Source organism: Natrinema sp. SYSU A 869, assembly GCF_019879105.1.
Lineage (GTDB): Archaea > Halobacteriota > Halobacteria > Halobacteriales > Natrialbaceae > Natrinema.
Genome location: NZ_CP082248.1, coordinates 573451 through 631121 on the forward strand (window position 1 = coordinate 573451; position 57671 = coordinate 631121).

Consider the following 57671-nt stretch of genomic DNA (forward strand, 5'->3'; position numbering starts at 1 on the left):
CCGAACTTGCCGATCAACTCCCAGTCTCACGCCAGGCCGTGAGTTATCGACTTGAGCAGATGCGCGAGAAGGGGCTCGTCGACAAGAAGAAGACTGGTGCCCGTGCTGCTGGGTGGTGGGCCAAGCTCGGCCCCCGCCTTTCCGACGAAGCCGAGCAGCGGGCCGACGCCGCTGATCCTGACAGTGCGATCTCCCACGAGGATCTGAAGACCGAGCTCGACATTGAGTGACGACCGTGGCCGAGACTGAGTACTCGGAGCGAGCAGCTGACTGGTTGCGTGACGCCGAGTCCGACGTTCAAGAACAGGTCATGAAACGGATCGAACAGGCACAGGACTTTCCCGACCACTTTCTCGACAGACTCCGGGGGTCAGAGTACTACAAACTCCGCGCGGGTGACTACCGTGCGATCATTGACTGGCGGCGGAACAAGAACCCCGAAGTGCTATTCGTTCGGGAGATCGATCACCGGAGCAATATCTACGAGTGACTGTCTGACGCGCGTCTGACTAATCTATTTCTGAGACGGGCCGAGACGCAGCGTATGGAATCCGTCTCAACTCGTCTCGATAACGAGACGTTATGTCTCATACGTGAGACAGCCGAGGAGAGAAGCGTCAGCATGGCTGAGGTACTCCGTGAGCTAGTTGAGAAAGGACTCGAGTATACCGACCTCGAGATTGAATTAGTCGAGTACATCGAGAGAGAACAGAGTATATCCGAACGCAAGGCCCAGGCCGGGATCGTCACACGCGCAAAGTGGTTTGTGATCGGAATGCCAACTGAGGAGGCAGAGTAATATGCCCGAATGTGACGAGTGCGGAGGGTTCGTCACTCAAGACTTTATTCGGGTGTTCGGCATTGAAGGTGAAGTACACGGCTGCCCACACTGTATGACCAATCGAGAATTGGGCAACGGTGCTGCGACCTCAAAGATCGAGTGACCGACGACTGACTACATTGACGATCTCCTTGATGAACACACGCAGACGGAGATAGGTGAGAAACTGGATTGGAGTCGGAGTAAAGTTGCTGACTACACCAAACTGTTGAATTCGATTGTCGTGCCAGTTTTGGATTTGGCCCGGAGCACCAAGAGGGACGCGCGACAGACGATGTCTCGGCCGCGATATTCGACTTCACTGAGTACTGGTTCCGAACCTCTGGCCTCTACGACTTAGAGGGCGAATGGCAAACTCCCGATGAGGAACGTTTCCTGAACGGAGATGGGCGACGACTAAATTGGAGTGTCTACTTCTGGGTGGCAGTCGCCACAAACCCAGTCATGTTCCTCACTCGACGTATGCTTCCACGTCCGCTCGACCTCTTGGCCACAGTTGTCACAGCGGGGCATAGAATGATATGAGCTTAGGCTGGCAATGAAGGTGTTGCAGCCGCTGTTCGTATCGCCCCAACAAGCTCACGTTGGTGGCTGACAGGGAGGGACGACTGAATCAAGTACCCCTCTTGCAACGCCCCTCAAGGACCGACGCTTCGAAATCTTCAAATTATGTCAGTTTGAACTGTGGGTTCTCTGTTCATCGATCCATGGTTGACGGACCACTAGGTGATCAATCCGATTTCACTGGATTTGATGGCTCGACCATCATAGACAGTGCCCTGCATGGCGAAAACCTCCTAGCCACTAAAATCAGATATAATTACAAGGTTTTTGACGACTGCGAACGTCTATGAACACTGTTCTCGTACCGCAATCGTGCCCCGTGGGTAACCGAACCCACCATGCACAGCCATATTGGAGGTAAAATCCATGACTGTCATAGCCCGATTTGAGGTTATCCCCGTCCATGACGGGAGTTTGTCCGAAGATATTGCACAGGCCATCAATGCGCTCGATGAGTTCGATATCTCATACAAATGACCGCAACAGACACGGTCATTGAAGCCAACGAGGTTGATGAGGTATTCAAAGCAATCCAAGCGGCACATAACGCAGTTGAGGCCGATCGAATCATCACATCCGTCGAAGTCGATGATCAAGGAAGTGATCAGCAAGCCGAGGACCGCATCAAATCCGTAGCAAGCGTGCTTGGCCGCGACCCAGAGAAGAATATGTAGCGAATCAGATAATTCAGAGATGCCCTGTACAGAACGACACTGCTTCTTTTCCATTAGTCTCAAGAGATATGAGCGGTTCGTGGTTTGGAGGAGTTACGTCTGTTCTGACGATACCCCGCTACCAACCTGTAGTTCGCGGTAAGTCATACAGTTCGGACAGCCATGGACCTCACCATCAATATCGAATAAAGTCACATGTGATGAACGCATTACAGTCACTACAGTGAGGCATATCTTAACCTTTCATTCGGGCCCCTGTATAACTGTGCTGAGAGCAGACACTTGACAAGACGTGTAGCATCAAACTAATCGAAGGCTGTATCGGAACGGCATGCTCACACTACATCCCACGTGTTGAAAGATCCTGCTCAGCCACGCGTGATCGGTTGACCATACTCAATAATGTTGAGAATACAACTTTTCTCTACTACATACATCGGAATGCGGTTGATCTAGTACCGTCCCAACCGTCGAGTGACTAGTTCCCAGCCTCCTCGAGAGTCGGATAGAGCCGGTGTAGTTTCGTTCGAGCGTCCTCGTTTGTGAATTGCCAGTTGATCGTGACATCCAACTTATTGCGCTCAGCTTCCCACGCAGCGACCTCCGACTGGAGGGTCGCTGCGTCCGAAATTCGGCGGTTAAGACACTGGGTCTGGAGCGTGCTCCAGACGAGTTCGGCCATATTCAGCCAACTTCCGTGCGTGGGCGTGTAGTAGAACTCGAAACGATCGAGATACTCGCGTGCTTTCTCGGGCGGGAAGAACCGATAGAAGGCAGCCGGATTGTGCGTGCTGAGGTTGTCCAAGACTACCCGGATGCAGATAATGGCTTAGAGAAGGTTTGAAAGCTAATTCGAGTATGGAATATAACAAGCTAAGAGATCCGTGTACCGGGTGCACGGCGATCTAAAGCTGTTTCTGTGAGATGGTATGATTTCTGGTGGTTCGCTCGACTGATGAATTTGGTGCTGAAAATAGGCAGTACATGCGCTTTGACGGGCATTTTCCCATCATCATATAAACCCGCACTCACTGTTGATACCTTGCTTGAGATCTGCCTGGAGAAGACTTCTACGCCACAAATTCTGAGCTAGCTTTCAAAGCGCGTCTGAATCATTAACTGCATCCGGGTAGTCGTCGGCAATCGTCTGCATACAGTCGATCCATTCACAGGTCCGTCGTCGTTCAGTTACGTGAATACGACACCGGCCAGTTAACGGCTCAGTTGCGAGGTGAAGCATTCGTTTCCCATTGCGTTCGTAGTGGTGATCTGTTCGAGCGACCGCTCCCGGTGACGCCGGGAGCGGGTCGCGGACGTGCTTGCGAAGTTCCTTGCTGGACTCGTCGAAACAGATGACTGGACGGGTCTCGTCGTACGGCTCTTCGTAAAGAGAAAGGATCGTTTCCATCCGATAGACGAACTCTGCGTTCTCTTTGGGTGGAATAAGCCAGTACTCAGAGCGGTGTGGCTTCAGGTCGTTTTTTTAACCGCTGTCGGACGGTTTCCTCGGAGATCGAGTCGAACTCGATCTCCTCGAGGGTAACGAGGCGGTCAGCAAGAAGCGCGTACGTCCAGCGAGTTCGGCCTTCAGGCGGCTCCGAACAGGCAAGTGCGACGAGGTGGGCTTCAGCTCGACCGTCGAGTTTCGGTTCGTAGTCTCGGTCGGGCTTGCGGCGGTGGATCGCCGCAAGCCCTCTCTCAGAGTACGCTTTGCGTGTGCGATAGGGCGTGGCGATCGAGCAATCGAGGTGCTCACAGATCGTCGGATCTGTGAGCCCCTCGTCGACCTTCAGGAGAATTTTTGCTCGGGTGATCGCTTCGGCTCTGTGTTCGCCTTTTGAGACGAACTCCCTCAGCTCGTTCCGCTCCTCGTCAGAGAGATCGACAACGTGCTTCTTTCGTCCCATGTGTATAGAGACGCTCTCAAAGGAGATAACCTAGACTGTCCACGTTTGGGACGGTACTAGTACCGTCCCAAGCGTAGACTGCCTAGAACATCTCCTTTCTAAAACTCGTGTCTCGTTCGGCACTGTCTAGATAAGAGAAACCGCAATACAGGGAGGTGATGAAGTGACGATATCGATTGTAAAACTACCATCTTGGATCTGATATAGGCGGACTCTGTTCTACGAGCAGCGATAGTTCGGATGCTTCAGCAAACTTCCCATAACCAGTGACAATTTCAGATCTCACCGGTAACGATGTAACTGGCTCTGAAACGCTCCTCTACGTCGGAATCGAGTAACTAGACAGTGCCGTCACAATCGTGTTCTCATCCTTCTGGAGGACGACTACGCCGCTGTCGTGGAGCCAGACAGAGACGCCGATGCCCCAATATGCCATCGACCCGGTGAGAGCGCTCTCGACGGGAGTGAGAGACTCACGTCACCGCGATCGATCGCCGCCTGCACGCCCTGGCGAAGCGCCCACACTTGCGATTCGGTGAGCGTGTCCTCGGGTGCGTCAATCTCGTCGACGTACGTCAGCAGATCTGCCACCATCACACCTCACCTCCGATGATCCGGTCGACCTCAGCCAGTTCACGCGCTTCAGCGGCCTCGTCCTCATATCCCACGTCAATGGCATAGCGCTCGAGGACGGTCACAGCTCCATCATCGTCCTTGGCTGCTCGTTCGACCAGCTCTTCAAGGACAGTGACGACCACACGGTCGGCGACCTGACGGCCAGCATCGGCTGCCTCGCTCTCGATGTGGCCAAGCCGCGACTCCGGATACGCATAGGTTTTCGAAGGCCTGGACTTGAGGCTTGAGCAATAGACGACATCGAACACGCGATCGCCAGTTTCAATCCGATCTACGGCCAGGGAATGTCAGCTGCCGCGCTAAAGGCACTCACGCTGCATCACGCGCTCGCGGTGGGAGGACGCACGGATCTGTCGGACCGGTTTTTCGACCGTGCCGCGACGGTCGTCGAGATCGTCTGGGAGCAGGCAATCGACGGCGACCTGCAGTACCCGGAGACCGACGGCTCCGACGGTCCGGCGTCGGCCGTCCTCGAGTGGTATCTGAACCGGCTGTTCCGTCGTGCCCACACCGATCGACGGCTCTCGGACGCAGTGTTTCCGGTCATCTCGTTGCAACAGCCGCCGTCCACTTGGTTTCGACCACGGGTGTTCTGGCGCGTCCTCCGGACGGTCCGAAATCCCAGAACCCACAGCTATGAAGAGTCCCATCCTCGAACCGAAGAGCACTGGACCTAACTGGTGCACCGATTCACGGCCTCGTCGATTGCATCGCCGTCAATGTCCTCCGCTAGATTACCGAAGAGCGAAAAAGCATCATCTCGTCACCGCCAAAAGCGCGGGTTCAGCCCGCTTACTCTTGGACTGTGATGGTGCCCGCGTCGACTCTCTCACCGTAGTCAGTGACCAACCAGTCGACTTCCTCGCCCCCAAGGTCGTCGGTTTCGAAGGTGCCCATGACGGTTTCGGTCTCACCGGCAGCGACAGTGAAGGAACTGGATCCGGTCTCGTTGCCGAACCCAATTACTAGATCACTATCGAAATCTTCCTCAGTGTCGTTCGTGACAGAGACGATGATCTCAACGGGTTCGCCTGCGTCGACCTCCTCGGGCGCCTCGACCTCAAAGACCCCGGCGGTCTCGTCATCTTCTTCGAGTTCCACCGCTCCGTCGTCGACGACGCGATTGACGTCGACACCGGTGGGGTAGCCGTCATCTTCTTCGCCTAACTCGTCGGCGTAGTCGAACGCCTCGTCGTCGGTCGTATCGCGGTGGGCCATCACCAGAAGCTGCCGCGATTCTTCGGGTGGGGTGTCGAATTCGATCTCGACATCGTCGTGGATGCCAGGTTCGAGGCGCTCCGAGGAACCAAGGACCGTCGTTGAGAAAAACTCTTCCAGCGTGGGCATGGTCTCACCTTCGACTAACCAGGGATCGGGATCATGCGCTGCCGTGGGATCCTGAACGGAGACAAAGCCGCCATCCAGCAGCGTTACCGTGTCGATTACCACGCTCGTTCCGTCGGTTGCCTGATCGTTGAAGGAGACAGCGGCGCGGAGTTCGTCCTCCTCGTTTGTCTCCTGGGCGGTGACTTTGCCGCCCGCCCCGATCAACAAGGTCCCTACCGCCGTGCTCTGGAGCACCGTTCGTCTCGATACCTTCCGTGCTATGTCGTTTGATTCGTTCTGTTGCATGGTCCTTAGGCGTCAAGTGAGTAGACGCTGATCACGTTTCCTGGCTCGGCACGTCGGCCACCTGCATTGATCATCATGTAGTGTTTTTCTTCGTGTGGATCGTGCCAAGCGATCGGCCCACTGTCCACACCCACGCCAACATCGTCGGTAACCAGACGATCGCCCGTCTCGGTATCGTACACAACAACTTCACCGTTGGAATGACCGGTGAGCGTCACACCTCCCGCCGTCGTGAGCGAGCCACTGTACGATCTGGCATCAGAGATCCAATCTTGCCACTTGACTTCGCCGGTAACCGGATCAATGGCCGTGGTATTACCGAAATTACCACCCCACTCATCAGGTATCTCGTCTTGGTCGTATGCTTCGAGATCTTCTGGACTACGAATCCCTTCCGTCGTCATTCCGAGGTAACGCCCACCGGGTTGGTACTCCGTTTCAGTCCAGCTGAAGTGGTGAGGTTGACTAGTCCCTTTGACGATTATCGTCCGACTCTCCGGATCGTACGAGCTGGGCTCACGGTTAGTCCCTCCGCTGGTACCCGGAATGATCCACGGGGAACTTTCTAGATCGTCCTTAGGCGGCAGGGACCACATATTGAGGTGATCAATATATTCTTCACTCCGCTGGACGAGTTCACCGGTTTCAGCATCTACCGTGTGGACCCAGCCGGTCTTTGGCGCCCACGAAACCAGACGTCGCTCCTCACCGTCCACTTCCGCGGTATAGACCAGCGGTGCACTCGGCGAGTCGTAGTCCCACCATTCGTGGGGTGCGTCTTGGTAGTGCCATCGGTACTCACCCGTCTCGATATCGACCGCCACCTTGCCGCCGGAGTACTGATTCCAGCCTGGACGCGGGGTACCGTACCACGGTCCGGGGTTCGCGGACGGAACGATCACGATCTCGTTCTCGGGATCGATAGCGCCCGCGGCCCAAGCAGTACCGCCGCCGTGCTTCCAGGACTCGCCGACCCACTGGTCCGCCGGCGTCATGTTGACTCGCCACTCAGGCTCGCCGTCGAGGTTGATCGCATCGAAGAAACCACTGACGCCGAACTCGCCGCCAAAGCTCCCCTTCATCAACTTGCCGTTGTAGATCAGCGGTGGCCACGATGAGGTCGACCCCCGCGAGCGCTCCCACTGGAGGTCCTCGTGCATCAGACCGTCGGCCGGCTCATCGCGGTAAGCACAGGCGCCGTTGTAGTACCACCGCTCCTCACCGGTATAGCGGTCAATCGCCAGAACGCCCAGGTCGAGCGTGCTCTTGTACACTGTATCACCCAATACGGCGACTCCCCGTTCGGCCGATGGACTTTCATCCGCCGTTCCCACGGCCGGGCGGTAGATATGACTCCAGAGGACGTCGCCGTTTCGGGCGTTCATCGTATAGAGGTGATCTGGTCCGAACGTGATATACATGATCGGCGGATCACCGTGCACGATGATCGGCGACCCTTGGAAATCGTGGTCTTCGGTCAGAAACTCGAACTGGTACTCGATTTCGAGGTCATCGATGTTGTCCGGCGAGATCGCATCGCTTGGATAGTGGCGTTGGCTCTCGTATCCGCCACCCCACACAAGCCAGTTGTCCTCTCGCTCGCTCGTCTCGACGAGGTCTTCCTCGGTGATATCGACCTCGGGAATTACGGCGGTGTCGTGCTGTTCGATCTCCGATTCACCGGGCTTCTCGTCGAACGGACCGTCACGGATGACTTCAACATCCCCAGATGACTGTCCGGTTCCTGTAGCATGCGGTTCATGTACTCACACCTCCTCTGCTCTGGGCTTTCGATCGTCAGCGATCCAGACGATGTCGTCCACGAGGAACTCCTGACCAATGATCATAATCGCAGTGCTCGCCGTAATCAGCGTCGTCAGATTCTCGTCGCTGATCGTCTCCTCCGCAACGCGTTCGGCCGCATCACCCAGCAGGTAGACGCCGGCGAGCATCGACTTGACATCCCAGACTGCCCGATCAATCATCTCCCCCGTGATCAGCACCTCATTCTGCCAGATCCACCAGTCCAGCCCATCGATCCATAGCAGCGCCCCCTCCATCGCACGCTTGTGCAATGGTGAGACGTACTCGTGGACGACACCTTCCTCGTAGCCGTCCTCCGATTCGACTGGCGGATAATCGTTCGTGGTCTCCCACCATGACAACTGGTCGCTCGTGTTCACGATATTCGTCACGAGGGCCAGTTGTTCGCCGTCAGAGAACCCGAGCTTGGACAGCGTCTCGGCCAGCGACTCCATTCTCAGTAGCTGTCTCGTAGTCTGCTTGATGTGTTCGGGTGTGAACGCCGGGAGGTTGTCCTCGGCGCTCGCGAAGAAACCGGCTTTTGAAAGATGCTCCTCGATCCGCCAGGCCGCCGGCGTCAACTCCATATACGGTGCCTCGCCGTACTCGGGAACGCCAATCTCCCGAAGGTCCGGGACCCGCTCCATCTCATCGGCAAGGTCCGACAGTTCCGCGCCAATCAGCGTCGCATCGAGAGGTTCGGACAGTTCGTCTTTGACCGTCTGACCTATCTCGGCTAACTCGTCTGTTTGTTCGCCGATCACTTCCGACTGTAGATCGGTTAAGATAGGGCGTTCCGGAACGTCGGTAGTGGGAAGCCCCAACGTTTCCCTGAATCGTTGGTGGTCGATATCGCTTACTGTTCCATGGCTATACTGCTGTTGTGGGTTGTTACCGTATGCCATCTTCCTCCCCCAGCATCTAGCTGACACGTCTTACACAATAGTAGTTTCCACATCCAATTTGTATGTACTATATTTAATACTGGAACATGTGAATATATTTCAATTTATAACGTGAGTACTATAGAACGATCCGCACAGCGTTCCTTTCACATCATCTGGACCGAACTATCCGTTCACTACATCTGCGTATTGAATGAAAGAGAAATCGGTGATCACCACTATATGTATGTATCTATATAGGACTAGCCATTACGGATCTATAAAACATATCTTTTTATTCATCTAAATGATTATCGACTTCAAGAATCTCGTATAGTCTCTTTCCGACAAAGCCGTCGTCGAAAGGCTCGAAGCGGCTGCAGGTGACGGACTCGACGATGTGCCGTTTGATCTGGCACTCCCCGACCCTAACCATTGGCGACGCATCGATCGCTGACTGGTGCGGATGACTGACGATGTCGACGAGGCCTGTCAGGCACAGATCAAGCTCCTCCGTGACCACCCGCTTGTTCCCGACGAGGTCAGCATACACGAATACGTGTATGAAGTCGAAAGCGACGCACTGCGGCGCCCTGGCGAACACGTGGCCTCCGTCGCCCCAGCGGCAACGGAGCGGCGGACATGTGGCCACACGAGACGGTTGTGTGATCGGACGTTGAATTACCCACGTCGCTCAGAACGGCTCACAGCGGATTGTACCGGATCATATCGGATCATGCTAGATAATGTAAAATCATGTCGGATTAAATCGGATCACATCGAATCGGCCCTCGACCCAGACCGTCAAGACAGTCGCGACCTGTTACCAGAACTCAGTTCCCTCGAATCCCCACGCTATGGGGGCTCTACCGACGTTAACCAACAACGGGGGCGCTCGACGGCGAGTATTGATTACGATATTCGTTAAAACATTCACTTGTTGTGCTGGCCTGACTGTTTGTCTTATCAAACAAGCTGATTTCCCGCCGGTTTCGGGACATCAGAACGATCAGAGCCGATCATTCACAGAAGTCAAGATATAGATCTGCTACTAATTTATATGATAGAAACTATTCATGAGGATTTTCTGCCAGTTGTAATGGTCTATATGAAGAACTAGAGGCTATTGTCCAGTTGCTTATACTCAAGTATATACTTCTTCTGTTTCGAGCTGCCATGGACGGCAACCAACCAGATAAAGCAACTCTCGACCGGCGATCATACCTCTCTAGCAGCGTCGCTACAGTGGGTATACTCTCATTCGGAGTTGGAAATGTAAGCGCTGGCGAGGTAGAGACGAAGACGGACCAGGAAGGATCGAAACTGGATGCCACGCAGACAAATCCCGCTCGAGGACACTGTCTAGATAAGAGAAACCGCAATACAGGGAGGTGATGAAGTGACGATACCGACTGTAAAACTACCATATTGGATCTGACATAGGCGGACTCTGTTCTATGAGCAGCGATAAGTCGGCTGCTTCAGCAAACTTCCCATAACCAGTGACAATCACGGATCCCACCGTTACGCTGTAACAGGCTCTGAAACGCTCCTGTACGTCGCAATCGAGTAACTAGACAGTGCCCGCTCGAGAGATCGCTATTCAGCCAGGCACATCTGTCCTGTTTGAAATAGACTCAGATGTAGTGGGAGAGTCTAGTGGCGGAACACAGTGGTTTGTCGATGGAGAGCTTAACGGGCGCTCACTGGGGCCCTGGTATAGCGCGTACTACAGCCATCAAGGAGCAGAATGTTGGTACCAGACCTTCGAGTCGGAGGGAACCTATGAGGTGGCTGCAGTTGTTGACGGTGACAACAAGGACTCTCGAGCAACTTGGATGGTCCATGTGTCCCCAGATGGAGCCGCAGCACCGTCCATCGAAAAGGCCCAGCCGGCCGATAAGTCGCTTGAAATCGGTCGCGATGAAGAGACCGATCTCGAGCTAACTGTGACCGATCCCAATGGAGACCTCGACCGCGTTGTCTGGTGGCTTGGGCATGCGGACGATATCCTCGATGTGACCGACGTGTGTGGAAGTGAAGACACCGCATCACTATCACTTGAGAGAGTGTGTGATAGGTGCCCTATCATAGTCTGGGTAATCGGTGAAGACAGATCGATCACCCAAGAAAGATTGTGGATGATCAATGAGGCCACTGAGTAAGGCGAGCAGATCTGACGCGCTCGCTTAAGCACCGTCGGGTTCTGCTGGCGTTGTTCTCTACTACTCTGGGTAGCCAGATCAAGATCGAGCGCCGCCGCTACGTAGTGTTGAAGTGCGGTCGGGATGAGAACACCCGACCGTGGTGGTGGGATTGCGTAGGTCCTTCCGACCGGCGCGAACGCGATGGGAGCTCCAACGCCAGTCGGACGTGGGAGCCCCGCAAGACTCTTTCCAACTTGTCACCCCCATAATCGACGAACATCGCTACAATCAGCGCTCTCTGACCGAAACCGTGAACTCGGCTGTTAAGCGCTTGCTCGGCTTCGCCGTGCAAGCGCGGTCTTGGTTCCATGAGTTCCGAGAAATTGCACTGAGGTGTGTCGTCTATAACATCAAACGAGCCGTAAAACAGTAAATTCCACCGCCTTATGGCGATTCAACACAGCCGTTTCGATCGAACGCTGCTCGAGCGCGTTCGCGAAGTCACCCGTCGTCGGCAGTCTCGTTCGCGTCGTCTCCAGTCCGATCGTCGTCAGCGCCGTCTTCGCCGGCCGTATCGGACGTTTCGCCGACGGTCTCCGGGAAGTAACCGGCCGTTCCGATGTCGACTCTCGCGAGGCTCGGGTCGGCGGCCGCCTCGTCCTCGAGGAAGGTCCCGTAGGCGAAGTTCGCGATGTACAGCGACGTCGCGGTTTCCTTGGTAGTGCCGAAGTGGACGTCCGCGGGGAAATCGAGGGGGTCGCCGCTGGTGAACGTCTCGATCTTCTGATCGTCCGTCACGCGGATGACCTCGTTCGCAGCGTTCACCGCGACGTACAGGGACCCGTCCTCGTCGATCGTCATTCCATCCGCGCCGACCAGGCCCTCGTCCTGGACGACCTGTTCTACCTGTCCGGCGCTCCCGTCGTCCGCGACCGGGACTCGCATGACCGATCCCGCGTTGAGATTGCCGACGTAGACGTCGCCGTCCGGATGGGCGGCCAGCCCGTCAGCGCCGACCGGCGTCTGGGCGTCCATATCCGGCTCGAGCGACGAATCCGAAACCCACGGCGTGGCCTCGCCGTCGGTCGTCACGCGCCAGATCGCGCCGCCGAGGTGATCGGAGACGAGCAGCGCGTCCGACGTCGTGGGATCGGGGACGATCCCGTTCGGCATCGGTTCGTCGGGCGACAGCGACGCGATCCGCTCGGACTCGCCATCCTCCGGATCGACGCGCCAGATACCGTGCGTCTCCTGCTGGCCCGACCCGTTCGCGGCGTAGAGCGCACCGTCGAGGACGGTAATGCCGAGTAGTAGTCCCTGATCGCCGGTCTCGAGCGTTGCGACCGACGACTGATTCCCTTCGGAATCGACGGCACGGATCTCGCCGGACGGCCCCATACTCAGGTAGACGGTACCCTGCTCGTCGACCGCGAGATTCTCCGGGAGGGCGGGCGGCTCGAATTCGGCCACCGCCTCGAGGTCGCCCGCCGCGTCGTCTTGCAGTCCGAATGCGCCAGTGGGGAGACCCGCGAGCGCGCCCGCCGTGGCAATGCTCCCCAGAACGGACCGTCGGGATGCACGCGCTCGAGAGGCGGTTCCGGTCGTCGTCTCAGCTGCGTTGTCAATAGTCATTGCTACGACGGCGGGACCGACCAGCCGATATCGTGTAAATTACTTAATCGTTTCCCGACAAATCGGCCGGTTATTGCGAGTTTCACGGGTGACAATTCGTGTTGGTCCGTGTCCACAACTCATTATGCCGACCCACGCTGCAGCGGTGCAGTGTGCACGGGTACCGACGGTGTCTCAGGTCGACGGGCGACGGCACTCGTCTGCCGAACCGACAGCTACCGGTATCCGTCTGCCGAACCGACAGTTGCCGGCACCGCCTATCGAACCGACATCCCGTCGCCTCCCGTCGGCTCCGTAAACTCGAGTTCGATCTCGAGTTCCCGCTCTCGTTGTTCGGCAAACTCGATCTCGACTTCGACGGGATCGCTGTAGTCGAAGGGGATCTCCTACTCCGACACGGAGATCGTAAACGACGATCCGGCCTCGAGCTGATCGGCGAGGTCATGAAGGAACGCCGCCGTATCCTCGTGGGAGAGGTACACCTCCTGTTCGAAGAAGCCGCTCGTGATCGTCCGTCAGTCGCTGGTTCTGTTGTTGGGGAAGTTGACTCGGTCGCTCATAGTCCGACGGAACCGACCGGAACTCGCCGTCGGGAACGTCGTTGGGAGCACAGCCTTCTACACGACGGCGAACGTCGGGCTCATCGCGTTGCTCCATCCGATCGGGACAGGCGAGAACGTCCTGACGGTTCACTGGCTGTTTCTCGTGAGTTGCATGCTCGTCGTGACCGTCATGCTCACGCGGGGCCGCGCCACTCGGACCGGCGGTATCGTCCTGATCGGACTCTACGCCGTCTACTGGGACGTAAACTACATGTAGCCGACGAATGCGGTCTCGTCTCGAGTCGGTTCGCCGATGGAACTCGGTCTCGCTGGCTCGAGGAGGCAGACTCGAGGAGGACGGATCGAGAATCCGTGCGGAAAAATAGTCTTAGGACGTACTAACTGAAGATTGTCCGCTCGGCTATCGAACAAGTCGATCTTGAGCGGGGAACGATCGAGTCAGTTTATTGCGATATGTGGATACCACGCTATCCAGTACGCGGGCGGATTCGCGTTAGGAAACGTACCGTGATCCGACACGGCGTACTGGAATACTATGACACGGAACGACGACGCCGAAAAGACGATTTCAAGGCGGACTGTTCTCCAGTCATCCGCAGTACTCACGACCGCAGGCCTCGTATCCACGGTTGTGGCGCAGGAAGACGGCATCGCCAATGAGCTCGAATTCGGCGGTCGGATAAGCGGCTGGGTCGGGCAGTCACCCGATGCCATCGCAGATGAACAGAATCCGACTCTCCAGCTGGTCCAGGGTGAAGAGTACACACTCACCTGGGAGAACCTCGACGGCGCACCCCACAACTTCAACATCGAGACCGAAGAGGGCGACGAACAGTTCCTGTCGACGGAGATTATCTCGTCGACGGGCGAGACGCAGACAGTCGAATTCACCGCCGAAGAAGGCATGGCTGAGTACTACTGTGGTCCCCACCCGAACTCCATGCGCGGTGACATTGAATTCGTCAGCGGCGACGGCGGCAATGGCGGTGACGGAACCGATGCGGCCGGACAACTCATCGGCGACGGACCGACCGTCGGCCTCGAGACGGTCGCCGAGGGACTGACCGCGCCGCTCGGCCTCGAAACGGCCGACGAAGAGACCGATCGCCGGTTCATCGTCGACCAGACGGGCTATATTTACGTCCACAACCAGGACGGGCTGCAGGAGGAGCCGTTCCTCGACGTCTCCGATCAGCTCGTCGAGTTCATGGAGTTCGACGAACGCGGACTGCTCGGCCTCGCGTTCCACCCCGAGTTCTCGGAGAACGGTCGGTTCTTCGTCCGCTACAGTGCACCGGCGCAGGATGACACGCCGGAGGAGTACGATCACACGTTCGTCCTCTCAGAGTTCCAGACGGCGGACGACGACAACTCGACGGCCGATCCCGACTCCGAACGGACGATCCTCGAGATACCGGAACCGCAGTTCAATCACAACTCAGGCAATATCCTCTTCGGCCCCGACGGCTACCTCTACGTGGGAACCGGCGACGGCGGCGGCGGAAACGACGTCGGCACGGGTCACGTCGACGACTGGTACGACGAGAACGATGGCGGCAACGGTCAGGACACCGCGGAGAACCTCCTCGGAGCGATCCTGCGACTCGACGTAGACTCGGAGTCGGAGGATCAGCCGTACGGGATCCCCGACGACAATCCCCTGGTCGATATGGACGGCCAACTCGCCGAACACTACGCCTGGGGCTTTCGAAACCCGTGGGGAATGTCCTTCACCGACGACGGCCAGCTCCTCGCCGCCGATGTCGGTCAGGAGCTCTTCGAGAGCGTCAACTACGTCCAGCCCGGCGGCAATTACAGCTGGAACGTCAAGGAGGGCACCCACTGTTTCAGCACGGATTCACCGACGGAACCGCCCGAAGAGTGTCCGGATAGTACCCCGGACGACGTCAGAGGCGGCGAACCTTTGCTCGATCCGGTAATCGAGTATCCACACGAAGTCGGGATCCTCGAGTCCGACAATGAAGGTGGTAACGGCGGCGGTGGCGATGGTGGTGATGGCGGCAATATGACCGAGACTGACGCCAACGCCACCGGCAATATGACCGAGACTGACGGTGACGGTGCCGATAACACGACCGAAGACGGCGGAACCGGCGGCGAGGGCGTCAGTGACGGCCAGATAGGCGTCTCAATCACCGGCGGTCACCTCTATGAGGGTGGCGAGATCAGCGATCTCAAAGGAACGTACATCTTCGGCGACTGGAGCGTAGACGGCCAGGAGAGTCCCGGCACCGTCTTCCTCGCCCGGCCGCCAGACGGCTGGCAGGACGCCGGCGGTGGCGACAACTTAGAGGACATGTCCCTTGATCCGCCGACGGGCGACGGAGACGGTGGCAACGAAACGGCTGCTGGAAATGAAACGACTGCCGGCAACGAGACGGCTGCCGGCAACGAAACGACCGCTGGAAATGAAACGACCGTCGGCAACGAGACCGAGGGCGGCAATGGAGCCGAAGGGGGAACGAACAGGAACTCGGCCAGGACGGACTGTGGCCCATCGAACAGATCCAGCTCGAGGGCGAGGCCGCAGAAAACGGCCGTCCGACCGGATTCGTCTACGCCTTCGGCGAAGATTCCGACGGCGAGATATACGTTCTCACTACCAGTACGTCAACGGTCGAGGGCGATGGGGCGGTTCACCGGCTCGTGCCGGCCGAGAACGGTGACGGTGGCGAAATGGAAGACGAGACGGAGACCGGCGACGAAGCAGGTGTCGGTAACGAAACGACTGGCGGAAACGAGACGGCCGGCGGGAACGAAACAGCTGCCGGAAACGAAACGAGCGAGGAGTGAGCGTCGAAACTCCTGTTCTCGACGTACGGAAACGGTCTGGCGACTACCGGTCGTCGCGTCGACTCAAAAAATTTCTAACGGCGGTTCGACGGTGCTATTCCTCGAGCGAGAAGACGGCGATCGTGTTGCCCTCTTCGTCGACGTGATTTCCGCCCCCGCCTGGCATTGCGACGTATTGTTCCCTTTGTTCGGCTCTGGTGAATCGCCGTACTGCGTCGGGTTTGAGTGTCTTGCTGTTTTGCGAGAGCGTCCAACCGCTTCATCAACGCCGAATTCGTCGAGGTTGTCGTCAAAATCTTTCCAGAGTGACGCCTGGAGCGACGTGGTTTCTCACTGAAGGTCGCCGTCGTCTAGTGATTCACCAGAGCCGTTCAATTCAATCGTTCTCACGACTTAGCTCGACGCTGTCGGCGGATTCAATAGAACCGTCCCAACAGTTCGGTGAGGGTGATCGTGTCGCCGGTGAATTGCTCTCGTTCCGGCCAGGAACGCCGTAATCAATGCGAACGTGTGGTGTGCTCGGCGATTCTGGCGCAGTGACGCCGTTCCAATCAACAAGGTCCACGTTCGCCATCTGGCCGGAGAACCGAAACCGCTTCACGCCAGTCTCGATCGTGCCCTCTGCTGCATGCTCCGAGACAATCGTTGCTTCCTGGCACTGTCTAGATACGAAAAACCGCAAGACTCGAAGACGGTGGCGTTGCGATGTCGACTGTAAAACCACATGGAGAATCTGATATAACGGGACTCTATTCTACAAACGGCAGAAATTCGGCTACCTCAACACATATCTCACGAGGTGAAACAATCACTGGGATCAGCACTGAAGCCATAACAGCCGCTACAATGCCGTTCTATGCCAGAATTGCGTAACTAGACAGTGCCTGCTTCCTCGAGTGGATCGTCGTCTATCATCTCGATGGTGCCGTTGACGCTAATTTCGTAGTTCGATGGAACTCCCTTGCCAATGATTGTGATGAAACTTATCAGATTATTCTCAACTTCCATGCGTTGGCACTGTCTAGTTACTCGATTCCGACGTATAGAAGTGTTTCAGAGCCTGCCGCAGCATTCTCGGTGAGATCTGATATTGTCACTGCTTATGAGAAATTTGCTGAAGCAGCCGAATTATCGCTGCTCGTGGAACAGAGTCCACCTCTGTCAGATCCAATATGGTAGTTTCACAGCCGATACCGTCACTTCATCACCTCCCTTTATTGCGGTTCTCTTATCTAGACAGTGCCGAGTACGTGACCGTGTCAAGCGGCCGAATGTGATCCCTTTCATACCTCGGCGTATTGGCTTTCCCATTCCCGTCGCTCCTGGATTGCTTCCTCCCCTGCGCCACTGATGGCGTAGTAGTTCGTTCGTCTGTCGGTTCGCCCTTCTCGACGAGCTCTTTGTTGACGAGCGTATCGAGATTAGGATATAGCCGGCCGTGATTGAGCTCGCTCTCATAATACTGTTCGATTTCCTCTTTAACGTCTTGGCCGGACGGTTGGTCGGCGCCGGTGATCACGTACAAGAGGTCTCGTTGGAAGCCGGTGAGGTCGTCCATTCCATGTGAGTATTCAACGAATATGTATTTAATTTCTTTTCATGGTTGGTTCTATGTTTGTATGATATGAAAATAAAATGTGGAAGATTTTAATCTGTCGTTATCTAAACGGCTTGACCAACCTCTTCTCTGGGTCCCTTCGCGGAGAGAATCAGACCTATTCCCACGGAATACCCCAGTAGAGTCCACTACAGTTTCTCCACTTTCGAAGAAATCTGAAACATACTCTGCTTCCCAATCGTGTCGGACTTCCATTTCCCGTTTTCCCGCCGCGTCACCGAGTACACGTTTGTCCTGCTCTGTTGAACAGGGGTACGGCGTCGGGGTGGGTGTGTTATGGCCACAAATCAGAGGTTGAAGAGTAAAATCTCAGAAACCAATCTTCATTCTTGCTGCCAGGTCAGAAAAGTACGCTACCGATGCCCACTAAACGAATCGTCTCTGCTGTAGTTTTCTCTTCCTCTCTTGGTTTATAAAAGATATCTAACAGGACAGAAAGAAGTACGACCAGACTCTACCGTCGAGGCTCTAGCGCGAAGACGCCCACCGGTTCTACGAACAACGGGATGGCATGGAGCGGGCGAGTTACGTGTACACGAAACGGTTGCACTATAGTAGGAGTTAGAAATAACTGCTCATTTTAGGAATAGAGAGTTGATCAAGAGCGGTATCGATCGCTGTTGTTAGCTCAGAAAGTGAGTCGAAGAATCGGTTGCTAAGAGCTGATTGCAGCTGTCTCCAGTACTCTTCGACTGGATTAAGTTCCGGTGAATACGCTGGTAACGTGACGAAGGCGAGGTCGTCACGGGCCGCCAGGTCCGTGACGGCCGACGCCTGGAAATACGGCGCTCCATCCAACACGACGATCAAGTTATCTTCGAACTCTTTGCATAATGCGAGAATGAAATGTTTCGCATGTTCGGCGGTCACGTACTCTTCGAACCGAGAGAAAAAGCGATCACCGTCCTCGGTGATCGCGCCCAAGAGACATGTCCAGTCGCGTTGCCCGGACAATTCGACGGCCGGCCGCGTGCCGCGCGGAAACCACGCGGCACGCGGCTCAACTTGCACGGATTTCTTGGTTTGATCGATACAGACTACTGTGGCGTCCATCTCCCGCCGCTTTTTTGAGTTCTTCGTGGAACGTCTCTTGTTCGTCAGCCTCAGCTTCAGCGGCTGTACGGCGTGGTTTTTGATAGCTCAATCTCGCTTCTTTGAGCAACCGCCGGCAACTCGGGATTGAGTAATCAACATCGTAGGTCTCGTCGAGATACTGCTGGACGAGCGCCGGCGTCCACGCCGGCGCGTTAACCCCAACTTCTTCGGGTGAGTCGTGGACAGCTTCTTCGAATTCTTGTTGCTCTTTTTCTGAGAGCTTTCGCTTTCTCCCAGATCGATGATCGTCAGTTACAGCCTGCTCAAGCGACTCGTCGGTGTCGAGTCGCTTGAGCCAGCTATAGATCGTGCGTCGCTGAACGTCGTACCACTCGGCTAGTTCAGTCTGTGTAACGCTGTTTTTGTACGCTATTGCCGCTAAGAGCCGTTGTGTCGGCTTCTTTCCCTCCACGTTGAGAGCATCTTGCAATTACTCGACAGAGATTTCGTCGAGATGATCCACTACCTTCAGAAATCATCTCTGAGTAGAAAGTTTTAACGGTTACTATAGCTGAGTTCAGCGAAAATTGAGGACGAGGCTGAACGGCGGGACCTAAGTAAATCCGAGGTAATTCGTGAGTGGTTCGCCGACCGCGACGAATTACAGCGTGAGTACGAGCAATTACAAAGTGAACGCGATGAATTACAAGCCGAGTGCGACCGCTTGCGAAACGAATACGAGGAACAGATCGAGGAATTAGAGCGCGAGATCGAGCGCACCCACCGCGAGAAGCGCCTCATCTTGGAGCAGTGCGAGGAGCACACCGAGTTGGTCAACACCGTCAAAGAGGAGCAGAGCCTCGCGAAACAGAAGGCCAACGCCGGCGTGCTCACACGGGCGAAGTGGTGGCTCGTCGGCATGGGCGGTGAGGAGTAGACAGAAATATGCAGTCGAATAGAGCTTATAGAACCGAAATCTGGGGGTAAGAGCCCCGTACCGCATGTTAGCGGGCGAATCGGATGTTTCCTAATCTACTTTTGATTAATCTACAAGTCACAAGTACAAACTATAGGGTCGCCGTTGTCCCCGAAGCGCAACCGCTACCCCCAGGAAAGTCGACTGTACTCAGCTCTCGAGATGTTCCACGGGTGATTTCCTCTTGATCACTGAACGCTCCCGCTCTCTCTGTTCTAATCGATAGACTCGACCGCCATCGTTGGTGATCGTGCTACTCGTTCAAATTAAACCGCAGAAGTACAGCGAAGAGCGTTAGCTCAAGAAGCGTCTCATATGTACGCTACCCACTGGAGAACAGAAGCGAATTTCAGTAGAAACTGCTACAGAAATATAATTCTGATTATATTTTTTGCCCTGGAGGACCTCAGCTCTTCCGAGGACGATGATCCCGAACAAAGATCCGAACACGTATCGACCCGTCAAAGGACCCGGTCCACCAAACAGACCTTCTTCGTCGAGAGGCCTCGTTGGCGAACTCATCGTCGCTGCGGTGTTCGCCTTTGGTATGATCGGGTTGCTGTGGATCTGGGAGTTCGCCTCCGGGATCGGCGTCAATCCCGTCTTGGCGATACTCGCGCTCGTCGTCTCCAGCCTACTGATTCGGGCGATGTGGAGCCGTGTCCGCGAAGTCCCGTCCCATCTCCGCGTAGCCATTGTCGGCCACGGCGACGAAAGCTCCGATCTCGACGAGCCTCCCGTCCGGTCCCGTCAGCGGTGAGCGGAACCTCGTGTTTCCGACCACGTCTGTCGATACATCGCTTTGAGCAACGACAACCATTGTTGGTACTGTCTAGCCAAAGAGCGAACAGTTCTTAGAGACGGATGCTATGGCCGCCCAAGAACAGTTCACCGTCTCTCTGGAACCGAATCCGCTTGAGTGTTGGGACAACGAGAGCACCGCGAGCGCCCTCAGAGCGCTCGCGGTGCGGCTTCACTCGACGGGAATTTCACTTCGTGAGACGGCCGCTGCGCTGGAGCAGTCCGGCGTGACCCGGTCACATCAGGCGGTATGGCAGTGGGTCCACCGCACTGCGGAGACCGCCCCAGACCCGCCGACGGCGAAGCCGTCGCGGGTCGCAGTCGACGAAACGGCGGTTGAAATCGGTACCGAGCAGCACTGGCTATATGCCGCGATCGACGTCGAGACGAAGCTGCTGCTCGGTACAGTCGTCTCAGAACGGCGAGGAACGGACCCAGCCGCCGAGTTTCTCGGAGACGACGTTTCTCGTGGACGATGGGCTATTTGACCGCGCTCGCGCGGTGCGATCTACGCGGTCACCTCGACTATGTCGACCGGAACGTGATCGAAAATTGGTTCCAAATGCTTGCGATGCGGATCGACCGATTTCATCAGACGTGGATGGGCGGCAGAGCCAGCGCACAGCGCTGGCTCGCCGCCTACGTCTACTACTATAATTTCCAGCGACCAAACCAAGCGCTCAACAACCGCACGCCTGTTGAGGAGGTGCAGAATCGTTGACTAGACAGTGCCAATATAGCAGTTATACAATTTGGTCGCTCATCTACGATTTCGTATATTCGGAGACGAAGATAAGAGTAAATATTATATACCTAAATACATGTATTATAGATTTATTTTTATTCAATCTGTTTTAAATATTGGAAGGCATAGACCAACTGTTGGGAGACTTGGTGAATTAGCAGAAAATAATTCGATTTGTATATCTGGTGATAAGCACTTCAGTTACATACATATGGTTGTAATTCAGCATGAACTTGGATCCCATTCCTATCCCAGATATTGGGATAGGAAGAGGTGGCGTTCACGATGCCAAAATAGTTCTGATGATTAACAGACTTGGAAGTAAGGGGAACGGAAGTCAAGAAGGATTATTTATATAATTTATTATTTGTAATTTCGCTAAAATCGGATCGGCATCTGATACTGGACCCGTACTCTTAAGTCACTGCTAGCAGAATGATCAGTCGATGCAAACGGTTCTGGTGCCGATAAGCGAAAGCGAAGAGCAAGCGAGGCGTATCGAACGAACCGTTCACGAACATCCGTTCGATCGCGATGAGATCAAACTCGTCATTTTGAACGTATTCGAGGAGTTTGAGGTCGAGCCCGCCGAATGGATATCAATCGAGTCTGCTGACTTCTACGACGACACGTTCCCAACGGTAGCTGCAGAGGTGGCGGCAGGTCTCAAGGACGCCGGATTCGAGGTCAACGTTCGCCGCGAACATGGAGATCCAGCCGGAACCATCGTCGACGTCGCTCGGGAACTCGATGCCACGGCGATCGTCATGGCAGGCCGAAAGCGAAGTCCTGTCGGTAAGGTGCTCTTTGGCAGCGTCACACAGGCTGTTCTCCTCGATGCACGGGTTCCCGTTGTCGTCGGTACAGGTCCCGAGTGAGCCAAGTGACGCATCTCGAGCCGTCAACCTGGGAAAGTCCATGGCGACTACCGAAGGGGCGACACCGAAGAGAACAGAGTTATCTTAGATACTAGTATAGTGTAAAAGTAATTTATGCATTGGGATCGTTACACTATCTTGTATTTCATTCTATATATAACCCTTCTGTTAAGGAACCTCTCTGTTCTCCTCATAAAGCAGGAGAAAGAAACTGGCGAAACGGCGGTTAGCGGCAACAACGTACAAAAACGGCGTCACGTAGACTGAGTTACCTGAGTGGTACGACGTTCAGCGACGAACGATTGATTATTGTTTTTCGTATAGGTGATAATACGGGATAGGGACTCTATTTTATGTGTTATCGTCCTTGTAGTGACAGAGAATCCCACGGAGCAGAAAAACGCAGATATGCTTCCTGAGAATGTGCTGACTTGTAGAAGCAGAAGGGACCGCCTTCATTACTCGTTCTATGTTAATAATGGAAATTGATTTTGGTGGTTATATGACCTAATAGGGCATATGATTTCGTATATTCGGAGACGAAGAGGAGAGTGGACATTTACCCCACATCTTTATATCCACCTTCCACTCCTAGTGAATATACATAGTATCTTGCAGATGTACCGACCATATGTGGATTTTCCCATAAGCAAGTGTAATTTACATACCATGATGGTTTCGATGATCGATATTTTATTACAGTCCTATGCCTGTAATCCGGTGTGGGTTCGAACCTTGCTACGATCCCGAATATCGGGATGGGAACGAGACAGTACGAAAAAGATAGTGCTGGAGCACAAGGGCGACCTGTGCGACACCCACGTCGTTCAAGTCAACCCGCGTGACACGACCAAAGAGTGTGCAAAGTGTGGTGGGAGACAGACAAACCGTTATGGGTACGGGAACACAGTTGCCCGTCGTGTGGGTTTGAGGCGGGCAGGGATGCGAATGCATCGTACAATGTTCTTTCTCACGGTCTTCAACAGCTAGGTAAGGAACACGCCGAAGTCACGCCCGTGGAGACTGCGACTGCTACGGACGCCGATGACGTGTCGGCAAGTCGTGTCGTTGAAACGGGAAGCCTCGGGGCTTGACTCCGAGCGGTTCACGAGAATACAAGCCGGGCTCAGTGAGCGTAAGTCCATACGAGCACGATCAGAGAATCTCTCCATCCTATTTTAAGAAGTCTGTTCAAAGGTACATGAGGTACCATACCTTTTAACTTGAAATCAATTCAGTATTTTCTACTTCAGGTCATTTCATATCATTCTATGCTATCTACTAACAAACGAGTTGTTTGCCTTGCAGCACTGCTTATTCGTCAGCAGATACCAGCCGAGGACCAATCTTGGTCCCATTTTCGTTCTCACGGAGTATACTTCCAGTATCGAGTTTAACGCGATCACCAACAGTAAGATTACTCTCGAGTTGCCCAACAAAGTTCACTCCGTCTTCAAATTGAACAAGTCCAAGCAAATTTGGAGTCGAGACGCCGTCAGGCGAAACATGGACTGTCGTGATGGCGAGAATTTCTCCGGTTCCCGGGTCACGTTCGATCCAAGAGCTGTTCCCACATTCTAGACAACGTTGTTTCTCATAGAAGGTACGATTCCCACAATCAGTACACTCGTGAAGCGTAGTCATAAGGCATCACCTTGAAGAATCGTGCAAACAGTATTATTTCCGAATCCAGCCACGTTGATCGCCAGCCCAATATCTGCGCTATCGACTGCACGGTTATTCGGTGCATCACCGCGTAATTGCCAAACGAGTTCGACAATTTGAGAAACGCCAGTCGCACCCAGTGGATGGCCCCGTGCCTTGAGTCCACCGCCAGGATTAATCGGAAGATTTCCGTTACGGGCAGTTGTTCCGTCGGTAGTGAGTCGCCATGCCTCGCCACGCTCTGCGAGGCCAAGTTCTTCAGTCTCTAACCATTCTAGGATACTAAAGGCATCGTGGATGCATGCAACATCCAAATCGCCAGGGGTCACTTTGGCCGCTGTATAAGCAGACTTGCCTGCTTGCCGAACGCTCTCGATCATGAGCGGATCCGACCGATCCGCGACGGCGTGAGTCCCAACCGCACTCTCACAGGCTGCAACCTGTACGCCATCTCCCCCAGAAGTAATGACTGCTGCAGCGGCGCCATCACTCGTGGGACAGCAATCAAACAGACGAAGTGGAGCTGCCACGATGGGAGATTCAAGGACATCTTCGACTGTCACTTCGTTTTCAAATTGTGCATAGGGATTCTGAGCGGCATTCGCGTGATTTTTCACTGCGATTTGTGCGAGGTCTTCCCGATCGGCCTCGTATTCACGAAGGTACCGATCAGTTGCTAGCCCAGCGAACGAGGGAAGAGTTATTCCCTGTGCGTACTCTGCATCGTGAGTGATGCGGCTAATGATTTCTGTAGAAGTAGCTGTATCAGCATCCGACATTTTCTCCCCACCGACAACGAGTGCCGCGTCGGAGCGTCCTGCTCGAATTGCATCCACTGCATCAAGGAACGCACTCGCACCGCTTGCACTCGTATTTTCAATTCGTTTAGTGTCGGCATTGGTGATCCCTATCTGTGCGGCGAGGGCGTTACCAAACCCTGAGCGGCTATTAAACGCTTCGGCAGCTGCATTACCGACATGGAGCGAGTCGATATTCTCTGATGGAGTGGATGCGTCCTTCAGAGCCCGATCTGCAGCGACTGTGAGCAGTTCAAGGAGAGACCGTTCATCGTTCTTGGTGAACGCGGTCATACCAACACCAGCGACGCTGGGATACACTTGTGGCTGTTCTCCTACCCGTGTCTGATTTGTCATCGTATACCATGGCGTATTTCCTACAGGGATTTAAGATTTTACCTTAGCAACTATTCTATTGGTTCTCGTACTACCCGTCTGCTTCTTGAAGGAGTTTCCTCCCTCTGTACTTCTGAGGAAACTCGTTCACCCACCCCATTGTTACTCAAAGTAATCGAAATGTAGAGTTAGGCACAAAAAATCTTATTGCTATCACCCAAGATGGGTTACTGTATGGTAGATAGAGACACAACTCCAGAGAAATACTAGATGGTATCACTGTGATTGACCTGACGACTTTCGTCACTGGCGGGTTTGCCACAACGATGCTCGCAAATCAGGGGGCAGACATTATCAAAGTTGAGCGGCCAGATGTTGGAGACAATAGTCGGTATTCTGGTCCCCCGTTTGTTGATACTAGCGAGTATGAAGGCGCAGGTCAATCGGCTGCAGAAGAAGGTGAATCACCCTATTTCTGGACAGTCAACTACGACAAGAAAAGTATTGAACTCAACCTTAAGTCCGCAGAGGGACTTGCAGTACTGTACGATCTCATCGAAGAGGCAGACATTATTATCGAAAACTTCCGTCCTGGAGCTGCCGAGCGGCTCGGTATCAGCTACGATGATGTTCGTAATGTTAACGACACGATCATCTATTGTTCCATTTCAGCATTCGGTGACTCAGGACCGTGGAGCCAACGGCCGGGTTACGATTTACTTATCCAAGGCATGAGTGGGATGATGAGCGTCACTGGTCCCGAAGATGGTGATCCTGTCAAGGTTGGTCTTCCGCAGACCGATCTTATCACGGCAATGTGGGCCGCATTCGGAATCGTCGGCGCCTTATACCGCCGTGAACTCACCGGCGAGGGCGATCGCGTCGAACTTGGAATGCTCGACGCTTCCCTCCCTTGGCTTACCAAACAAGCTGGCAAGGCATTCGTCAGCGAGGAACCGGAACAGATGGGTACAAAGGACCCTGTTCTCGCGCCATATCAGAGTTATCCGACTGCAGACGGCTATCTGAATGTTGCTTGTGGTAATCAGAAACTCTGGGAAGAACTGTGTGACGCAATCGACCGCCCGGAACTGATTGCCGATCCGCGATTCAAGACAAATTCTACTCGCGTTGAGCACATGGATGAGTTAGAAGAGGAACTCGCGCCAACGTTCAGTGAACACACAACCGACGAATGGGTCGAGATGCTGGCTGAAGGGAGGACCTCCCAGTGGGGCCAGTCTACGATGTTGATGAGGCATTAGAAAACAAGCAGGTGCAATCACGCGAGATGATTACAGAGATAGAACATTCTTCAGCAGGCGATATTCCGGTAATAGAACATCCACTAAACTTCACAAACGCAGATACAGGGTTCGAGGATGCACCGCCGCTGCTCGGGGAAGATACAGAAGCAGTGGTACACGACCTCGGTTATACTGACGAGCAAATTGACGAACTGCGTGAAGCCGACGCAATACCGGATCGGTGACCGCCATCGGAGCCGTGACCATCTCCGATAGCGGTGCATAACGTCGTTGAACTAGGCGAACGCTGTCTTCCAGTACCGCCATCTTTCCTCCGGCATTTATTTTCCAGCTCTTCTCCATATTCGAATCAGCTCTACTGATGGGGGAGGCAAAGGCAAGTAGGAAATTGGGGTATCTTATGGCTTGTAACACGTCCTCAGAGGATTCTCTCAAGCGCCACTGGGCCTGGGTTTTATACTAAGTAGGGATCTCGCTTGCTCTCTTATTCCTCATCCTAATATACGGGACGTAGTTAGCCTCTTTAGCTAACTGCGATTACGACCATATGTTTGTAATCGAACGTCTGAACAAATATAAAATGATTGACTTACGAAGACAATGAGTAAACTCATAGCAAGTAGAGGACATGAGATGTTCATCAGAACCGGCACCTGTCGTTTCATATGGTAAAGATAGTGAAGGAGGATCCTGATCAACAGCCGTCATACGTTAGTCCGAAAAAGGAATTATTTATATAACAGGGTATAGTATCCATCTCTATGGAAGATCAAACAAAAACACGAGCGAAGACAACACAAAGTTCACTAGAAGTCGTTGAAGCGCTACGTGAACTTGGCGGTTCGACTTTAGAGGAGCTATCCGAACATACGGGATTTTCCACGAGTACTGTTCACAGGCATTTGGCGACGCTTCGAGATTACAACTACGTCACTCAGGAAGATGATCTCTATCGAGTTGGCCTCCAGTTCCTTACGATGGGAGGGTATGCACAGCGTGAGATAGATGCATATCCAGCCATCAAAGAAAAGGTAGACCAGCTTGCTATTGATATGGATGAACGTGCGCAGTTTATTGTCGAAGAAAACGGTCAACGGGTATATCTTTACACCGAGGTTGGGCAGAGCGCGGTCCAGACCGGTGCGCGTATCGGAAAGCGTGGCGAACTCTACACCAGCGCTGCCGGGAAGGCAATTCTAGCGAACTTACCGGAAGAGCGTACCCACGAAATAATCGATATGCGCGGCCTTTCCGGAGATGCTAGCAATGCCATCACTTCCAAGGAGGCGCTATTTGAGACCCTAGAAGAAATCAGAGAGCGGGGATATGCGTTCAACAGGCAGGAGACGACAGACGGAGTCCACGCGATTGGTGCCGCCGTAACAGACGCTAACGATGAGGTTCTTGGCGCACTCAGCGTTGCGGGTCCGGCTCACCGGCTGAAGGGTGATACCTTGACTGAGGTGTTACCGGAGCAGATCTTGGGCACCGTCAATGAATTAGAACTCCATATCCAACACTCAGCTCACTCCTGATCCTCAGTAGTTTTCAGGAATACATCCGGTGATTCGTCCGTAGAGCAGGAGATACATGCCACTAATCGAAGATGACCGAATTACACTGATCAGCTATGTTGATTCCGAACATAAAAATAGGATTGTTTGTCGCCGTGACCATCATATTTTCCGATTGCCCTTGTTCTGTTATTATCGAGTGTCATAGCCACTCTACCCGTTCTGAACGCATCCGTCCCATCAGTTAGATACTGGGATCAATGATTATCTTTCCGAGTACACCGGAGGACATGAGTCGTTCGTGAGCTGCCGGCAGTTCGTTGAGACCGAATACACGGTCGATCTTTACCGTGAACCGACCATCAGCAAGCCGCGAGGCCACTTGGCGTAGGATCTGCGCTTGATCGTCCGTTGAAGCCGCTAGCGACATAAACCGCAGGTCAGCGTCGGCCTGCTTCGCCGTCATTGCAGGGCCAGAAGGAATCTTAATAGACGACTCTTCACCGATAATTACCACACGTCCACCTCGTGTAAGGCATTCGAGGTCGGCCTCAAGGTGTGAATCAGCGTGTGGCTCGAGCACTACATCAAGCTGCTGTCCGTCAGCGGCCTCCTTGAGACTACTTGCCGTATCGTCAGTACGATAGTCGATGACAGCATCTGCTCCGAGTGAGCGGGCCAATGAGGCCGGCTCACCCTCTCGAGCTGTTCCGATCACGTAGCTACCTGCTTGGGCTGCGACTTGAACGGCAGCATGACCGACACCGCCAGATGCACCCTGAACTAGACAGACGTCTCCGAGCGAGAGTTCGCCGCGGTTAATTAGTGCTCGCCAGGCGGTGGCAAACGCCATTGCGGCTGCTGCTCCATCGCGGAAAGAGACCTCTTCAGGAAGGTGAGCAAGCATATCCGCTGATGAGACTGTATACTCTGCATATGTTCCGGGCGAGAAAATTCCCAGACCAGTAGCAAATACCCGATCACCTGGTTCGAAGGTAGTGACATCCTCACCAACGTCTTCGACGACACCCGCCATGTCGGAGCCACCGACATGAGGGAGACCGGTCATCGGTGAAATATTCCCTTCACGAAGGTACGTATCGATAGGGTTGACGCTAGCTACCTCTATACGGACGAGCACCTGATCCGCAGTCGGAAGTGGTTTGTCGATATCCTCTTCGAAGGCCAATACGCTCTCGTCGCCGTGTTCATGATACCGAACAGCTTGCATACGATACGATAACATCCCTACTATCTCTAAAAGGGGTGAGGTCACGGCCCTTTTTGCCGAGAATGTCATTCATCACTGTCTTGAATGGGTTATTTGATTTACTAGGTGTCCGTCGTCAACTTCGGATACTTCTTTCAGCAGATAGAGTTCTGGTGATGATCACACTACCAAATACAGTAATACTCAATAGTGACATACCATGTGTTACCTATTACCAAAAGACTTAATATAGGATGCGTCAATGCTACTGGTAGTTCAGCGTAGAAGCCGCTGAACGGGGTTTAAATATGGTTAAGAGCACCAAGTTCAATCGGCGGTCATTCATCACGGGGACATCGTCAGCTGCAATTATCGGTCTTACTGGCTGTCTTAACAGCACGGTAGGTGGTAATGGTGGTTCAAGTGGCTGGACGTTAGGTACGTCTTCCGAAGGGTCATCCTCGTTCCGTATCGGCTCTACGTGGACTGAATACGCTAAACAGAACGATCTCCTTGACATCGAAATCGATGCAGTGGTCACGGAAGGAACAAGTGCCTCCTACCGTCGACTAGATCGAGGTGATTTCGAGATGAGCGGTACTACGACCCAGCTACTTGATACCTCACCTGATCAGGGGACCTTTGAGGAGGATTCCCTCCAAAATTTCGGCTCAATCCGACAGGTGCGTGGGTATATGGGTTTCTACAACTTCGGCCTCTATAATGCAGACAAGGTCAGCGGCTGGGACGACCTTGAGGGGCGCTCCGTCGCAATCTCCTCAGCGGGTTCCGGAACGCGGCCACCTGTTGAGTGGCTAGTGGATCAGGAGATCGGGCTTGATAACATCGACAACCGATATATGGCGTTCGCAGATATTCCAAGTGCTTTGCGCTCAGAGCAGGTCGATGCTGCATTCACGTGGACAGTTAACAAGTCTATCCCACAGGGTTGGTTCCAGGAAATCGACGCAACAGTCAATTGGCAACCCCTTCCATTCTCTGATTCGACCATCAGTGCGCTCAACAACGAACTTAGTTACTCCACATACGTCGAGCTTGGATCGGACACCGTCTCCCAATTTAGCGAGAACTACCAAGAAGCGATCGATTCGTTCACGCTGACGTACCTATATGTACTCAACAAGGACCGTGATCCCGACACCGTCTACGATATCGCGAAAATGACGCACGAACACGGCGAAGACCTAGTGGAGGAAGACGACGTGATGAGCTTTTTCCCCGACCCTGACTCGTTCCTCGGAACGATTCACCCAGACGTGCCTGTCCATAAGGGTGCGTACGATTACTACAAGGAGGCTGGCCTCTGGGAAGAGTATGACCTAACTGCCCCGCCTGAAGCCTGATACAGGAAGCCCCATTTCATTCAATACTATGGAAAATAAAGAAAATAGTGAGGGTACGCGGACGTTAGAAAATCTTGAACGCACAATTGATGAGAAATTCAGAGACAATTATGATAGTTCCATCTGGAGTGGTGGCCCGATAGAGATACTTACCTATGGGTTCGCGATTATCTTCGCTGTCTACCACCTGTGGTACTCGCTCACATTTGCGATTCCACGCTCCCGCCACGGAATCATCCACCTTGGTCTGGTGCTCTCCATGTGGGGGCTCATCCAGATGCTTAGCGTTGACCGATCAACGCTGCGAGGGAAACTGGCCACGGTCGGTTATGGTCTTTACAGCGTCGCCTCGATTATCCCACTGTACGTAATCCAATCTAACTACGATAGTATCGTGGTTGCTGCCGGGATCTACAACGATATTTACCTGTATATGGGGATTCTAATTATCGCTTTAGTGTTCATCGCACTTCTTCACATCTCCCGCCTCATTAGCGGGATTGCCCTGTTTGGGTTGGTCTACTCTTACTTCGGACCACTGATGCCAGGGATCTTGGCTCATCGTGGTCTAACACCGCGTCGTATTATTACGATGAACACCGTTGAGATGCAGGGCTTGTTCGGAACACTTCTACAGATTTCGGCAACATGGGTCGTGATCTTCCTGCTGCTGGCCGGGCTGATGGAGAAGTACGGCGGGATGGCGACGTTCATCAAGGGTATGACTCGCTTGGCTGCACGCCGGAAGTACATCGAGATCGGACAGGTCGCTGTGGCCGCAAGCATGTTCATGGGGTCGATCAATGGCTCGACCGCCGCGAATACGGCGACGACCGGCGCGTTCACCATTCCGCTGATGAAAGAGAACGGCTACCGGCCAAAAGTTGCAGCCGCGATCGAGGCGGTTGCATCCTGTGGCGGACAGATATTACCCCCAATTATGGGGGCAGGTGCATTCTTGATGGCGGAACTCATTGATCCCAATTACTCTGAAATCGTCCTTGGTGCCGTTGCGCCCGCACTGCTTTTCTTCTTGACAGTTGCGATCTCGATCTCGCTGACGACCAGCCACAACGTCTCGAAAGACATCGAAACAACGGCTGATTCACGGGGCGCGATGAAGCGAGTCTTCGATATTGTCCGCCATTACGAGTACCTCGGTATGTTCGCCGTCCTGATGTGGTGGTTAATCGGCGTCGGTGCAGATCCGATGGTCGCTGGTTTCTACAGTATCATTGTTCTGATGGGGCTGCGGCTCCTTCGCGTGGTCTCTGATATTGTACAGGGCAAGGGAGATGCCAAGCCAGAACTGAAGTTGTACCTCCGTACGACGCTTGAGGGACTCCGTCGAGGAGCGGAGGCAACGCTCGATCTCACTATTCTCCTGGCAAGTCTCGGTATCGTCATCCGGGCACTCATCGTCACTGGCTTTGCTCAACAGTTATCGTCGTATCTTGTCCTTCTATCTGGCGGCGAGGTTATCATCATGCTCTTCCTAGCGATGTTGGCAGCGATCACCTTTGGGATGGGATGTCGACAACAGCGGCCTACATGATCGTTGCCGTGCTCGTCGCCCCGTCGCTGGTCGACATTGGCGTTAACGAATTCGCTGCCCACATGTTCGTATTCTACTTCGCTATCGTCTCAAATATCACCCCACCGATCGCACTCTCGGTCATCATCGGCCAAGGTATCGCAGAATCGGACTTCTGGGAGACTGCCGTCGAGGCGCTCCGCCTTGGCTTCCCCATGTTCCTGCTCCCATTCGCGTTCTTCTATAACAACGCGTTGCTCTACCCTGGTCTAATGACAGTTGTCGCATTTCTGCTTGTGTTCGCCGGGTTCGTCGCGATTAGCATCGGTCTTACCGGCCGCGCTGGAGGGAAAATCCCGGCGTTCGTCCGGCCGGTATTCATAGCACTCGGCCTCGGCGCGATCTTCGTCCCATCGGTTATCGGTCAGACGCTAGTCACCGCCATCATTCTCATTAGTCTGGTTTACTACCTGCGTCCTAACCAGATTAGCCGGTTCTGGGCGACCACAGGGTAATCCCACTAGACTTACTCTTTTCCGTCTCTGTATTTCCCGCCGTAACTCCTCAGTCATTTGACCATCGCCTCGGCAGGTGATTTTATTATGTTGGCGAATTATTGACCAGTATGTCAGATGGGTGGCAGCGAATCCGTCCCGAGGAAAAGAACCCGCGAAGTGATAAGCCTGGCAAACGGTGGGAGCTATCTCCGAAGTTAAATATCGACGCGTTCAATCTTAACGTCGCGGTTCTCGAGCCCGATGAGCGACTTTCCCAGAATCACTTCCATTATCACGAGAACCAGGAGGAGCTGATCTACGTCGCTGCCGGTCGTTGTCAGATTGAGGTCACTGACGATCAGTTTATCATAGAACAGAACGACGCGATACGGTTCGACGCAGGTAAGGACGGTGTCCATCTCGTCCATAATCCTTTTGACGAACTGTGTCGCATCATCGCAATCGGATGGCCGCCAGAGGGCCGGTACCCAGTAGAGAAAGTGAAAACATACGATGAATTACTTGCAGAACGAGAAGGAGTTTAGTTCGGCACTGTCTAGTTGAGCCAATTTGAGAAGTGATCAGGTCGTTGGGTTTCTTGGACAAGATGCTCGCAGACCTGCTCAGTGCGAGCTATGAGGCGGATTTAGAAGAATTTTGGGAGAGCGAGCGGACGGCGACGCCCGTCAAGACGTTCGCCGTCCACCTCCATGAAACAGGTCGTTCTCTCAGGGAAAAACAACAATCTTAGCCGAATTAGGCATTGAACGCTTGCATGGAGCGGTCTGGAACTGGGTTCATCGGCTGGCTGACAGCGGACGCGACCCGCCGACGTTCACGAGAGCAAAACTCTCGTGCGGCCCATCAGAACGCAAAGCGTTCTGAGGACGGCATCGCCGTCGCGGGTCGCTATCGACGAAACCGCTGTCAAGATCAACGGCGAGTGGTCTTGGCTATATGCTGCAATAGACATCGAGACAAAGTTGATTCTTGACATTGCATTGTTTCGTCGACATGGCACTGATCCAGCGGCTGCGTTTCTGCAGAAACTACGCGAGAAACACGATCTCTCCGAGGCTGAGTTTCTCGTCGATCAATTTGGCTATCGGACTGCCCTCTCTCGAGTCGGACTGAGCGGTCAGGTCAACTATATCAACCGAAACCTCATCGAAAAGTGGTTTCACACTCTCAAAATGCGCATCGACCGCTTCCAGAATTCGTGGGTGGGCAGTCGGGCAAGCGTCCGCGAGTGGCTTGAACAGTTCGTGCATTACTACAACCACCAAAGACCGCATCAAGCTCTCGACGGAAACGTGCCAGTCGAGGAGGTGCAGAACTATACAGTGCCTGGAATAGGCTTTCAATAGAGCAGCTACTGAACTAGGACGGAAAATCAACTCCCCTCTATTTCTTCCTTTGTAGCGCTACCGTCTAGATAGCGTTGCCCCAAGTTTGTAATCTGATAATAGCCTCTGTCATCATCAACTCGTTCGATCAGTCCATGTTCCCTGAGTTCTGAGATCCGACGCTTGGCATGAGTAGTGCTAATATCGGTAGTTCCCATCGAATCAGAAGTTAGTCGAGACTGATGAGGTTAGATTCTCAGGAAGCGTCTGAATGGGTGTATGAAGTGCCTCTACCATCCAGACACCGTTCTTACGGCCTCTGACCTTGAAACCTTAGCGCTTGATCTCCTCTCTGAGATCCCGATCCCCGGAGTCGAAGGCTGCGGCTTCGACTCCGGGATTATCCGACAGACGCTCCTCCAGGCCGCTGTCGATCAGAAATCCATCAAGGCTGTCACTGACACCACTCGTGGAACGTACTCCGATGACTACACGCTTGCCCAACTTCACACGGTCCCGCCTGCTGAACTCGAAGCAATCGCTAACCGCCTTCTCTGTCAGCAGGCGGCGATGATCCTCGGCGCTGGGCCGAGGATCATCTGCCTCGACTTCGTCGATATCCATTATCATGGCTGTCCACACGCTGAACCTGGTGTAATCTGTCACACGAAGCCTCGCGATGGCACCTCCCAGTGCCATCGCTACCTTGCTGGATTTGTTCTTTGTCGGGCCAAACCACTGGTCGTCGCAGTCACACCCGTTCGTGGTGATGAACCGAAGAGCGACGCGGTCGAGCGAGTGCTCGACCACGTCGCGGCCCTCCCTTTGATGTCGCTGGCGTTCTTGCCGACCGTGGGTTCTACGACGGAACGTCGATCGAGCGACTGAATGCAGTCGCATCAGTCGCTCTTCCAGTCGTGCGGCGCGGAAAACAGATGGCAGAGAAACTCGACACGACGGTGTCCTACTGGACGGAGTACGTGATGTACGAGGGGAGCGAGCGGGAACTACGCTTCCCGCTCGCGGTCTGTGTCTCCTACCAGCAGGGCAATCGAGGTAAACACGGCTTGCTCGTTCGGGCGTACGTGGCGTGCGATCTGACCGATCGCACGCCGAAAGATGTCGAAGCACTCTACCAGAAGCGCTCAGCGATCGAGACAGCTTTCCGAACGATACGTGAAGCGCGTGCACGAACCAGCACGACTGATCCAGTCGTGCGGCTGTTGTTCGTTCTGGTGAGCTTCCTGTTGCGGAATCTCTGGGTGATCGTTCGGTGGGGCGTGCTCGCCACGCCGCAGCGCGGCGGGCGAGCACTGCCTGTCTGGTTCCGGTTCGAGGTCTTCCGCGAGTGGATTGATCACGCACTCGACGACACGTTACGGCGGAAATGGGAAGCACCGACGAACTGTACCGGGATTCCGGCGACCTATAGCCAGCTGGACGCGGGCTGAGATCGCCCGCGTCCAGCGGCAACCCTATACCGGAGCGACGGCCTCGCATCGTGTCTGGCGCGACGGCTCTCTCACTGTCGTGAGATCGCCGTCTGAGCGTGCCGCAGGGAATCACTCGGTCTGATCTCTTTCAGTCCTTCTAAAAATCGAGTCAGCAATCAGGATCGATGGGAACTACCGAATATTCAGATTAATGGTCTGACGAGAGCGATCGGACCCTGACATCTATATTCGTTGCCCTACAGGATGATGAAATGATCCAGCTTCGTCGGTATTGTAGAAGATGCAATTGGAGAGAAGTCCGTCAGTTCACTACCTCCATTACGAAACAGGGGAGACCAGATACAGAACAAACCTCTGAGTCAACTGTGAGGTCTCTTGAAGAACTGTTTAATCAGCCGAATTAGCTTCTGACCAATTTCTACCATTTCTACTAACTGACTGGATTGGGGCTTACTATTTTGAACACCACGCTAGGCGGTTATCAACGAACGAAGCCGAATCAATTCGATTTCGGCTGACAGCTCTTTCTCTTGAAGTTAGGAATCAGTAGGATCCAAGCAATTGAGAGTGACGTTGCTAACATCAGACGGCCGACAGTAGTTGAGACTGGTCCTCTCAATGCATATGGCGTGACCGGATAGGGTTCTCTCAGAGAGATCAGGGTGGATCGACTGTTCAGTAGGTGTGCGAGTTTACCATTGGGACTCAACTTCGATACAGATTCTGTTCCAAAACTACACTAGAAACAAAGCGCGAACGTATGGATGAATGCTCCGTCAGATTAAGTCTTCATTCCATGACCCGTGAGTGGCATCACCACGTCTGCATCTTGCCCAAGTGTTCCACGGTCTCGGTACGTGGCAAGTGCTGCAGGCGCGATCGCTGAGGTCGATTCCACGTAGAACCCGTGCCTGTGGAGCCGAGTTAACTCCGTTTGCACAGCTTCCTCCGTAATCGCAATCGCATCACCGTCGGTTGCAGCAATCGCATCCAGGAGCTGTTGTTTTCGCGTCGGCTCCCGTATCTGAATGCCGTCTGCTACGTCATTTTCACCCTCGGGAACCTCATGGAGTTCGCTCGCAATCGGAGCATAGCCTGCGGCTTGTGCGCCGAGTAGCCGTGGCACTGAATCGATCCACCCTGCTTCAGATAACGCCTTGAAACCCCGGTACACCCCCAAAAACAGGGTTCCATGACCGAGGGGCATCACGACCGCATCGGGGACGTTCCAGTCACGTTGGAGCGCGACTTCGTACGCGAACGTCGCAGTTCCTGCAAAGAACGCTGGACTCCATGAATGACTCGCGTACCACGCATCGCCCGATTCGACTGCCTCGATGCATGCTTCAGTCACGGCTTGGCGTCCGCCTTCGATTCGAACAGGCGCCGCACCAGCCCGTTCGATTGCTCGGAGCTTCGACTCCTTCACCGATGCTGGGACGTAAATCTCCGCATCAATACCTGCTTGGGCTGCGTAGGTTGCGATGGCAGCTCCAGCGTTCCCCGATGAATCTTCTACGACTCGATCTGCGCCACACGCTATCGCGTGGCTAATAGTCGTGGTTGCACCCCGATCCTTGAAGCTACCCGTTGGGGAGACGTATTCGAGCTTGAACTGAGCATCCCACGTCGATGATGGAATCAACGGTGTCATTCCTTCGCCGAGCGAGGGACCTTTTTCGACGGGAATGAACATATCAAACGACCAGAGGCCATCTCGTGTGTCGAACTGACCGGGGTCTGGCCGCTCGTAGTCTGGAAGCGGTTGGGAAGCAAAGTCGAGGACACCGCCACACTCACACCGCCACTGATCATCGTATGTCCGGTCACACGAGGAACAGATGAGTTCTGGCCTAGTCATTTTCTCTCTCTCTGTCAGCATGAGTAATATGAACACCGAAAGCGGTAGAGGGATGTCTTGACCGAATACGTAGTACACGGCGACGGAAACTATGTCGACGAAGGAAGACAAGTCAAGGGATGAGAATCCCAAACGATGGTCGTACGGTGGTTCTTGTCCCGTGTAGCGGCTCTGATAGAAATCTGACGAACTGACCTTGCCTTCCCAGCTACGTCGCGAAAAAAGCCAATGAGAGGAGAGAATATTAGAGTCTCGCGTCGAAACCCCCGTCAATGTCAGTAATTGTCATTTCTACAGGAGGGACAATAGCTTCAACCAAGGGATCTGGTGGTGGAGCTAGCCCTGAACTGACCGGTGATGACCTCGTCACAAACGTCCCAGGGCTGAGCGATGATATCGAGTTGACTACATACGACTTCTCGAATATTCCCAGTCCGCATTTCTCGGTCAACCAGATGCACAAGCTCAGCGAGCTGATAGCCGATTATGACCGTGACGATACAGTGGATGGTATCGTGATCACTCAGGGAACAGACACCCTCGAAGAGGTAGCGTACTTCGTTGACCTCTGTTACGATGGCGATACGCCAGTCGTATTCACGGGCGCAATGCGGAACCCATCGCTGGCGAGTCCCGATGGCCCTGCTAATCTTCTCATAGCTATTCGAACCGCGACGAGCGATGGTGCTCGTGGACGTGGCGTATTGGTCGCCTTCAATGATCAGGTTCACGCAGCCAAACTCGTCACAAAGACCCACTCGATGAGACTCGATACGTTCCGGTCGCCCGAACTGGGACCACTCGCCGTTCATGATGAAGAAACGATTCGATGGCGAGCCAGTGTCGATTCGACTCCAACAATCGACATCGCTCCGGAGACGCTAACGAACGAGGTCGCTGCCCTCACAGTGACGGTAGATATGCCCCCTTCGCAAATCCCTGAACCGGACGATTTCGAGTCAGTAGTACTGGCAACTACCGGTGCGGGCCACATTCCAACAGGGATTATCTCCCCTCTGGAAGAACTCGCACGAGAAGACGTCCCGCTTGTAGCCACTACGCGTTGCCTGGAAGGGAGACTCGCCACGTCAACCTACAATTACCGTGGTAGTGAGCAGACACTAGTGGGCTTGGGCTGTTACTTCAGCGATCGGAATCTGCAGAAAACAAGAATCGCGACGATTGTGGCGCTCGCTGGCCGCAGCCTCGAGACCATGTTCGATCGTCCCTGACGGCAGTGACGATTCGGTGGCGACGGGACTGAATTCCTTCGTTGCTGTTAGACCTTCCCTCTCGCCTGCACCTCCCATAGCTCTTCGACCTGGTCGTCTCGGACGCCGATGATGAGATCATGGAGGTTGATCGTCGTGCAGACGGGGGGACAGTGAACTCCAGCCGGTCGCCCACTTCGAACGGCTCGTCCAAGTTGCTGGTGTCGATCCACCCATGTTCCACACTGGCGTTGGCGTATTCGATATCGTCGCGGTCTTCGGGACCGGTATTTGCGGTTTGTCTAACGAGAACGTCTTGCTCCTCCGTCGACGACGAGCCGGTCGTCGTCCGGCACGCAGAAGACCGTAGTGACAACCGTCGCTGCGCAGTCGTCCTTCGAAACCATCTTTTTCCACCACGGGGTCCCTCGCTCGCTCCGTTCACTACTGGAACCACTCGACGCAAAAACATTGGTGAAAATCCCGGACGACTCGCTCCTCGCGGTCGCTCGCTCGGCGGATGCACTGGCGTTCGGTCGTTCACCTGTACTGATCGGTTGGACGGATTCTTGAGTGTGTCGTGGCCAGTATCTCGTAATGACTACGGTTCATGAGTCTCGCCGAGCTGTCTTTCGACGAATCGCACGACGGTCGCACGCTGACTGGCCAGTATACGATTCAACACCACTGTACGACCGAACCTCGCTTGCCGGGTTGGAATCGGACGTTCGCATCGTCTCGGGAATCTGGTTCAAACACGACACTCACGACTCAGTTGAGCAGTTCGTCTGCTCGCTCCCGTTAGCCTACTTCCGGTTCGAGGCCCACGACCGCTATGCGAATGCAAGACGCTACAAGATGGATGCGCTTTTTCGGGTGTTCGTTCTGAAGGAACTCTACGGATGGGATAACGAGACGGCACTCGTTGAGTACCTCAATTGTCGTCCAGAACTCTGTGAGCAATTAGACCTGGAGGCAGTACCGGACCAATCGACGCTGTGGCGCAGCTGGCACAACCGATTCACTGCCGAGCTTCGCAGTACAGTCGAGACAGCTGCGCGGACCATCCTCATCAAAGCCCAGAACGCGGGTGTCGCTGTTCCGCGCGAACCAGAACGGCACCTTCCATCTCACGACGAAGAGGACGAACCACACCCAGACGATCAAGCTGTCCTCAACGAAGCGGCACCGATTACGGACCACGTCAGCCGCGTCGTCTTCCCAGCGTTCTCATTGGATCGTGGTGAGGGCTGTGAAATCCACCAGAACGCCTTCTGGGATTTACAGACGTATCTCGGACTTCGCGAGAGACTGGCTGCGAACGAAGGGGCTCGCAGTTTCGTCTATGAATCGACGCGTGACCGGACACCGCTGGGGCACGCCCATCGCGAGCACATCCGCGACCTCTCGATTCCACAGGTCCGAGAGATTACCAGCAGGCCATCAATCGGCTCCTGAACGAAGTTGCGGAGACAGAGCAGTTCTTCCGAGCTGGGATCGTCGCCATCGACATTACCGAAGGTGACCCCTTCCCCGGTGATCGAACGGGCCACGAGGATGAGATCATCGGCACGAAGGAGAACACCGACGAGTACGCCTACCAGTGGGCTACTGTCCAGTTGGTCGGCAATGCGGTTCCAATTGTGCTGGATGCTCGTCCAGTTCGGAGGGGTGAGTCACGCAAAGAGATCGTCGAAGACTTGCTGGACTCTACCGAGGAACTGGTCCACGTCGATAACGTCCTGATGGACCGGGAGTTCGATAGCCAGCACGTCCTGGAGATGATCAGCCAGCGCGGGCTGTCGTATGTCGTCCCGAAACGGATGCAGACCAGCGAGAAAGCTCAGGCAAAGCGGTTGCTCCAACACGGCCAAGACTGGTACGAGACCGACCGAAAGCTCCACCTCGGAACAACGAGTGGCACTCAACGACGCTGATCTACCGGCGCAAAGAGAACGCTGAGCACGACGACCACCGACAGTACTCCGTGTTTATGACCAATACCGTGAGCGGATTTCTCACTGATACGGGTATCGGTGGGAAATCGAGAGCGGCTACAGGTCGATCAAGCGATTCATGGCCGCGACGATGTCGAAGAATTTCGGGCTGCGATTCTTCTACTTCGCGTTCGCCTGCCTGCTGTACTCGATCTGGAGAGCCGTCGATTTGCTCGTGCAGGTCGAGTTGACTGACGAGTACGAGCATTCGCCGATTGTGACAGCGGATAATACGCTTACACTCTTGAAGAAGGAGACGGGAATCGGATAGACAGCCGCTCAGCCCGGCCAAATGCCTGTTTTTGAGTGGTAACACTGGGTGTACTCTCGAAAAATCTCCGAAACAGTTGAGCAGTCAACAAGAATGGTGTTCTCAGAGGCGCCCTAAGTCTGATTCCGTGACGAAATTCGGCTGAAACCACGCATCACAGGCCCGCTAAACCCCCTGTAGTCTCAACTTCCCACGGCCGAAGATTGATATAGCGCTATTCAGTTTACGCCACTTTCGTAACATCCGTATTCTCCTGGTATCTGTACTCTCATAGTCTGAAACTATAATCGAAGCAACGCCAATATTACACGGTGCATTAGTCCAATAATGTACGGTGGTTTTACTAGCCACCGAGCCCTCTGGTAAGACAAGTCGATGGAAACCAGCAATTCCGGCGCTTCAACAGGGGGAACAGCCCTCGAGAACGCCCTCGCGGAGTGCCTCGAATCAAAGTCTGGCAACTACGCCGAGAACGTAGAGCGCGTCGTCGGCCAGTGGATCTCCTACTGTGCCGATCGGGACGTACGCACGCTCGAGGACGTATCGAAACGAACGATGGGACAGTACGCCGCCTACCTCTCACGGCGTGTCGACGCCGGCCAGTCCGACGACGTCGACAGCGGGATCGCTGCGTCGACCGCATGGACATATTACAATCAAGTCTCGGCGTTCCTCTCGTGGGCCGTCAAGTGGGACTATCTCGCGGAGAACCCTGCAGAGAAAGCCGCTGCGAAAGACGAACTTCCTGACCGATCCTCGAGTACCAGTGGTGAGCAACAGTTCTGGCAGCCCGAACAGCGCCGGGCGATCGTGACCTACGTCGACGAGCGAGCACGCGAGGCGATCGACGCTGACGGCATGGATGCATTCGAGGAAGTCCGTGATCGAGCGCTCGTGACGATGCTTGCCTACTCCGGCGTCCGTGGAGCCGAAGTGCTCGCGGACTCTCGTGACGATCGCCGCAATGGCCTTCGGTGGCACAGCGTCGACCTCGAGAACGGTGTGATAACCGTCCTCGGGAAGAGCCAGCAGAAAGAGGAGACGGCACTTCCAAAACAGGCGGTCGAACCACTTCGACGGCTCAAGACGCTACTCGACCCACCCGCCGACGGCTGGCCGGTCTTTCCGTCCCGGCACCCGCCGTCGCTGTACGCGGTGATCGACGACGCTGGACATGACAAGCCCGACGGGAACCCGTGGGGATACGTCCTCGAGACAGACATCGAACCGTCATCAATGAGTACGTCCGGCGCTCGCACGCTGCTGAAGCGCCTATCCGACGAGGCTAACGTACCGGGGCTCAACGAGGACGACTATCTCACGCTACATGGAGCACGCCGCGGCGTCGGTGAAAAACTCTATCGTGAGCGCGGGGCCGCCGCTGCACAACGGACATTGCGCCACGCAGACCCACAGACAACGAGTGAAATGTACTCTCACATCGAAGCGAGCGAGCTGGCCGAAGATAATACGGAAGTGTTCGACGGGGAGTGAAAGGTACGGCCTACGACTTTTGCAGCAATTTCGTCCAATGGTAATTATGTGTAAACCGACTATCTTCGTCTAAAATACCACGAAAACGACCTCCCTATTAGGATGAGACGAACTATCTCGTCCTGATGGAGATCCTGGAAGAGTACGCTGAACGAAATACCGACGGCTCTCCGGACCTTGAGGACCTCGTCCGTCTGTCGGGCGAGCCCCACTCTGTCAGGGCGATCCAAATGCGAGATGGGAATTGCCTCCTCCTTATTCCCTCCACAGACATAGCTCGATAAGCCGCCGTAGTCACGCGGTTTGTCTCCTAACTAAAGACAGATGAACGAGCCATAGGTGAAGTTTCGAAACAGTGTAAGAACCAGTGGATGTGGTCAGAGTCTGGATTACAATCGCTTTTTTGCTGAATCTGGTACAGTATGCCGAGCCCGAGCAGTTCGCGGCGTTCGCCGACGAACTGCTCAAGCGGTCAGCAAAAACAGTCATCACAATAGAGGTGTCAGTTGAGGCTACTAGAGGCGAACCCTAAACAACCTTGAGACGGGATCAAGAAACTGCCGGTGGATGGGTAACTGGGATCGCTTGCCGTAGCATGGTATCAGTGTATCTGAACACGGCGGAACGGATTCGAACGAGTCATATCAGCTAGTCTTTGTGACTTCCCCGGAGTTTCTTAGTGTTAGTTCGGGAACTATTCGTCGTTCAGTAGTCTCGAAATTTGGTAAAGAAGTGGTATTTAGCGTTCGATCACTAAGACCAGTACATCCTGATATTCTGACTGGGTGACTCTTTTTCTAAAGGCATTCCATCGTGTGAAGCCAGAGTTTCGAATGTAGCTTCTAAGTCTTGATTACAGTATGTTGTATCGCTAGAGTCCTCCGTACCAGTTGTAACTGCTGATTGATTTAACCGAACTGTATTCTCCCTCAAATCACCTGAAATATCAAAATGAATCTTAACATAATCTTCATCATCATCACTTTTATTGTCGATGTCTAAATTTGAAGAAGTAGTAGAACTGGACACGCCAACATTCACTACCTCATCGCTTGATAAGCCAAGAGAAATTGACTGTGTATTTGATCCGATACTGTTTGGAGGGCCATAATCACTAATTTCGTCGTAAGTGGATCCATTGAAATCAACATCTATGATAGCTTTGTTAGTAAGCCATGGGTACAGCCCTGTGTTATAGGGACGTAGCGTAAGCTCTGTATTAAGACCCTGATTCCCAAGATCATTTGGATCCTGTTTCCACTTTGATTCCCAGCTTAGATCATTTCCATCATCAGTAGTGATTAGGCTATCGCTCTCGGCCTGCTTATCCCAATCCCCCCAGATCTTTTCATCCTGAGATGTTTGCACCTCGTTAGTGGATAAGGATTGTGTCTCAGTACCATTTCCAACGTCCTCAGCATGCTCTCCAGCTGCTCTATGTAAGGTTTGCTCTGGAGAATTGTCCCTTTGAGACTCAGTTCCTACGACTCCGCTTTCCTGAGACTCAGTTCCTACGACTCTGCTTTCTTTATAGATACCCGTCCATTCTATAGGTGTACCATCAACGATATCAAAATTATAAGCTAAGATATTGTCTTTATCACTGTACCCCTGTACTTGCATACCAGGAACGGCCTCGGCCTGTGCATACAAATTACTGTCTTCTACGATCTCTTGTTTTCGTTCCTGAATTTCTGCTGGTGACACTGGGTCTGATGTATCCCGCCGTATCCTCAGACTACTTGCCGACTCGGTTCCCGTGCGTCGGCGCCGTTGACCAGCTGCAACGCCCGTAGTTATTAGTGCTGCTACTGCTGTACCACTTGTCTGAAGTAGTCGCCTTCTTGTTGGCTTCATAGCATCTCCAATTTAAATTTCCTCTCAAATAAACCTTATCCTCAAAGAGAATATTGGGATAATAACTAATTCAAAAGTATTGAGTGAAAAATCGCTTATTAAAGGTACTTAGATGGGGATTTTAAGCTGATCTGAAAACCATCAATACCCAATCAGTGATGATACAACTACTTTCCAATGACGATGTGAAATTTACCGCTTTTGAATGTGCAGTGTTCAGATCAGAGTCAAAAATATTTGTCTTGAGTTAAACCTCAGGATTCGGTTTTGTAGCGGTAGCGAGCCTCTCTTGGAGTATTGGTCGTTATTGGTGGATCTTCTGAGCGTCGTCGATCAACCGTTCCAACAACGGTGGCGAAGAGTAGCCAAGGTGTTCACCGAGTTTGTGAAGGATGAGCTGGGCGTGCGACCGAAAGGTCGCCGGTCGGTCAGTCACTCCGACAAGGTGGCTGAGAGGAGAGCACTTGGTGTCGCTCGCCTGCGGCAAGCCGCAGAACTCGCGTTCTAGCCCTAAAATCGCGTGTTGGACGCCACTCAACGCATCTTGCTTTGCGAATCAAGGGTTGTGGCACAGAATTCGAAAGAGTTCTACTCGGATTTTATCCGATTCCTCCAAAGCTCGTTTGTGGGCGCTCTACATCCCAAGACGTGGAATCATTCGCTTCTCAAATTGTTTCAGTGAACCGAAGTCGAAACAGATACCGATCGGATCCAGTTGTTCAGTTTTGCATGAAATAATCTCATCTAAACATTATATAGATAGACCCAATTTATCTCGGAAATAATATGCTACACCAAGTGCGACTCCAATACTTCCAATAATAGACAACTCCAATGAATGTTCTATGACTGATCGGGACTGACCGGGTGAGATACTATACAGGCTCCCATCCGTACTACCAATATACACAGAGTTATTTGTAATTGCTGGTGAAGATTTAACCCGTGGACCTATAGATAATTCGCCCTCTTTTCCCCCACTTTTTTCATTAAGAACATACAAAGCGCCATCTTCACTAGCTACATATACATAATTCTGAGTCACAACAGGAGACGATGTTATGTATAGTCCGGTTTCAAAAGACCATCTTTTCTTTCCCTCACTATTCGACAATGCATAAATTTTGAATCATGACTAGCAGCAAAAACAGTTTCATTTGTTACCGCAGGTGATGCAGTAACCCAGTGACCAGTCTCATATTGCCATATTTGTCTACCTGTATTATCTACAGCATACACATTTCCATCGTTACTACCAAAAAATACCGTATCATCGAGTATCGCTGGATCTGATTCAATAGCACCTTTTGTTTCAAATGTCCATTTTCAGAACCGTCTGATTTAGAAAGGGCGTATAATTTTCCGTCACTCGAACCGACATAAATGGTGTTTTGACCAACTGCAGGTGTCGTTTCCGTAGGCACCTCTTTTTGTGTCCAGATTAAATCTCCATCAGATTTGTTAAAAACATAGAGACCACTTTCCCCGAATGTAATATATATTCGTTTATCTTCCGTTGTTATTGAGGAGGTATCTGTAGTTCCTTTGTTCCAAGGCTGTTTATCCCACTTCACTTCACCAGTCTCTGAATCTAACGCATAGACCTGCCCAGCCTTATTTGCTACAAAAACGGTGTCGTCAATAATAGCTGGAGAAGAGGCTATTGTCTCCCCACTATTGAGTGACCATTTCTCCGTCCCTGTTCTCTTGTTTATAGCATATAATTTACCATCATCGCTGCCTACAAAAACAGTATTATCAGCCACAACAGGAGAACTCCTCACATGGTCATTTGCTTGATAAGTCCAATCTATGCCAATATCTGTTTGCAGATTTAATGAAGAATCTGCATACCCACTATTCCTTGAATTACCTCCGAATTCAGGCCATGCTTTTGCATTATAGCCGGTAGTATTTCCTGAAATAGCTGGAAGAATAAACACACCTGCCGAGACACTACTGGCTGTTCTCAAAAACTCTCGTCGACCCTGTACTCGGACCATAATTGTCTACAAAACAACAGCATTTATATGCCTTCTGATAGAGATTGATAGACTCTAGTAACAACTGAAACGATTTACACGCCGATCGCATAGCCGTTGTGCGATCGGATGTGCATTGACTTTCAGTGGCTACTATAGTTCATATCCTGAGAGCACGTAGTAGAGGCGATGACTACGTGGGAAACAAGCTGTCCGGTGTGGATGAGGAGCAATTCGTCAGAACTGCGCACGGAAACGGATGCGAAGGCAGCTAAACGCCTCATGTGCGCTGTGTTGTATTCTCAGGTAAAATCTCCCGCAAAGACCGAACAGCTACTCGGGTTCCCTGAACAGACGATCTACGACTGGCTCGATGTCGTCGCCGAGCGCGACCTCCCACGTCCCGAGCAATCCACTCGACTTACTGACGAACAGTGGACAGAGCTGACGGCGACGCGGCCAGCGTCGCCGTCTGAAGCTGGTTACGACGACTCCACGTGGACGCCCGCACTCGTGCGTGAGCACACTTCATACAGCTATAGTAGAATTTGGAAGTCTTTGTAGTGGCACCGCCGAAGATTGGCGTGTCTCGTTGTCTCTCGAAGATCTGGTGAGAGGTGTGAGTAGACACTTCTGGAGATTACTATAACTGGTACTGTTTATATTGTATTAACAGCATGAGAGTACAGGTAGTGATTAAAACAGGACCTCCGTTTCATGTGCTTCACTGGAGTTCTGCGTGCGGAGGTGGGGGGTGGGCGCTGTAATTCTTTGGCGCTGTCGCCTTGGGGACACCCGCCAAGGGGTCGTTCGCGCGAAGCGCGAAACGACCCTGCAGGCGTTGCGGTGCGATCGCGGTGCCGACCCCGCCCTTAAGGCGCGGACTACAATCAGATTTGTCTAATCAGGGCTATTATTCAAACTGAATTGCAGAAAACAGCAAAAACGAGAGTATTGCCACTATGCGGGCCGGTTCACCGATCCGTGACTGCGCTGACGAACCCGGTTTCAGTCCCGCCACTGGGTGTCTTCTAGGTCAGCTCGACGCCACACAACGCGGTCGGGTCGTTCCCTGACCGCGACCACTTCTTAAGGGCTTCACTGGCGATCGTCCTGACGTTCTCGAAGCTATCGGCCTTCAACCGGGAAAGGATCGTATCGATCCGCATTCGTCGAGGCTCGCCCTGGTCGTCGAACTTAAGGTCGGTGCCGTTCTTCGCGAGCCACTCCTGAAAGGGAGAGGACTCGGCGACGTGATCGGCCAAGCCATGATGTGCTGCACCCGATCGGCGTAGCTCTCGATCGCGTACTCGGCGGACTCGACGAGCGCTCGTAATTCCTCGCGGTGCTTCCAAGCTCGAAACGACACGTCGCCTTGATCCAGCTCGAGAATCTCGCCAAAGTCGTTGATCGTGCGGTAGATCGTCGCGGGATGCTTCCCAGCTGGTCGGCGAGATCGTCGACGGTCGCACCGCCTCAGTCACAACCGTCTCGGACACGTCGCGAGCGGTCTCGCCCATCTCTCGCAGCGTCGTCATCAACAGGTGGTCCGTCTTCGCCTCGAGGCGCGGTGTTGGATCCTCGTACAGTTCGACCAGCTCGTCTCGAGCGACAGCGTCGAAGTGGTCGTCTGCGGCGTAGACGCTGCTTCCGTCGGGACCAAGCGGGATGTCTTCCCAGTTCAGCGCGTTCAACAGCGTCTCCTTGATCTACTCGGTCACCTCGTGGCGATCGGCCCATGCCCATGCCTCGTTGTCGTTCATCGACTTATTCACCAGAACCTTCTCCTTCGGATGATACGATGGGGACTCATATCGGTAATGGGCTATGGAAATATTTATTTATTCCAACTACTAAATCGATGATGTTAGGTATGGGATCAAATGGAATACTAGGTAACATACTCAATACGATAACTGTAGGCCAGACCGCCGACGCGTGGTTTCTCAGACAGATGACCAGCCCCAATACGTCTGGACTGGCCTACAAAACGGTGACTGGGCTGATAGCCCATTGCGATATCATCCGTCGTGGGAGCAACTCCACGTGGGATGGATTACTCGAATCAGCGACTGAGATCGTTGATCTCGAGACGCTGCTGGGAACACGACGTCCAAATATCCACCATTATGAGTGATAATTCACCTCGTGAGTCATCCGAATCGGTCACCAAATGCCCTCATTCGGTATTCAGTTTCTCGACCCAGACTCGCCGGTTGTTCGGCCAGATTAGGTCAACAATCCAGCCACTGGCAGTGTGGCTCGTGTTTTTGATCGTCATCTCTGGGTCAGTAGCTGCGCAGTCGGAGGTCGGAGATGTCTACTGTGGGACCGGTGTCGAGACTGGAATCGGGATCGTCTTTGGTGCCGTTGCTGGTCTCGGGCTTCCTGCAACCGGATTCTACGTTGGTCGGTCCGGTCTTTCGTACATGCGTGCTGGTGGGAATCCAGAGAAGAAGAACCAGGCCAAGGAGAGGCTCGTGATGTCAGGAATCGGGTTCGGGATCATCGTCCTCGCCCTGATCTCACCAGAACTTATCGACAAGGTCGGCAGTCAGATGGGATTTGGCTTCTCAGACTGTGTGCGGCCGTTCTAATCCACTAAACGGAGCATTTGACTGAAACCAATGACCACGCCACGTGTGATCGTCATCGCCCTTACGCTCCTCGCTGCGAGCGGGGGCATTGTTTGCCTGACTGCAGGAGCCTCTGCAGCTGAGCCAAACTCGAGTACGGTGATTCCCGATGACGGACCTGCATACGGTGTGAACGAGACGCGGTTCCCGCTGCTGTGGTCGGAAGACCTCGAGCAGAGGAACCGCTCGAGTGACGAATTCGAGGCCAACGTGTCCTCCGCTGCGGATTTTTCCACCCGACTTGCTGGCTCAACAGACGCTCCGTTCGAACAACCGATGGGAGACGTCGAGACCTGGAACAGGGGAGATGTGCAGGACTTCTCTCCCGGCGACGAGGAAACGTCGGTTCATCCCGAGAGTGCACAACTCGAGAACGGGCTCTACATCACGGATGCGTATGCGAGCATCGTTGCAGTCCAGCCGTCGACGGTGTTGCATTCGGGGAATAACTCCACCCGATACATCGCTCCAGACGGAGAGATCCTCGCGATTACCGACTATCGAGTCCGTGTTCCGGACGACGATATCAATGGATCAGTCCGCGACCGATGGTCGATTGCCGAGACTGATATCGACACTGTCGAACTACGGGCGGACGGTCGGGTACTCGAATCCGACAATAACCATCGATCCACACTCGAGTACAGTGGGCTATCAGGGACACAGAACCTCTCCGTCGAGGTTGACATCTCTGTTCGCCTCCGTCACGAAATGCGAACGTGCGAGGAGTACAATAGTACTACAGAGTCCTGTGACGGAGAATGGGAGACTGAAACTGAATATCCCACTGAGCAGGTAACAGTAGACGACTCCCGCCAGACAGTCGTTACTCGGCTGTGTTGAATCACTAGACAGCGGCGGAATGGTTCGCTAAATCGAAGGTCTTGAAGCGGGAGACTTCAGTTGTTCATGACCCAAATCTCCCGCTTCATTGGGGCAGTTGTGCCGATTGCTCAAAACGTTACTGGCGATGGAGACGAATCCGCCGCCCCGAAAGGTGGCGGCGGATTCGCCGACTATGCCCTCGTTTCCCTGCATTGTCTGCGGATTTACCTCGATACGTCCTATCGAATGACGATCGATCTGCTGAAGGAAATGCCGCAAATAACAGGGGAGATCGGCCTTGATACGGCCGATCTCCCCGCACCATCTACGCTGTGTAAGGCGTTTGATCGGATCGAGATGAGCGTTTGTCGAGTGTTGCTGTGCCAGTCGGCACAGCTACACGACCTCTCTGAGCACGCTGCGATCGACGCTACGTTCTATGAACGAGATCGTGCAAGCCGTCACTACTGCCACCGAACGAATTATCGTGTTCAGACGCTCAAAGTTACAAAACTCGTCGATACAGCAACGCAAGCTGTGCTTGATCTTCACTGCTCGACGACGTTAGAAGGCAGCGACGCAGATCTCTGTGAGCAGATCGCCCGCCGGAACGCGGGCGATCTGCGGTCTCTAGCCGCTGATAAGGGCTATGACAAGCAACAACTCCGCGAACGACTCCGTGAACTCGACATTCGCCCGCTGATCAAACACCGGATCTTCGCTCCGTACGATCACGCACACAACGCCCGCATTGATGAAGATCGGTACGCTCAGCGGTCAATGGCCGAAACCGTCAACTCAGCCGTCAAGCGCTCGCTCGGCTACGCCGTGCGAGCGCGTAACTGGTATCGAGAGTTCCGTGAAATTTCTCTGATGTGTGTCGTCTACAACATCAAACGTGCCGTCAAACAGTGAAATCCACCGCCTTACAGCGATTCAACAGAGCCCGTTACTCAATTCAACGAGAGTAGCGGAACGCGAGTGACGTTCGAGAGCGACGAGAACCGCACCGGTGTCGTCGTCCATCCGGGTACCACGTGGTCAGCAATCGATATTGACAGTGAGACCCGTCTTCGAGGGAATTGGCGGTTCTACTCCGCCGGAGTCGACGGCTGGCAGACGATGGTGTCTCAGACAGAGACGGACACTACCCGCACGGATTCGTCCGTTCGCCCAGCACAGGTCCACGCCATACCCACGCAGAAACAACCGGATATCTCGAGCGAGACAACGGATAATGCTGAGCCACCGTTGGTTATCGAAGAGACGTGGGGAAGCGAACAGGACGGGCCATCACTCCCGAACAGGACCGATATTGCGACTGCCGATCGCTATGTGAACACGACATCGATCGCTGTCCAATCGCGAACGCTTCCAGTAGCAACCGTCGATGAGGTGACCGTTCACGGCATCGTTCGCGGCCAGTCACGGACAGTCTCGATCGATGATAACGGAACCGTTCGCGAAACGAACCTCGAGTTGACGGTCCTCGAAGCGAACTCGACAGGAGCCCTCGTTCAGGCAACGGTCACGGAGAACGCGACCAGCGAGCCGATTACAACTGGGCGAGTCGAAGTCGGCAATCAGTCGGCCGCTGTGAACGCTAGTGGAATGGCCGTTCTCGAACTCGAGGAGCGGCCGTCCTTGCTCGTTGATGGTCAGTACGTCCCAGCGGAGTGGTGGCGTGCAGACCACCTGTACGGCACAGCAAAGGACCGAGCGAAGGTACCCCCGAAGTATCCTGCCTTCCAGAAACTCATTCAGTTAGTCCTCGTAACGCTCCTCTGGTTCCTGCCGGTCGCGCTAGCCGTTTACGGCTTTGACTACCTGTCTGGAGGCACGTTTCTCGGACTTACAACTCAACAATGACAGAAGACACTCATACGGACGAGAGTCGTATCGCTCGTCGATCAGTCCTCGCTGGCCTCGGCGTGAGTACAGCCGCTCTTGCTGGCTGTACGTCGGAGTCCGATTCCCCGAACAATAGTACAGACGGGAATGGAATTAGTGCCGACGGGAGCGACGTATTCAATTCCGTCAAGATCGTCGAAGAGAGTCTCGAGATCGAAGTAACCGATGATGCTTCGGTCGAGTTCATCAACCTCGTCGATCCGGATGGTGAACTCCACGATCAACAGCGTCTCGAGACTGGCGAAACCAAGACGTCGTTCGAAATTTCGGAGAATCAGATGAGACTCCTGCCGGAGAATATGAGTTAATTGCCCTCGATGGAGACCAACAGCTCGGTACGACAACGATCACGCTCAAGGCAGATTGTACGATCACGGACGTGTTGTGGGCGGCAGAGAACCCCGACATGGACTGGGACAAGAATTCGCCTGTCTGGGATGAGTATGCAGCTGTCGTAATCAAGAATAAAGGAACAATTCCATCGTTGCTCACCGAACTCGAATGGGCAGGGGCACCAGTCGCCCGACTACAGTCCAAGGAATCGCAGTCGTACTACCATGAAACGCGCTTGCCGCCGGGAGAGACTACAGTCTATTCAAACGGCCTGTCTATCGAACCGAAAACGCGCTGAGTTCACTTGCCTGTGGAGAACTCGGTACAGAACCGATGACCGTGACGGCTGTCGTCCAAGTAGGCTCAGATCCTTCCTATACCCAGCAAATCAAGTATGGGGGAGACCAGTCATGTGAACTTTCTATCATAGAAGGGGGGCCAACTGAATCGACATCTAATGGAGATGAGAATTAAATGGCATGGCTGCAAGAGGAGGTTGAGAACGCAATCGAGAACGTCATTGAGGATTTCACCAATGCACTTCTCAATCTTATAAACAATATCTATGAGGCGATTTTAGGGCCGATTGTCGGAGTACCGTCTCCAAAGTCAGATTCAGGATATATGGTGGTTGGGACTCCAGATAATGCGCCATGGGGGAGTCTCTACCAAGACGTATATCTGGCATATATCATGCCGTTAGCAATCATGATGGTAGTTATTGCCTTTGCATTTATTGGCCTCCGTGCGGGCTCAATGAGCGAGTACCGACGAAAACAGCTTCTGCGACGGCTTGGACTCGTATTCATGGGGACCTTCGTTTGGTTTCCACTGGTATCGGTTCCGATGCAATTTATCGACGCAGTCGGAATGACGATGGCCCCAACTGAGGAGATGTCAGCAGGGCTTGGCGGCCTTATCCAATCCTCTCTCGGGGGCACGTTTGCCATTCTCGCGATGGTCGTCATATCGAACTTCTTTTGGTCATCGCGGGATTCATCGTTGCTCTCCGCTGGATCGCCCTTTTCGTATTAACACCAATCATGCCATTACTGGGTGTTCTCTGGGCAATGGAAGTCTGGCCGTTTAGTCCAGCGGCGAACATGGCACGTCAAGCTGCAGGTGTCTACCCGGGATTAGTACTTGCTGGACTTCCACCAGCGATCCTCTTCCGGATTGGATGGGAAGTCGGTGGGCTCGAGTCTTCTGTTGATGGACTCTTCTCGCTGTTTATCGGGTTGATGCTAATCCCTGCAGCGATTATCACGATGGTCATGACGGTCTACTGGAGTAGCCCGGCAATGCGGACCATCGCCCGGACAGGTGTCTCCGCGACGAATCCTGCAGCAGCCAAATCTGGGGCTGCGAAGGCAAAACGTACCTCTGGAAAGGCCGTCCGTGGTGCTCGAAACGTCCATCGTGGATACGCAGACAATCAGATTGGTGCTATAACGAAAAGCGGACAGACGACACTCGAGAGCGGTAACTCGAAAGCGTACAAACTCGGCTCCTCAGCTCGCTCGACGAAGACTCACGCCGGCCGATACAACAACCTGCGGAAGTCGAAGACGGGTCGAATGCGCGATAAAGCCGCCGATGATGCCCGCAAGGCGACACAGAAGACATCGACTCGAGCGAAGCGTGAGTTCAAAAACACGAAAGAGAAGGTATCGCGATGGTGATTTCGATGAGCACAAACACAGCAGACCATGAGTATAACGCGCGAAAGATCCACCAGTCACTGGGTGGCACAACGGCGTTCTTCCGGGGGTACACGATCGGCGAACTCATGCTGTTCCTTGCAGTGGCGTTCGTCACCGTTGTTGCAGCGACGTTCGTCCCGGCGGCACTGACGATTCCGATACTGGGATTCGGGATCATGCTCACGACGCTGCTGTTCTTGCTTCACAAGGTCAAGCCTCAGTCGATCACATCGAGAGGCTCACGATCTCCTCCAGTAGGCACTGAATCTACGTCCGTAATGTCTGGATAGCCTTCGGAACGATGGTGGTGGCAGGATCTGACATCAGTCAGTCGCTGTCGGCGGCGGATCGCCGCCGACGCGACAGTGTAGCCACTCACGAGCGCAGCCCCAATTCAGGGACAGCTACCGGAAGAACCGGTCGTCGGGTGGTTGATTCGCTGGGACAGCTCTGCGCACACCGAGGGCTGTCCAGGCAGCACGAACCACCATCTCACAGAACTCCGTGAACGACCACTCCCAGAGGCGGCGCCCCCCACGGCGGGGCGCCGCCACGTACATCCAGTGGAGGTATCGCCAGACGTTCTGCAGCAACAGACTCACGACAAACAGCAATAACCGAAGCCCAGCGTCCCGTGAACTGGTGAGAGCGAGGCTCTGCTTGGCTAATCGGTAGCTTGATTCGATGCCGAAGCGCTTGCGATAGTGTTCTCGTGCATCCTGTGGTGTGTCAATGAACGGCGCGTCAACGGCGTAGCCGTGACGCGCCACCCCGTGCTCGTCGTATCGTCCTCGCTGGTAGACACAGTCGATGAACACAGGGAATGTTACCCGCCCAGCGAGTTCGTGTTCGATCACGCGACTCCAGCCTCTGCTGAGTTCGTCTTGAATCGTCTCACCCCACTTGACGATTGGCATGATGTAGGCGTAGTTGTGCGCGTACAGCAGTTCGAGACAGGTGCTGTTGTAGAATCCGCGATCAAGGTAGACGGCCTTGACGCGCAGGTCAAGGCCGTCGGGGAGTTCGAGGAACTCATCAAGAGCATCGCTGGTGACTTCGCCAGCGACCAGCTGGCGAACCGCCAGTGTGTATCGCTTGTTACGCACCCGTGCGTAGAGCGTGACGTAGGCGTGAAAGGCAGTGGTTCCTCGTTTCGCCTGCGAGAAATACAGTGACTCCGTCTCGTCCTCGTCACCGTAGTAGGGATCGAGGTGGAGGTCGGCGACGACCTCCACCGGTCGATCTGGAAGCGTCTCAAGAACATCCCGTTGAAGGAGCGTGTTCCCAACCGCTTCAACGGTATCAAGATCGAACTGATCGGTAAGATATCCACGGACGGTATTGGCGTGGGGCGAGTCGTTTGTTTTCTCGCAGACGTGATTGATTGAGGTCCCGCCGGCGCTGGCGCCGGCGAGGACCTCGTACAATTCCTCCGTCGTGACCGCTACATTCTCCCCGAGCTCCAGCGAAAGTTCCTCATCGAGACTGTTGACGACAAAATTAAGCAGGTGCTCTTCTTTTAGCTCGTTGTCTGCTTGGGTTGCTTTCACACCTTCGCCAAGCAGACACTCATCCTAATCCGATGTGATCGACTGAGGATTACACTTGCAAAATGGTGTATCGTCTCCTTCTCGAAGATAATCGAATAATTTAGATGTTTTTTATTTGGCTATCGATGAAATCGCCTGTATGATCCGCATCGGGTTTCGAGTCGTCGATCACAGCCCACGTGACTCGGTCGGCCGAGGCGTTTGCGGTATTCCGGACACTGTGAGAGAGCAACGCGATCGCGTCCCGAGCATCTGAATCCGAATATCGGACGATGTACTCGAGCTCGTCGCCACCGACCACGCCGGGTTCGACGCCGACGCTCGCTCGCTTCTCGAGAATCGGGCGATCGAACACGCGGGGAGAGCGACACTCACGCTTCGAGAGGTCCGAAATCGGGACTATCTCAAGGGACTGACGGCGTTGATTGACAACGTGGCCGGTGGCAGGGTTCGGCTTTCGAAGCGAGATATCGTCGTTTCGGCGGATGCGGCGCGGAGTCTGAGGACGGTTCAGTAGTGGTCAGTGTTTCTCACGCGCGTGGTCTATAGGCCCGTCTATCGATCTGTTCTCAAGGCGGCACATCGGCTGTAATCGGACGTACTCGAGTCGGCGCTATTCGACCTTGAGACCTTGAGAGTTAGATTCGCAAGACGATTCATGATGAGCCAGTCGTGATAGGTCAAACGACTAGAATTATCACTCTCGTGTTGTAACCGTCGCGTGGGATAATACGGTCTTACAACCGGGCCGGTCCTTTCATCGGCCCCGTCCATATTAGTGAATCACCGGCCCCCTGAGCGGGGCTGTCGAAGCTTAGAATATCGGCAGCGGATTCTGGCCAATTAACATACTAGTCCACTGCAATACTCTCATACGGATACAATGCCGTGTCCCACAGCATTATCTTCAGTCAATCAGATGATTGAATTGTCGCCTTTCCAGAAGTGGCAGTGGCTCGCGAAGAACGGAGCCTGGCCTTTCAAATGGAACCAACTATGATATGTTCTACTCTCATCCGATATACGGGCCCTTAGCTCAGCCTGGTTAGAGCGCTCGGCTCATAACACGATCTGACCCGTTAGATCGTGTGAGACACCGAGTGGTCGATGGTTCGAATCCGTCAGGGCCCATCCGCACTGCTCTATTGAAAATGGGAGACAGCGTAGGGATGCAACAATTTTGATGGTTGCTATTTAGCAAAATACTCGTAATTGTAAGTGGAATATTTTCGGTTCAAGATGATCACCACAAGCACCGCCAGATTCGGTGAGAAAGTCGCATCACTTCTCGGCCAGAATGCGGAATTCGTTGGCTCAGAATCTACTGACCCCGCCGCTGTACCGCATTTTCAATAGAGCACTTCGACGAGGTCTGCGGGAAAGAGGGAAATCAATCGGCGGCGTATGAGTGTTGGAGAGAGTTCGGGTTTCACAATCTCTCTCTCTACGCGGTTTCTGAAGATAACCTCGTCAAGACGCTGGCGTCTGCCGGTTCCGCTCCTTAACCGAACACGGATGGTTCGGGAATCAACAGGTCTTCGCTTGTTTTTGAGTTTCCGAGTTTCGTGATACGGACTGAGTCATTTCTGGAGTATATAAACTACGTCAGAGTGAAGGGTCATATAGGTTGGTGAGTTTCCGGGTTTCGAGTAAACTCGGAAGCTCCTCTGAATATGTGGCACGGGGTTTGTATCGTGGTTATTGCTCTATCCAGCAGCCTCAAAGACGGCTTCCAGTAGAACAAGTATTGGTGGAGAACGGCCAGCCCTCACATCACGGCTCGCCAGTATCTTCAGGCACGACGGTGAAACCGAGGGTTCGAAAGTCACCGTCAAAAGCAAAGATGCGATCGATATTACGCTCATCAGCCAGGACACCGGTGAGGTGATCAACGAGAGAAATCTCCTGATCATCGTATCGATCGAACTCTGTTACAGCGGCATCGAAGGCCACCCGGTCCGCGTGGATCACCGTCACGTTCGGCGAGGAACGTATCTGTTGAAGCGCCCTCGAAGCAGTGTCGTGACTATTCCGTAGGAGGAGCGTCGCCAGCTCTCCGAGTACGTGGCTGGTTGTGTAGATCGGTCGATACGCGAGATCGCCGGCGAGGATCGCCTCGCGGACGGCAGTTGCTCGAGCGTGGCGGGCATCGTCCTCATCAAAGATTGCGTACCATGCGCTCGTATCCACAAACACCGGTGTCGTGCCGGGATCGTCGGTCATTCGTTCTTGCCGTCGCTCTTACCCGCGATCGCGTCGGCAAGGTATGCGTCGGTGTTCGCCGACACATCGGTCTCGCCGCTCGAGAACGTCACAGGGTCGGTGAACAATGGATCGGACGGGTCAAACTCATCGACCGGCCCCTCCCGGTCAGCATCGACGATCCACCATACGACCGCTCCGGCGCCGACCTTCCTACGAGCGACGATACCTTCGTCTTGGAGTTTGAGGAGCTTCTGCCGAGCGGCTTCAGACGTCCGCCCAAGCGCCTCACCGACCTCTTTCGCGGTGACGATCGGATCAGGTGATCGTCGCATGACCTCGAGGACCCCCTCAGGGGTGACGGTCTCGACGTACTCTCCGCGGTCATTTCGTTTCCGGTCGGAGCTCATACATCAGTATACGAAACCCGCCAACATAAGCCTATTGCTGCGCAGCTTGTGGATCTGGCTAAACCCGTTATCCCGTGGCAATAGGGATGGAAGGACCCTAAACATCTGACGTACAATAATGTTCCCGCCCTTCGAGGTGTGACATGGCGTCCGACTAACGTCGGAGTTATACACAAATTCCGACATTCAAGCCCACCAATTCCAGCCCAAAAATGAGAGTGGTCAGATCTCTATCCGAGCTATCTCACCCTCGTGGTAGTACTCCGTCATCTCAGGAGGCTTCTGGTCCGAAC

The 57671-nt window shown here is 53.9% G+C and carries 38 protein-coding genes, 1 tRNA gene and 19 pseudogenes (1 of these 58 running past the window's edge); 34 read left to right on the top strand and 24 right to left on the bottom strand.

Going from position 1 to position 57671, the window contains the following annotated elements:
* From K6I40_RS06675 to K6I40_RS06690, 4 genes are all read left to right on the top strand, one after another.
* A protein-coding gene (locus tag K6I40_RS06675; RefSeq protein WP_222913860.1) for a MarR family transcriptional regulator crosses the window boundary here: on the top strand, nucleotides 1-230 show its 3' portion. Its footprint begins 109 nt before the window's first position; the window shows 230 of its 339 coding nt (coding positions 110-339); the start codon falls outside the window, past its left edge; its stop codon occupies nucleotides 228-230.
* A complete protein-coding gene (locus K6I40_RS06680; RefSeq protein WP_222913862.1) occupies nucleotides 227-490 on the top strand; it encodes a type II toxin-antitoxin system RelE/ParE family toxin in 264 nt (87 codons plus the stop codon). The genes K6I40_RS06675 and K6I40_RS06680 overlap by 4 nt, the downstream gene beginning before the upstream one ends.
* 54 nt (nucleotides 491-544) lie before the next feature.
* Nucleotides 545-799 (top strand): hypothetical protein, encoded by a 255-nt coding sequence (locus K6I40_RS06685; protein WP_222913864.1) that lies wholly within the window; start codon nucleotides 545-547, stop codon nucleotides 797-799.
* 1079 nt (nucleotides 800-1878) lie between these two features.
* Entirely contained in the window at nucleotides 1879-2079 is a 201-nt protein-coding gene (locus K6I40_RS06690; protein WP_255681490.1) for a thiamine-binding protein, read from the top strand.
* A 478-nt stretch (nucleotides 2080-2557) separates the two neighbouring features.
* Here the strand turns inward: K6I40_RS06690 and K6I40_RS06695 are convergent.
* The 5 genes and pseudogenes from K6I40_RS06695 to K6I40_RS06715 all read right to left on the bottom strand — a co-directional run.
* Nucleotides 2558-2896, bottom strand: a pseudogene (locus tag K6I40_RS06695) (transposase); the annotation flags it as partial.
* Nucleotides 2897-3175: 279 nt separating this feature from the next.
* A complete protein-coding gene (locus K6I40_RS06700; RefSeq protein WP_222913868.1) occupies nucleotides 3176-3487 on the bottom strand; it encodes a hypothetical protein in 312 nt (103 codons plus the stop codon).
* Between the two features lie 46 nt (nucleotides 3488-3533).
* Nucleotides 3534-3986, bottom strand: coding sequence for a helix-turn-helix domain-containing protein (locus K6I40_RS06705; protein WP_222913871.1), 453 nt, complete (start codon nucleotides 3984-3986; stop codon nucleotides 3534-3536).
* 384 nt (nucleotides 3987-4370) lie between these two features.
* On the bottom strand, nucleotides 4371-4580 hold the full coding sequence (locus K6I40_RS06710) for a hypothetical protein (RefSeq protein ID WP_255681493.1): 210 nt from the start codon (nucleotides 4578-4580) through the stop codon (nucleotides 4371-4373).
* Nucleotides 4580-4876 (bottom strand): annotated as a pseudogene (locus tag K6I40_RS06715) (hypothetical protein); the annotation flags it as partial. The pseudogene K6I40_RS06715 and the gene K6I40_RS06710, both read right to left, overlap by 1 nt.
* A gap of 30 nt (nucleotides 4877-4906) precedes the next feature.
* Here K6I40_RS06715 and K6I40_RS06720 point away from each other — a divergent pair.
* Nucleotides 4907-5299: a hypothetical protein gene (locus K6I40_RS06720; protein WP_222913872.1), complete on the top strand. Its 393-nt coding sequence runs from the start codon at nucleotides 4907-4909 to the stop codon at nucleotides 5297-5299.
* A 115-nt stretch (nucleotides 5300-5414) separates the two neighbouring features.
* Here the strand turns inward: K6I40_RS06720 and K6I40_RS06725 are convergent, their stop codons facing one another.
* From K6I40_RS06725 to K6I40_RS28950, 3 genes and pseudogenes are all read right to left on the bottom strand, one after another.
* Nucleotides 5415-6203, bottom strand: a complete 789-nt coding sequence (locus K6I40_RS06725) for a DUF1616 domain-containing protein (protein ID WP_222913874.1) — start codon at nucleotides 6201-6203, stop codon at nucleotides 5415-5417.
* A 56-nt stretch (nucleotides 6204-6259) separates the two neighbouring features.
* Nucleotides 6260-7414, bottom strand: a complete 1155-nt coding sequence (locus K6I40_RS06730) for a hypothetical protein (RefSeq protein WP_345779401.1) — start codon at nucleotides 7412-7414, stop codon at nucleotides 6260-6262.
* A gap of 102 nt (nucleotides 7415-7516) precedes the next feature.
* A pseudogene (locus K6I40_RS28950) lies at nucleotides 7517-7675 on the bottom strand (hypothetical protein); the annotation flags it as partial.
* 132 nt (nucleotides 7676-7807) lie between these two features.
* On the opposite strand from K6I40_RS28950, the gene K6I40_RS28955 reads away from it, so the two are divergent.
* Nucleotides 7808-7987: a hypothetical protein gene (locus tag K6I40_RS28955; RefSeq protein ID WP_345779378.1), complete on the top strand. Its 180-nt coding sequence runs from the start codon at nucleotides 7808-7810 to the stop codon at nucleotides 7985-7987.
* A gap of 33 nt (nucleotides 7988-8020) precedes the next feature.
* Here the strand turns inward: K6I40_RS28955 and K6I40_RS06735 are convergent, their stop codons facing one another.
* Both K6I40_RS06735 and K6I40_RS06740 read right to left on the bottom strand, forming a co-directional pair.
* Nucleotides 8021-8881, bottom strand: a complete 861-nt coding sequence (locus K6I40_RS06735; protein ID WP_345779379.1) for a hypothetical protein — start codon at nucleotides 8879-8881, stop codon at nucleotides 8021-8023.
* 355 nt (nucleotides 8882-9236) lie between these two features.
* Nucleotides 9237-9545, bottom strand: coding sequence for a hypothetical protein (locus K6I40_RS06740; protein ID WP_222913878.1), 309 nt, complete (start codon nucleotides 9543-9545; stop codon nucleotides 9237-9239).
* 1042 nt (nucleotides 9546-10587) lie between these two features.
* Between K6I40_RS06740 and K6I40_RS06745 the strand changes: the two genes are divergently transcribed.
* On the top strand, nucleotides 10588-11106 hold the full coding sequence (locus K6I40_RS06745) for a hypothetical protein (protein ID WP_222913880.1): 519 nt from the start codon (nucleotides 10588-10590) through the stop codon (nucleotides 11104-11106).
* A 250-nt stretch (nucleotides 11107-11356) separates the two neighbouring features.
* A pseudogene (locus K6I40_RS06750) lies at nucleotides 11357-11521 on the top strand (IS5/IS1182 family transposase); the annotation flags it as partial.
* Between the two features lie 68 nt (nucleotides 11522-11589).
* On the opposite strand, the gene K6I40_RS06755 reads toward K6I40_RS06750, so the two are convergent.
* Nucleotides 11590-12720 (bottom strand): SMP-30/gluconolactonase/LRE family protein, encoded by a 1131-nt coding sequence (locus K6I40_RS06755; protein ID WP_222913882.1) that lies wholly within the window; start codon nucleotides 12718-12720, stop codon nucleotides 11590-11592.
* A 257-nt stretch (nucleotides 12721-12977) separates the two neighbouring features.
* A pseudogene (locus K6I40_RS28180) lies at nucleotides 12978-13229 on the bottom strand (amphi-Trp domain-containing protein).
* A gap of 52 nt (nucleotides 13230-13281) precedes the next feature.
* Here K6I40_RS28180 and K6I40_RS06760 point away from each other — a divergent pair.
* Both K6I40_RS06760 and K6I40_RS06765 read left to right on the top strand, forming a co-directional pair.
* A pseudogene (locus tag K6I40_RS06760) lies at nucleotides 13282-13539 on the top strand (sodium:calcium antiporter); the annotation flags it as partial.
* 279 nt (nucleotides 13540-13818) lie between these two features.
* Nucleotides 13819-16097, top strand: a pseudogene (locus tag K6I40_RS06765) (PQQ-dependent sugar dehydrogenase).
* 1283 nt (nucleotides 16098-17380) lie between these two features.
* Here the strand turns inward: K6I40_RS06765 and K6I40_RS06770 are convergent.
* Together K6I40_RS06770 and K6I40_RS06775 are read right to left on the bottom strand one after the other, a co-directional pair.
* Nucleotides 17381-17655, bottom strand: a pseudogene (locus tag K6I40_RS06770) (PadR family transcriptional regulator).
* A 621-nt stretch (nucleotides 17656-18276) separates the two neighbouring features.
* A protein-coding gene (locus K6I40_RS06775; protein WP_255681494.1) for an IS630 family transposase occupies nucleotides 18277-19240 on the bottom strand; the annotation gives its coding sequence in 2 pieces (ribosomal slippage) (nucleotides 18277-18784 and nucleotides 18783-19240; 966 coding nt in all).
* Nucleotides 19241-19474: 234 nt separating this feature from the next.
* On the opposite strand from K6I40_RS06775, the gene K6I40_RS28185 reads away from it, so the two are divergent.
* The 5 genes and pseudogenes from K6I40_RS28185 to K6I40_RS06800 all read left to right on the top strand — a co-directional run.
* Nucleotides 19475-19687 carry a hypothetical protein gene (locus tag K6I40_RS28185; protein WP_255681495.1) on the top strand — a complete coding sequence of 71 codons (213 nt, stop codon included), beginning with the start codon at nucleotides 19475-19477 and terminating at the stop codon, nucleotides 19685-19687.
* A 463-nt stretch (nucleotides 19688-20150) separates the two neighbouring features.
* Nucleotides 20151-20486 (top strand): hypothetical protein, encoded by a 336-nt coding sequence (locus K6I40_RS06785; protein ID WP_222913889.1) that lies wholly within the window; start codon nucleotides 20151-20153, stop codon nucleotides 20484-20486.
* A 109-nt stretch (nucleotides 20487-20595) separates the two neighbouring features.
* Nucleotides 20596-21248, top strand: a pseudogene (locus K6I40_RS06790) (IS6 family transposase).
* 470 nt (nucleotides 21249-21718) lie between these two features.
* Nucleotides 21719-22150, top strand: coding sequence for a universal stress protein (locus tag K6I40_RS06795; RefSeq protein WP_222913891.1), 432 nt, complete (start codon nucleotides 21719-21721; stop codon nucleotides 22148-22150).
* Between the two features lie 786 nt (nucleotides 22151-22936).
* Nucleotides 22937-23244: pseudogene (locus K6I40_RS06800) on the top strand (zinc ribbon domain-containing protein); the annotation flags it as partial.
* A gap of 546 nt (nucleotides 23245-23790) precedes the next feature.
* On the opposite strand, the gene K6I40_RS06810 reads toward K6I40_RS06800, so the two are convergent.
* Nucleotides 23791-24969 (bottom strand): thiolase family protein, encoded by a 1179-nt coding sequence (locus K6I40_RS06810; protein ID WP_255681496.1) that lies wholly within the window; start codon nucleotides 24967-24969, stop codon nucleotides 23791-23793.
* 305 nt (nucleotides 24970-25274) lie between these two features.
* On the opposite strand from K6I40_RS06810, the pseudogene K6I40_RS06815 reads away from it, so the two are divergent.
* Both K6I40_RS06815 and K6I40_RS06820 read left to right on the top strand, forming a co-directional pair.
* Nucleotides 25275-26440: pseudogene (locus K6I40_RS06815) on the top strand (CoA transferase).
* Between the two features lie 537 nt (nucleotides 26441-26977).
* Nucleotides 26978-27751 carry an IclR family transcriptional regulator gene (locus K6I40_RS06820; RefSeq protein WP_222913895.1) on the top strand — a complete coding sequence of 258 codons (774 nt, stop codon included), beginning with the start codon at nucleotides 26978-26980 and terminating at the stop codon, nucleotides 27749-27751.
* Nucleotides 27752-27974: 223 nt separating this feature from the next.
* On the opposite strand, the gene K6I40_RS06825 is transcribed toward K6I40_RS06820, so the two are convergent.
* On the bottom strand, nucleotides 27975-28961 hold the full coding sequence (locus K6I40_RS06825) for an NADPH:quinone reductase (RefSeq protein WP_222913896.1): 987 nt from the start codon (nucleotides 28959-28961) through the stop codon (nucleotides 27975-27977).
* Between the two features lie 287 nt (nucleotides 28962-29248).
* Between K6I40_RS06825 and K6I40_RS06830 the strand changes: the two genes are divergently transcribed.
* From K6I40_RS06830 to K6I40_RS06855, 5 genes and pseudogenes are all read left to right on the top strand, one after another.
* On the top strand, nucleotides 29249-30304 hold the full coding sequence (locus tag K6I40_RS06830) for a TAXI family TRAP transporter solute-binding subunit (RefSeq protein WP_222913898.1): 1056 nt from the start codon (nucleotides 29249-29251) through the stop codon (nucleotides 30302-30304).
* A gap of 433 nt (nucleotides 30305-30737) precedes the next feature.
* Nucleotides 30738-32353 (top strand): annotated as a pseudogene (locus K6I40_RS28190) (TRAP transporter fused permease subunit).
* A 110-nt stretch (nucleotides 32354-32463) separates the two neighbouring features.
* Nucleotides 32464-32880 carry a cupin domain-containing protein gene (locus tag K6I40_RS06845; protein ID WP_222913905.1) on the top strand — a complete coding sequence of 139 codons (417 nt, stop codon included), beginning with the start codon at nucleotides 32464-32466 and terminating at the stop codon, nucleotides 32878-32880.
* A 62-nt stretch (nucleotides 32881-32942) separates the two neighbouring features.
* Nucleotides 32943-33702: pseudogene (locus tag K6I40_RS06850) on the top strand (IS6 family transposase).
* A gap of 258 nt (nucleotides 33703-33960) precedes the next feature.
* Nucleotides 33961-35132: pseudogene (locus K6I40_RS06855) on the top strand (ISH3 family transposase).
* Nucleotides 35133-35916: 784 nt separating this feature from the next.
* On the opposite strand, the gene K6I40_RS06860 reads toward K6I40_RS06855, so the two are convergent.
* Nucleotides 35917-36996 carry a pyridoxal-phosphate dependent enzyme gene (locus K6I40_RS06860; RefSeq protein ID WP_222914965.1) on the bottom strand — a complete coding sequence of 360 codons (1080 nt, stop codon included), beginning with the start codon at nucleotides 36994-36996 and terminating at the stop codon, nucleotides 35917-35919.
* Between the two features lie 272 nt (nucleotides 36997-37268).
* On the opposite strand from K6I40_RS06860, the gene K6I40_RS06865 reads away from it, so the two are divergent.
* From K6I40_RS06865 to K6I40_RS06880, 4 genes and pseudogenes are all read left to right on the top strand, one after another.
* Nucleotides 37269-38228 (top strand): asparaginase, encoded by a 960-nt coding sequence (locus K6I40_RS06865; protein WP_222913907.1) that lies wholly within the window; start codon nucleotides 37269-37271, stop codon nucleotides 38226-38228.
* 576 nt (nucleotides 38229-38804) lie between these two features.
* Nucleotides 38805-40475, top strand: a pseudogene (locus K6I40_RS06870) (transposase).
* Between the two features lie 375 nt (nucleotides 40476-40850).
* The gene (locus tag K6I40_RS06875; protein WP_222913909.1) at nucleotides 40851-41969 is read left to right on the top strand and encodes a tyrosine-type recombinase/integrase; all 1119 of its coding nucleotides are present in this window, start codon (nucleotides 40851-40853) and stop codon (nucleotides 41967-41969) included.
* Nucleotides 41970-42295: 326 nt separating this feature from the next.
* Nucleotides 42296-42501, top strand: a pseudogene (locus K6I40_RS06880) (ISH6 family transposase); the annotation flags it as partial.
* 221 nt (nucleotides 42502-42722) lie between these two features.
* On the opposite strand, the gene K6I40_RS06885 reads toward K6I40_RS06880, so the two are convergent.
* The 3 genes and pseudogenes from K6I40_RS06885 to K6I40_RS06905 form a co-directional block, all read right to left on the bottom strand.
* Nucleotides 42723-43676 carry a hypothetical protein gene (locus K6I40_RS06885; protein WP_222913911.1) on the bottom strand — a complete coding sequence of 318 codons (954 nt, stop codon included), beginning with the start codon at nucleotides 43674-43676 and terminating at the stop codon, nucleotides 42723-42725.
* Between the two features lie 1376 nt (nucleotides 43677-45052).
* Nucleotides 45053-45829 carry a PQQ-binding-like beta-propeller repeat protein gene (locus tag K6I40_RS06900; RefSeq protein ID WP_222913915.1) on the bottom strand — a complete coding sequence of 259 codons (777 nt, stop codon included), beginning with the start codon at nucleotides 45827-45829 and terminating at the stop codon, nucleotides 45053-45055.
* A gap of 1010 nt (nucleotides 45830-46839) precedes the next feature.
* Nucleotides 46840-47613: pseudogene (locus K6I40_RS06905) on the bottom strand (DNA-binding protein); the annotation flags it as partial.
* Nucleotides 47614-48024: 411 nt separating this feature from the next.
* Between K6I40_RS06905 and K6I40_RS06910 the strand changes: the two are divergent.
* From K6I40_RS06910 to K6I40_RS06940, 7 genes and pseudogenes are all read left to right on the top strand, one after another.
* Nucleotides 48025-48405 (top strand): pilin, encoded by a 381-nt coding sequence (locus K6I40_RS06910; protein WP_255681498.1) that lies wholly within the window; start codon nucleotides 48025-48027, stop codon nucleotides 48403-48405.
* A gap of 168 nt (nucleotides 48406-48573) precedes the next feature.
* The gene (locus K6I40_RS06915; protein WP_222913919.1) at nucleotides 48574-49287 is read left to right on the top strand and encodes a hypothetical protein; all 714 of its coding nucleotides are present in this window, start codon (nucleotides 48574-48576) and stop codon (nucleotides 49285-49287) included.
* A 66-nt stretch (nucleotides 49288-49353) separates the two neighbouring features.
* Nucleotides 49354-50184, top strand: coding sequence for an IS5 family transposase (locus K6I40_RS06920; RefSeq protein WP_222913921.1), 831 nt, complete (start codon nucleotides 49354-49356; stop codon nucleotides 50182-50184).
* 66 nt (nucleotides 50185-50250) lie between these two features.
* A complete protein-coding gene (locus tag K6I40_RS06925; protein ID WP_345779380.1) occupies nucleotides 50251-51138 on the top strand; it encodes a hypothetical protein in 888 nt (295 codons plus the stop codon).
* Nucleotides 51135-51488, top strand: coding sequence for a hypothetical protein (locus K6I40_RS28195; protein WP_255681501.1), 354 nt, complete (start codon nucleotides 51135-51137; stop codon nucleotides 51486-51488). The genes K6I40_RS06925 and K6I40_RS28195 overlap by 4 nt, the downstream gene beginning before the upstream one ends.
* 499 nt (nucleotides 51489-51987) lie before the next feature.
* A pseudogene (locus K6I40_RS06935) lies at nucleotides 51988-53195 on the top strand (hypothetical protein).
* Between the two features lie 5 nt (nucleotides 53196-53200).
* Nucleotides 53201-53434, top strand: a pseudogene (locus K6I40_RS06940) (conjugation protein); the annotation flags it as partial.
* Nucleotides 53435-53620: 186 nt separating this feature from the next.
* Here the strand turns inward: K6I40_RS06940 and K6I40_RS06945 are convergent.
* Together K6I40_RS06945 and K6I40_RS06950 are read right to left on the bottom strand one after the other, a co-directional pair.
* Nucleotides 53621-54766: an ISH3 family transposase gene (locus K6I40_RS06945; RefSeq protein ID WP_222913923.1), complete on the bottom strand. Its 1146-nt coding sequence runs from the start codon at nucleotides 54764-54766 to the stop codon at nucleotides 53621-53623.
* 100 nt (nucleotides 54767-54866) lie between these two features.
* Nucleotides 54867-55121: a hypothetical protein gene (locus tag K6I40_RS06950; RefSeq protein ID WP_222913925.1), complete on the bottom strand. Its 255-nt coding sequence runs from the start codon at nucleotides 55119-55121 to the stop codon at nucleotides 54867-54869.
* A gap of 670 nt (nucleotides 55122-55791) precedes the next feature.
* On the opposite strand from K6I40_RS06950, the gene K6I40_RS06955 reads away from it, so the two are divergent.
* Nucleotides 55792-55897, top strand: a tRNA-Ile gene (locus K6I40_RS06955).
* A 642-nt stretch (nucleotides 55898-56539) separates the two neighbouring features.
* Here K6I40_RS06955 and K6I40_RS06960 read toward each other — a convergent pair.
* Together K6I40_RS06960 and K6I40_RS06965 are read right to left on the bottom strand one after the other, a co-directional pair.
* Nucleotides 56540-56989 carry a PIN domain-containing protein gene (locus tag K6I40_RS06960; protein ID WP_222913927.1) on the bottom strand — a complete coding sequence of 150 codons (450 nt, stop codon included), beginning with the start codon at nucleotides 56987-56989 and terminating at the stop codon, nucleotides 56540-56542.
* Nucleotides 56986-57378: a FaeA/PapI family transcriptional regulator gene (locus K6I40_RS06965; protein ID WP_222913929.1), complete on the bottom strand. Its 393-nt coding sequence runs from the start codon at nucleotides 57376-57378 to the stop codon at nucleotides 56986-56988. Before K6I40_RS06965 ends, K6I40_RS06960 begins: the two co-directional genes overlap by 4 nt.
* Nucleotides 57379-57671: the final 293 nt, after the last annotated feature.

Bases quoted from the DNA above. Each gene is read 5' to 3' on its own strand.
- K6I40_RS06690 (WP_255681490.1), top strand. From the start codon at position 1,879: ATGACCGCAACAGACACGGTCATTGAAGCCAACGAGGTTGATGAGGTA.
- K6I40_RS06730 (WP_345779401.1), bottom strand. From the start codon at position 7,414: ATGCACGAGGACCTCCAGTGGGAGCGCTCGCGGGGGTCGACCTCATCG.
- K6I40_RS06810 (WP_255681496.1), bottom strand. From the start codon at position 24,969: ATGACAAATCAGACACGGGTAGGAGAACAGCCACAAGTGTATCCCAGC.
- K6I40_RS06700 (WP_222913868.1), bottom strand. From the start codon at position 3,487: ATGGAAACGATCCTTTCTCTTTACGAAGAGCCGTACGACGAGACCCGT.
- K6I40_RS06795 (WP_222913891.1), top strand. From the start codon at position 21,719: ATGCAAACGGTTCTGGTGCCGATAAGCGAAAGCGAAGAGCAAGCGAGG.
- K6I40_RS06710 (WP_255681493.1), bottom strand. From the start codon at position 4,580: ATGGTGGCAGATCTGCTGACGTACGTCGACGAGATTGACGCACCCGAG.
- K6I40_RS06960 (WP_222913927.1), bottom strand. From the start codon at position 56,989: ATGACCGACGATCCCGGCACGACACCGGTGTTTGTGGATACGAGCGCA.
- K6I40_RS06965 (WP_222913929.1), bottom strand. From the start codon at position 57,378: ATGAGCTCCGACCGGAAACGAAATGACCGCGGAGAGTACGTCGAGACC.
- K6I40_RS28195 (WP_255681501.1), top strand. From the start codon at position 51,135: ATGACAGAAGACACTCATACGGACGAGAGTCGTATCGCTCGTCGATCA.
- K6I40_RS06845 (WP_222913905.1), top strand. From the start codon at position 32,464: ATGTCAGATGGGTGGCAGCGAATCCGTCCCGAGGAAAAGAACCCGCGA.
- K6I40_RS06755 (WP_222913882.1), bottom strand. From the start codon at position 12,720: ATGACTATTGACAACGCAGCTGAGACGACGACCGGAACCGCCTCTCGA.
- K6I40_RS06705 (WP_222913871.1), bottom strand. From the start codon at position 3,986: ATGGGACGAAAGAAGCACGTTGTCGATCTCTCTGACGAGGAGCGGAAC.
- K6I40_RS06785 (WP_222913889.1), top strand. From the start codon at position 20,151: ATGATCCCGAACAAAGATCCGAACACGTATCGACCCGTCAAAGGACCC.
- K6I40_RS06865 (WP_222913907.1), top strand. From the start codon at position 37,269: ATGTCAGTAATTGTCATTTCTACAGGAGGGACAATAGCTTCAACCAAG.
- K6I40_RS06685 (WP_222913864.1), top strand. From the start codon at position 545: ATGGAATCCGTCTCAACTCGTCTCGATAACGAGACGTTATGTCTCATA.
- K6I40_RS06820 (WP_222913895.1), top strand. From the start codon at position 26,978: ATGGAAGATCAAACAAAAACACGAGCGAAGACAACACAAAGTTCACTA.
- K6I40_RS06920 (WP_222913921.1), top strand. From the start codon at position 49,354: ATGACCCAAATCTCCCGCTTCATTGGGGCAGTTGTGCCGATTGCTCAA.
- K6I40_RS06825 (WP_222913896.1), bottom strand. From the start codon at position 28,961: ATGCAAGCTGTTCGGTATCATGAACACGGCGACGAGAGCGTATTGGCC.
- K6I40_RS06875 (WP_222913909.1), top strand. From the start codon at position 40,851: ATGGAAACCAGCAATTCCGGCGCTTCAACAGGGGGAACAGCCCTCGAG.
- K6I40_RS06860 (WP_222914965.1), bottom strand. From the start codon at position 36,996: ATGACTAGGCCAGAACTCATCTGTTCCTCGTGTGACCGGACATACGAT.
- K6I40_RS06900 (WP_222913915.1), bottom strand. From the start codon at position 45,829: ATGGTCCGAGTACAGGGTCGACGAGAGTTTTTGAGAACAGCCAGTAGT.
- K6I40_RS06830 (WP_222913898.1), top strand. From the start codon at position 29,249: ATGGTTAAGAGCACCAAGTTCAATCGGCGGTCATTCATCACGGGGACA.
- K6I40_RS06720 (WP_222913872.1), top strand. From the start codon at position 4,907: ATGTCAGCTGCCGCGCTAAAGGCACTCACGCTGCATCACGCGCTCGCG.